This window comes from Bacillus cereus group sp. MYBK95-2, from assembly GCF_051915225.1.
Classification (GTDB): Bacteria; Bacillota; Bacilli; order Bacillales; family Bacillaceae_G; genus Bacillus_A; species Bacillus_A cereus.
The window spans coordinates 230,687-287,362 of sequence record NZ_JBQAEH010000006.1 but is presented as its reverse complement, the minus strand read 5'-3'; the positions used below and the strand labels follow the sequence as shown (position 1 = coordinate 287,362).

Genomic DNA, 56,676 nt, shown 5'->3' with positions numbered 1-56,676 from the left:
ATTACTTGCGGCCCAACATGTATATTACTCTCCACTATTTCTTTAGGAGTCAGTGCCATCCATTGATTTAACGATACATCTTCAAAACGATTGCTTCTGAACATCTCTAAAAACCATAATGTTTCGTCACCTGTATTTTGGATATAATGCCCCGTCGCAAATGGTACATATCCGACATCACCAGCTCTATAATCAAATGTTCGAGCTGTACCATTTCCAAGAAACACCGTCATTCTCGCTTGCCCGGTAAGATAATATTGCCACTCATCATTATTCGGGTGCCAATGAAGCTCTCTCATTCCACCAGGCTCCACTTCAACGAGCGCTGCTGCGATTGTTTTTGAAATAGGAAAATTCGTAGAGTCGACAATTCGAACGCTCCCACCAGGAGTCTTAATCGGTTTTTGTTTTAAAAGTTCGTACTTGAACGTTAAAGGAACTTCTCCTTTCGGCGACTGAACTTCCTGACTCTCAAGCGAACCTGGTACCTCTCCCTGATAAATATACACTTGCTCTGAAGGAATGGAATGAAAAGCACTTTCCGGCACTCCGAAGTTAGCCGATAGCACTTCTTTCGGCGTATGCGCAAACCAATCAGAAATAGCTAAAGTAGATAAATCAGAAAAATGCCCATCATCGAAAACGAGCAAAAACTCACAATGTTCCAACCCTTGAATGGAATGCGGAATACCAGGAGAAAAATACCAAAGATCACCTGGTCCAACATCAGCAATAAAATTCCGTCCATTTTGATCTACAGCCGTTATGCGTGCCCGTCCTAAAAGCATATACGCCCATTCTGCTTCTTTATGCCAATGTAGTTCTCGTACTCCACCTGCCGTTAAACTCATATTTACTCCGGCAATCGTCGTCGAAACCGGTAGTTCCCGAGCAGTAATCTCCCGAGACCACCCGCCTTGTTTCAAAATCATAGAAGTGTCCGAGAATGAAAACTTCAAGTTAGGAACTAACCCTGCATCCGTTATAGGCGGAACAAGCATATTCGGATTTTGAATATCCCGCATAACATTACGAGGTCCAGAATCAATCGCACCTGCTCCGTCGCTGCGGATTGGTTGTGGCACATTCCTTCCTGCTTCATTAACAGTACGTTTCTTCATGATTACACTCCTTTTTCATCCGGTTATGAAGTAAAAATCCTCCATCATAGTGTATGAATTAGGCTTTGAATGGTTACTTTTACTATAGATTCGGCAATTTTCGCTCTAACAGTCTACTACCCATTACTATTTAAAACAGAAGATGGACAACAAAGACTTTAAGTAAAATGCAAAAAACGCCCTCTGTTTCAGAAAGATTAACAGAGGGCGTTTTCTTTTTTTTACGTAAAGTGTCCAAAAGTCTTTCCTTTGTCATACTGATTACACCCTTTTTTAGAGGGCCAATATTAACACTCTCTTTTTAAAATTCCATATCAAAATCCCTTATATTATTAACAGCGACAAAAAGGAATACCATTCTATCCAAATAGAACAGCATTCCTTTTTATAAACAGTATTTAAAAATTATTATTTAAGGTATTTCCCCAAATCATCTAAGTTTCTCGTATGATTTAGAATGATTACATACTCAACTTCAACTTCTGTTACTACCATTTCTAGTACTTGATGGACTTCAATATAATCATTTTCATATTCTTTTGCCGAAGATACAATCTCTTCTAAGGTTCTTACAAATGTTTCAGCACTCCAGTCTTTTGTTGACAACGCCACATAGGTTTGAAATTTTTTTGTATTCATGTTAGTTCTTTAAGTACAATGGGAATTGTGTACTTCTTGATGAGTCAGAATGATTGATTATAACCCTATGATGACTTGTTGATGAATCAGAAGTGCTTATATTACCATCAAATTGTTTAGCATAAGTTGTTGTTCTGTTACCCTTGTTATCCGTTTGACTCCACTTATTTTCATAATTATGCATTGTTTCCTCCCTTAACTTCTTCACGTCAACATCTCGACCATACTGAGTTTTGCTAGAAGTAGATTTTTCTTTTGGATTATATTTATGTCTATTATAAGCGTGTTCGTTAATAAAGTTAGATTTATTTGTTCCACCATTTAATTTATATGGCACCTTTGGACTCGAACCTTTCCCTGGTTTCCCTGGTTTCCCTGGTTTTTTCTTTTTAACTAGAGAATCAACTAGGTTGTCATGTGTAGTGACTTCGTTTACGGAAGTTATATTTCCTCTAGCATCTGTTCGAACAGATAGATCAATTGCTTCCTCTATACCTTGTGTATTTTTCCAATAAAAAGTTACCTGATTTTCAGTGTTTTTTGTAAATGTATCTTGAATTTGATTTAGTTGATACATATCAATTTTTTCAGATGTAACTTTATCTAAACTAATTTGTTTTGGACTGAAATTTTCTTCAGTAGCGGCGGATACAGCTCCTGTGAATAAAAGGCTTAAACTTAGTGTGGCGGCCGTTGTTAAATTAAGAAATTTACTTTTTTTCATAATACATCCCTCCCGATAACGTTAAAACTATATATTATATTATTTAAATATAAATTACTCTCTAGTAAAAATCAATTACATTTTCATTTTTACGTTAATCTATTTGATTATCTAAAAATACATATACTCAAGAAAACCAAAGTACATATAAAAACAGGCCATAATATAGATTTTTTCTATATTATGGCCTGTCTTTGTCTCCATTCGCATATGCACATTGGCTTTTTGTGATAGCTAACAGCATCCATTTGGTTCTTCCTCTACTAAATGAAATGCTTTTAAAACGATCTCATAATTCTTCAATATTACTACTTCGTAATTAATCTAAATTCACTATAAAAAATGAAGTTAGGGTTTCTTTTCTATATGTAGTAAAAATATATTAAGTAGCAGGCGAGTTTGAAATAAAGTCACGATATTAACAATGTAACTGAAACTGCAGCTGCAGCAGCTATTAGTTTCTTCACTTTCATACCTCATACCCCTTACATTAATGTATTCTTAGTTAGTTTTACTACCGATACTCTTCGCTGCCTCTTCAAACAGTTTCGAACCTTCTTGTGCTTTACTTACTGATTGATGCATTTTACTTTCGTCTTCTTGGTCCAATGCATCAAAGAGAAGTTGAAAACAATCCGCATACAGTTCCATCGATTGCTTTATCTTCGCCTGTTCTCCCTGTAACTCAGGGGGCGCTTGTAAATTCTTCAGTTTCTTCGTTGTTGCCTTTGCTCCACCTAAACTTAGTTGTACTTCACTTTTCTTTTGTTTGTATGATTTTACGTCTGAATCTGCTATTCCTTCAATTAATTTCATTGTATCTTCAATTTGAGTAGCACTATTTATGATATCTGCCTTGTACCTTTCAACATCTGAACCAGTTACCTTACCAGGTGAAGAAGTTGAATTATTTGAAGAAGAACTTGGTTGACTACTTGATGAACTACTGTTTGTACCTTCACCTTTCGCTACAGATAAGCTATCCTCTTTCTTGCTATCAGTTGACTTACTCTCTTTTTCAGAAGCCTTATTTTCTTTCTCTACCTGTTGTGTTTCTTCTTTCTTTGGTTCATTAGCTTTCTTACCATCCGTTTCAATTGTAATACAACCGCTCAATAACATAACTGGTAATGCTAAACTTACTAATTTCTTTGCCTTCATGATTACTACTACCCCTTTAGTTGTAAAATTTAATGTGAAAAAGTTAATATACTTAATTAATAAATTTCCCCCGAGTAATTTATTAAAATCTACTACCCATAGATTTCCTGTATATTCATAATCTTTCCATATATAACATTTTACAAAGAATTACATATTTGGTCAAAAGGATTTATGTAGTCCTTAAAAGAAAATTTTAATCACAAAGAAAAGAAGCTAACAATAAATTGTTAACTTCTCAGCTTAAGGAAAAATAGTATCTTTCCTTATCTTCTAATATCTAGGTTGTGATTGAATATTTGTAAGATGAACATCATACATATCAATGATTTCAAGAAATCTATCAGCTTCACGGAAAACATGGTCTGCTAATAATGGATGAATGATACTCTTTATTTTACATTGCTCAATTAAATCACGTGCTGTTTTCTTAAAATCCCGAAGAGATGCAACTGACACGCGATTTTGATCTAAAAATTGATCTAAAAGAGGAGCTGTTTGGGATTGTGGTTTCATAGATTCTAAGTCAATTGCTTGATACATCAATTCATCAAAATCATTGCTAAAATTTCGTGCTGTATCTACAAGCTTTCTTTCCGACGGATCAAGAAGATGGCCAATAAATTTAGCATGGTCTGCCATAATCCGTAAAAAGAAAACATTTTCTTTAATAATAGCATCAGGAAGGGCATCTAATTTACCTTCATTTAATTGTATTAAACGTTTTCTAAAATAATCAGCTTCCCTACTTGTATGGTCAACTAAAAGTGGAAAGTTATTTTGTCCTGGCAATTTACATGTGAGAATTAATCCTAAAATTTTTCGTTTAAATCCCCAAATATTAGTTGCGGCTTGTTGTACTTCTGCATTAAATCTTTTTATTTGCTCAGGATCTGTTTCATTTGTATAGGAATGCGCTATTTGTTCAATATGTTCAAACAACCGATAAAATTGATTCGCCTCTTCAATTAATTGAGTATCCTCACATCTAAATCCCAATCGAAGAAAAAAAGAATGCTCCTTCATGATTCTAGACCAAAAACGAATTTCATTTAATGAACGCTCAACAAACATTACAGACGTAACGCCTGTATCAGGATGTAATGAAGTTTCATCCCTATGCATTGTTAATCCCCCCCAGTAAAATCCCCACTAGTTCCATTCTTATGAGGAAAAATATATATAAATGCCATCAATAAAAGTTTATGATGACTCTCTTATACATGTAAAATTAAACTAATATAACCTTAGCTTGATGAACATATACTGCTCCCCCAGAAGAAAAAAAGCTACCACCTAGATGTAAAATCCTACTAGGTGGTAGCCTTTCAAAATTTCTATTAAAGCAATACAGAATCCTTATCACTATCCTGATTACGTTTCTCGCGCTCTTCTTCTAAGCGCTTCATATATACTTCGCCTTCTTTTTCGATAAACTCATTATCCATATCTTGCTCTTTTTTCGAAGTATATAAAACCATGTAGCCACTTAGTACAATCCCGACAATTACAAGATACACCCACCATGGTAAAGTTTCCAAATCACTTCATTCCTTTCCTTAGACAAGCCTTATTAGTTTCACTTTATGAGGAAAGAAATGGATTTATGCTTAAAAATTTATCATTGTGGATGCTTCGCGAAAAATGCTTGTACATATTCCATAAACTCAATTGGTTCCTGACGAAACGGTGCGTGGTATCCTTTTTCAATAATATGAAACGTACTATTCACAAATAGCCCATGATACAGTTCACCATTTTTCCACGAAACACTCTTATCATGTCGTCCCCATATAATTAAAGTCGGTACCTTAATTTTATCAGCTTCCATCGCAATGCGGCGCTCTCGCATTTTCGTAAGCTGATCATAATGCTCTTTATCATCACGACTATTTTTTACTTCATTTTTATTATACTTCGTAATCTCAGTTACAGTTTGTAAGTCCGTCGATAGCGGTGGTACTTCATAACTTTCTTTTTGCTGGAAAGACTCTATCCCTGTAGAATCCGCCAAAATGAGATGCGTCACTGCGTCTGGATATAAATACGCTAAATTGAGGGACATCTCTCCGCCCATTGAATGGCCGAGCACCGCAAACTGATCGTATCCGAGCTTCTTCATTAACTTATAATATAAATTCACTTGCGCAGGAAACGAATACTGAAAATCAACTGGCTTAGAAGAACGCCCAAACCCTAAAATATCAACCGCAATAATCGTATGGTCTCGCGCTAGTTCCGGATAAATATCACTAAACCCATCAGCAGAACCACCAAACCCGTGCAGCATAAGTAAAGGAGGTTTTCCCTCACCAATTTGTTTAAAATAAATCGTCTGCCCATCAATTTGCGCCATACTCTCTTTCGTATTCAGCTTCATCATAACAGTATCTTTCACTTCTCCAACCTTCGCAATCGGCTTATCGACGAAATTACAAACAATTAACAAAACGAGCACAATACCGCTAATCATATAAAACTTAAACCGTTTCAAAGTTCCCGTCTCCTTTCTCTTGTTGCTATTTAAAAGTTTTTACATTTTTTGGTTATTTTATGTCCTCTTTTTAATTGTAACTAAAACAGTTACAATTATACTAAAAAATATAACTCATTTCTGTTACTAATGGTTATTCTGTAACCATTATAGTTACATATTTAAAGTAAGTCAATTCTTTTCTCTACATGACCTGAAAATAGAAAAAGGGACTTCATGTTGAAGTCCCTTTCTTTATTATTATAGTTGGCTTACTCCGCCGTCGCCTTTATTATCTGCTGGTGCTCCTCCTGTGTCTCCTATATTAACGTAGTCTGGTCTTGCTGGTGCTCCTCCTGTGTCTCCTATATTAACGTAGTCTGGTCTTGCTGGTGCTCCTCCTGTGTCTCCTATATTTACAGCTTGATTTGTAAAAGAACTATTGAACCCAATTGATAATACCCCTACTAATGCAGTCCCAACAATAGCCAAACGAAATTTCTTCATTATTTTAACGCTCCCTTTTCCAATATATTTTTTTGAGCCTTATTATTCATATAAAAATATTTACTTGCCTTAACATGATCATCAAATTCATAAAATTTCAGTGCTAAAATTTCAGTGTATTCTTGAATACAATCCCATAATCTTTCTCTCTCAAAATAAGAAAGTCCTTCTAAAATTACATCTTCAATAATTGATACTGAAGATTTTCCATTGAGTTCTTTCAAAATTTTAAACCGATGTTGAAATTCTTTTTCTCCTAAATCAACACAAATATTTAAACCTTTTTCAACAATTGGATTCGCTAAATTATATTGTCCTAATTTGTAATGTTCATGTGCTTCTACAAACAAGGCTTTAAAGTGTTCTGGGTAATTTTTGGTCACCTCAGATATATGACGAATCGCTAATTCTGAAAGATTTTGACTAGCATAAAGCCAAGCTAAATTATGCCGAACCATTAGCATATATTTTTTTTGATCTGCTTTTTGCAATACTTCCATAGCAGAATTAAAGTTTTCTTCCGCTAATTCATAGTGATCTATGTCTACACAACATAGTCCAAAAGCATTTTCACATAATCCTACTTTTATTTCATAACCTGGATATTGTAAAAATGCTGCTTTTGCCCTATTCAAGTAATCTATTGCATGAACTTGGTCATATTTTTGATAATAGAAATTCCCCATCCGATAATTAAACTCCGCATGTTCTATCGGATCTGCAATATATTTCAATAACTTCTCAGCTTGCTCATACTGTTCTTTCGCTTCGTTATAATTTGAAATTAATGTGCAATGAAACCCTTTAAAAAAGTGATAGTAATAAGCTAGAACACCTTCTGCCGGGATTTCAAAAGATTCCACTTTATCAAAACTATCTTCTCTAACCCCAATCCAATCCACTAATGCATCATATCTAAAATTCAACAACGCATGATAAAGCAATACATCCTGATCCACGTCCAAACCACTAATCTTACTTTCAATCTCCTCTTTCATTTCCGTAGCTTTCTCTATATTTTGCTGCAACATTACACGATACCAATCATCTAAAGAATGTTTCATTTGCTCCCGCGTTACTACATCTGCTCCCATACACTCCGCATCCCCTTTTCTCCAAAATTAGTATTTTTATACAATTATCAAAATTGTATATTACCACTCCTTTTCTATGCATTGAAAAATAATTATCAGAAAATTTAATATTTTAATTAATTATACCAAAGTTTTCCTTTTTAATAACTTGAGAAACAATTGTCAGAAAACTTACTAGAATAAATAAAAAAGCAAGCAGTTCCAGCACTCCGCTAAAACTACTTGCTCTATTTTTACTCTTTAATAAATTCCTTCGTGCTTCTTACTGTATCAATTGGACGAACTAATTTTTCAATTTCTTCACGTTTTGGCTCTAGGAATGGAGGTAAAGATAATTTTTCGCCAAGTGTTTCGTATGGTTCATCTCCCATAAATCCTGGGCCATCTGTTGCAAATTCAAATAAAATTTGTGGTGCAACTCTTGCATATAATGATTCAAAGAAATGACGGTCTACATAACCAGATGAAGGAAGTCCAACGCTACTGATTCTCTCAATCCATTCTTCTAATACAGCGCGATCTTCTACGCGGAATGCCACATGGTGCACTGTACCAAAACCTTGTTGTGCTTCTGGAAGAACCGTATTATGTTCTACGATGACAGATGCACCGTTTCCACCTTTATTCACTTCAAATAAATAGAATTCTCCTTCTTGCGCAACCTCTTTAAATAATAAAACTTTTTCTAACACTTCTTTGAAGAAACTAAAGTTTGCAATACGGATGAATACAGGCCCTAAACCAGTAATTGCATATTCTAATGGAACTGGTCCGTTTTGCCATGGTGTACCTGATTCGATTCCTTTATCAAGTTCATCTGAGATTAATTGATAGTGTTGATCATCAAAGTCAACGAAAGAAAGAGTTTTCTTACCAAATTGCTCTTTAATTCCTGTATGTTCTACTTCAAGACGGTCAAAACGTTTCACCCAATACTCTAATGCTGCATCGGCCGGAACGCGAAATGAAGTTTTTGAAATTTCATTCGTACCGTGTACTCCTTTTGGAATACCTGGGAAGTCAAAGAATGTCATATCTGTTCCTGCACTACCTTTATCATCTGCAAAGAATAAATGATACGTTTGAATGTCATCTTGGTTTACTGTTTTTTTAACTAAACGCATTCCTAAAACGTGAGTGAAAAACTCATAGTTTTTTTCTGCACTACTTGTAATCGCTGTAACGTGGTGAATTCCTTTTAATTGGTTCATTTTATATTCCTCCAATGGGTTTCATTTATATGTTAAAGTTATATATTTTCTTCTATTACTTCTCTTCAATCGGTGCTAAATTCGCTTCAATTTCTGCACGCTGACCTTCTAAGAATGGTGGTAAATCAAGTTTTTCTCCTAAATGTTCCACATCTCCATCAACTGTAAATCCTGGTCCATCTGTCGCAATTTCAAATAGGATTCCGTTTGATTCGCGGAAATATAAGCTTTTAAAATAGAAACGGTCGATGATTCCTGAAGAATGGAAGCCTCTTTGTTTCACCTGTTCTTCCCAATAAGCAAGCTCTGCATCGTTTTTCACGCGAATTGCTAAATGGTGAATGCTCCCTCGGCCCGGCTTTTCAGTAGGACCATCTAAATATTTCACAACGATTTCTCCAAAAACCTCTCCTTTAATGGACTGGAAAATTGCTTCTTGATCATTTCGGCTAACCTCTGTATAACCAAACATGTCTGTAAGTGTACTCGCCATTTTATCAAGTCTACGAACTGTCATTTCCACAGAACCCATTCCTTGAATTTGATGCTTTGCAGGAACTTCTGATTTCTCCCAAGTTTCCCAGTGCTCTACTTTTTCTCCGTTTGAAACGAGTAGTACTAAGCGAAGACCTTCAGCATCCTCAAATTGCAAAGCAGGACGATTTGCATATGTTGTTATTTCACTATGTTTCACATCAAATTTCTCAAATCGTTCTTTCCAGTAATGTAAGCTTTCCTCTGAAGGAACGAGTAATCCAATTCGAGTAATGGCATTCGTGCCGCGATATGTTCTTCCTACTAATGGAATTTCAAAAAATGATAATTCCGTGCCTGGACTTCCTGTTTTATCTCCATAAAATAAGTGGTACATTGACGGATCATCTTGGTTTACTGTCATTTTCACACGACGTAAGCCAAGCACGTTTTTATAAAAGTGATTATTTTCATTTGCATTTTTCGTAACCATTGAAATGTGATGATGCCCTTTAATTTCATACATTGGTTATTCCTCCGTTTCGTTTTACTAGTCAAGTGATAACTAAAAAAATAACATTTCCCACAACTAATATGGTTTTTAGCTTTTCAATTTATTCTTAATTATGTTTTTGTAAATTCATCTTAGTTTTTACTGTATAAGTTACTTTGTTTTTAATCGAAAACAACTGAGTGTATGTTTTTCATATGACTCAATCGCTTTCGTTACTATCACTTTACACCTCAAGTGATTAAAAAGCAAGTGATTTATCTCAAATTCGAGATATTTTTTTGTTAAATAACATTTAGGGTGTAAAATCATTAATTTCTGGATAGCGTCACATCACTATCAAGCTAAAGACTCAAAGCTCTCCATGCCCATCAAGCTACCAAGAATACACTACCCCAAAACGATAAAATGAACTTCGTTGCTATAAAAGACAACTTTTTTGTTCCGAGGGAATTATAGAATTTTATATCTTTACAATTATTTATGGGGAGTTAATTCGTTTTTTTCAAGAATAAGTAATTTCTTAAATAGAAGTTCACGTACCTCTTCCTTATGATAATTAATTTTTGTTGATTGATAAGAAATTTAATGAATGATTATTCGAATATGCTTTCGTAAATGTTAAATGTAGTTTTTGGATAATGTTTGGTCAAGTTGATACTAATACCCTCGATAAACGAAAGAAAATTAAGAGTGTTCCGAGAAAAAGTAATTAAAAAACGCTCATTTACAGAAGAACATTATTCAAGTGAAGCCCTCTATAATTCAATTACAACTCCTTGAAAGTTTATGATACTATCCTGATCACACTTTTTATATTTAATGTTTTAAGGAAAAAAGCTATACTATAAGCGAAACTAAAAATCAGAAAGGAAATACCATAACATGGAAAACTATATGCTATTTATCCTTACAGCACTCCTTATTATAATGATGCCTGGTCCCGGTTTTGCTTTAGTTACAAAAAACACTATCTCTCATGGTAGAAATGGTGGGATAAAGACCGTCTTAGGAACGGTATCTGGAATGATGATTCATACAATAATGGCTACACTAGGACTCTCTGCTATCTTAATGAAATTTGCTATGCTATTTACATTAATAAAATATGCTGGGGCATTTTATTTAATTTATTTAGCTGTAAAGTCAATTAAAAGTGCCTTTTCTAAAAAAGAAGATATGTCAAGTTCAGTGGAAATAAACTTTAAGGATATTGGAACGGTTAAAAGTTTTAGACAAGGATTTACCACGGCAATCTTAAACCCAAAAACGGCTGTATTTTTCCTTAGTTTTCTACCCCAATTTATTGTGAGTAATCAAAGTCATTTCTTCCAATTTCTTTTGTTGGGATTCACATTTACGACTTTGACAGCAATATGGTATTTACTTTATATCTCTCTAATACGTCAATTAAGAACTTTTTTAAGAAAAGAAAAGGTGAACCGTACAATAGAGGGTATTACTGGCACAGTATTATTAGTATTTGGAGTTAGGCTATTTTTCCAAAAATAAATATGTAATAGAGAGCGTTTAAAACTTTCGGTTTTTCCAATAAATGAATCAATATAAAAAGTATGGCTTTCAAACAGTAAAAAAGTGAACAAACGGGTGTGTTTGTGGAATAAGCTTCAATAAAATAACCAAACTTTTTATAAAGAAATGAATCGATTATATTAAAATTGATATAAAGGCGTTATCCTTTCCTATGATTTCTCAGAAAGAATAACACCTTGCTCTTTTTAGAGGGTATTTTGTCTAGTTAGCTTGATAGCGATGTGGTTCTATCCCTTATAAATGTTACAAAAACATTTATAATAGCTCTAACTTGCACAATGCTTCCCGTTAATATAATACGCTGATTCTGTGAAAACCGTAAATACAACCTCTACTTCTGGAAGTCCAAAATCCATTACATATGTAGTAATGGCCTTGGCAAATCGATTACGAATTTCCTGTCCACGCTCGAACCATTTCACTTCAATAAGAGGAAACGCTTCTATTTCTTGTCCATTGAATACATACGTAGAACTTGGTAGTTCCAACGTAAAATTATCCGTACCACACTCACAAATCTCTGCGAGCTCTTCTACTAATGGCTTGCTTATGTGTTTTAATTGTTCAGTAGTAATTCCACGAAACACAATATGCGGCATGTAAATCCCTCCTTTAGATAGTTTTATATTTGCCCACATCATAGCACAATTCTCCCACCTTTTAACAAAAATAGATGCTAAACAAGTTTCAACTCTTATTTTTAGGCCTGTTATACAGGCTGAAGCGATTCTAAGTATCTGCCATATTAAAGTTGATATGCTCCCATTCTAGTGGTGAGATATGTTTTAATCGTTCTTCGTTAACCCCATGCGTACTTCTTAACTATTTCATTTAATTTTTAATAAAGAAAACAGCCTCACTAAGCTTTTAAAACTTAATAAGGCCACTTTATTCACACTTTTAATTATGGAACGACGGTTTATAAAACGAACGATTATCAAGCGCAAAGACACGCTCTGTATATTCGCCTGGTTTTGTGCGTCCTAATGCGCGGTCCATCATATTCATTTTTGCATCTAAGTTATCGATGTAGTGCAGAATTTCTGCTTCTTTTACTAATGGTGGTTTTGGACTACCCCATTCTGCTTTTCCGTGATGAGAAAGGACGATGTGTTGAAGAATTAATACTTCTTCTGCATCGATTTGCAATTCGTCTGCCGCTTTACCAATTTCGTTTACCATAATAGAAATGTGGCCTAGTAAATTTCCTTCTAACGTATACGTTGTAGAAATTGGACCAGATAGTTCGATTACTTTACCAAGGTCGTGTAAAATAACGCCTGCATATAGTAAGTCTTTATCTAATGATGGGTATAGATTTGAGATAGCTTTCGCTAAATCAAGCATTGATACGACGTGATAAGCTAGTCCAGATACGAACTCGTGATGGTTCTTTGTCGCTGCTGGATAGTCTAAAAATTCGTTTTGATGCTTATTTAATAAATGTCTTGTTAGACGTTGAATGTTCGGATTTCTCATTTCAAATATGTATTGCGTAATTTTCTCAACCATATCTTCTTTTTTCACTGGTGCTTTTTCTACGAAGTCTGAGATGTCTGTTACTTCATTTTCATTCGCAACACGGATTTGTTTCACACGTAATTGAATACGTCCTTTGTAGTTTAAAATATCTCCAGCTACTTTCACGATTGTTTCCGCTACATATTGTTTCTCAACTTCTGGTGATACGTCCCACAATTTCGCTTCAATATCTCCACTTGGATCTTGTAAGATTACTGTTAAAAACGGCTTTCCATTGCTTGCGATACCTTTTGTCGCTGTTTTAATTAACAAGAAAATATCGACTTGTTCACCAACTTCATACTCTGCAATTTTCTTTTTCATTCGAATTCCTCCACCAAATCAGTTACTTTTAGTATAGCACACTACAACTCATTTTCTTTACGCATATGTGTTAATTTTATAATCTGTTTTTCTGTAAAATACGCGAGTAAATGCGCATGACATGTAAAGAATATGACTTGTCTATCCTTTGCGATTTCCTTTATAAGTTCAATCGTTCGATTCGTCCTTACCGCATCAAAGTGCACGAAACTATCATCAATAATAAATGGATAATCATGCTCAAATGTTTTTGCTAGTGCAAATCTCAGCGATAAATATAACTGCTCCGCTGTCGCTTGGCTTAGTTCATGACTGTAAAAACGCATACCATCGTTACGCTCTACAATAAACGGCTCTGACTCTGACGGTGAAAAGATTTTACTATATCGTCCGCCTGTTAAATAGACGAAATACTCTTCTGACTTTTGTAAAATACGAGGAAGATGTACTTCATGATAATATTGCTTCGTTTTCGTTAACACCGTTTTTGCGGCCGCATAAGCAGCCCACTTCTTCACTTGTTCACGCACTTGCGCTTTTTTCATTTCCCATTCATGCATTAAATCGCCGTACGTACTACCTTCTTCTAAATTCGCAATTTCCATACGATGTTTCGCAATACGCTCTGTCAGTTCTTTCTCTTGCGCCAGACAGTTTTGCACGACTGTCAGTTCTTGCTTTAATTTTCCGTCATAACCGTCAGCTTCGTAATGTTCAGCTAATGATAAACTCGTTAAACGTTGTTCTAACAGATCAATTTGCGGTAATAAACGCCCCACTTGTTTCTCTGCATCTTCACGTTTTTCCGCTAGTTTACCTGCTTCTAAAAACATCTCTTCATCTGTAGACGCTGCAATATGCCATAAACTGTCTCGTTCTACTAGTAATTGCTTTAATTGTTCTTGCATAAACTCATATTCTTCTTCCCATTCCGCCAGTTTTTCTTTTAACTGCTTACAAGTTTGGCGCTTCTCTTTCTCATTTTGCATACGGCTTTGTGCCTCGTGTAGCTTACTATACTCCGCACTACCGATAACAGTTTCTAGTTTATGTTCAAATTGCGAAATCATTTCATATAATGAAGATTTTCGCGTGCCTTGTTTCTCTAATTCACGATATAATTGCTGCATTTTTTCCATACGCTCAAACGCCGGCAATATGTGTGCATACGTATAAAATTCAGGAAACATATAGCGCGCTTTATATGCATCGACTTGTTCTCCCACCTGGAACGTTTCTCTCTCCCATTCCTCATACGATGAAACGACTTTATCATACGCTCGTTCCAACTGCTGTAACTTATAAGACTCGCGCTCAAATAATTTACGTATCTCTTCATCTTTTTCTAACTGATAGCGAACAGACATCGCTTCTTCACTTTGTCTCCCGCCGGCACTTTGCTGAAGTGTAAGGAGCTCTTCTTGTAATCCATTTGATGGATCTTTATATAAAACAAGGGCGAGAACAATCCCTATAAAAACAATGACACTAATAAATAAGAGCGCTCGGTTATCTATAAATAAGCTTGTGAATAAAACGCCTGTGTTAATAAGAAGTAACAGAAGACAAACTCTTTGCCACTGCTTTTTCTTTTGCTTAGCTACTCCTGCTTTTTCCTCATACTTGCGCTTCATTCTCTCTGCGCCCATACCGATAAACGCCGCATCTTGGAACGATTTCTCTTTCTCAACTAACACATTTCTCTCTTCATCCACTAACATTTGTTTCTTAATCTGTCTTATATTTTCTTCTTGTTCTTCTAATTGCTCTTGCGCTACTTTAAAACGATCATCGAGCTGTGCTTTTTGCGTTTCTAATTCGCGCGCCTTTTGCACTGTTTGCGTAATTAACTCTTTCGTTGCCAAACTCATATCAAATGAAAGAACTGTTTCCTTTTCAAAAGTAGTACCAATTTGCTGTTCTAGTTCTGCGATTTCTTCTTTTATATTCGTAATATTCCCGCTCATATCACGCATTTCTTGGCGTGCATTTTCGTAAGACATATGCTGCATACGAAGTTCTTCTACATAACTTTCTTTTTGTAAAAACTCTTCATCTATTTGAATCGAGGCAATTTCCGATTGCACTGTCTCAATTTTCTTGTGGAGCGAATCAACTTGTAATTGAAGCGGCTCCATCTTCGCCTTCATTGCTTCATAACGCGCCATTCCGTTTACAGGAAACTGCCCGCTCTCGTTCTCTAACACTTTCTCATGCGCACGTTTTTCAATAACGAGTGGCTCAAGCGCTGCTAATATTTCATAATCTTGCTTTCGCTTTTCTGCACTCTCTTTCTCCACGCGAACAGAAGCAAGCTTCTCTTCACTTTCTTTTAACTGCTCTACTTGTTTTTCATACGTGCCAATTTTCCCTTGCCACTCTTTCATCTTCTCTTCAAGTTTCTTCATCTCTTGCAGTGACACGTTAATTTCTGGTTTACGCCCGCTCGGCTTAAAGCGCTGATCCATTTCTTTTTCTAGCTTTTTATTTAACTGCAATAGCGCATCACTTCCGACTGCACTTGCCGAAAATAAATAATTGCCAATATCCGCTTCGCCTAGCTGATGAATATTTTGAAGACCATGCATATCAAATGAAAAGACAGATTCAAATAAACTTTCATTCATCCCGCTTAATATATCGTTTAAAATTTCTTCTCCGCCCGTTTTCCCGTCTTCAAAATAAACGGTCACCTCGCCAGCTGCCGTCTTTGGCAATCGCTCAATTTTCAAACGACCGTACTGCTCTGTTTGCACAGTCATCGCGCCGCCATACTTCCCGCCTTCTTTCGGCTCATAACGGCGCTGTCCTCTCGTCGGAAAACCGAACAAAATACTTTTCATAAATGAGCGAATTGTCGATTTCCCCGCTTCATTTTCACCGTATAACACCGTCAGCAATGAAAGATCCATTTCCACATTTTCTAATTTTCCGTACCCATAAATATGGAGTTTTTCAATTCTCATTTTTTATCCCTCTCTTGCTGGAATAATTGCTCTAAAATAATATTTTCTGCTTCCTTTTGAATCTCTTTCTTCTCTTCTTCTGTAAAAGATTCAATACTATTACGCGCTACAGGAGATGTCCAAATGGTGCGCAATACGCCGTCCATATTGCTGAAAGCTTCTAACTCTTTTAGCACACTACCGACGAAATGATTTTCTGCTTTCAAACGTTCGATTTCTGCAAAAGAAACCGTCTCATTTTTCCACTTCATTGCATATACGAAATCTTTTCGCTCTTCGCCAGATGCTAAAATGTGAAAAATCTCTTCCACACGCTTTTCGTCACGCAAATAAGGAGAAAGTGGGCCCTGCCCTGTGAATACGACAGTTAAAAGCGTCCCTTCCTCTTCTCTTCTGCATTCATTCATCGCAGTAGATAGGCTCGTCATAAGTTCATCAACAGTTTCAAGTCCATCAATACAAACTTCAATCTCATCCCATACAACATCTGCCGTATGGAAAAATGAACATTGCGTTCCTTGTTTCGTAAGTTCAATAAGGTACGCACCCTTCTCGCCTGTTTCCTTACGATGACGACCTTGTATGTTCCCTGGATAAATCATATACGGCTCTTCTGATAAAATTTCACGTTTATGTATATGGCCAAGAGCCCAATAGTCAAACAGTTTTTCTTTCAACTCACGAATTTGAAACGGTGCATAGCGATTATGCTCTGCATCTCCTTCCACACTTCCGTGAAGCATGCCAATATGAAAAGGCGCATCACTCATTTTCGTATACTGCGCTGTCATATTATCCGTTACCGCTTGCTGCAAATAACTAAACCCATAAATAGAAGCTAATAGCTCACCATTTTTATAAAATGATTTCTCTTCTACATAAGGCTCAGTAAATACATGAACATTTTCCGGAAACTCAATTGCTGCCCAGCTTCCCCCTAAATGATCATGGTTACCGTGAATAATAAAAACAGGGATATCGTACTGCGAAAGTCTCTTCATTTGCTCACGCACAAACACTTGCGCCCTCAAACTTCTCGTCTCCGCATCATACAAATCCCCAGCTAGTAATACGAAATCAACGCGCTCTTGAATCGCTTTATCAACAATACGCTCAAATGATTCAAACGTACTTTGCTTCATTCTCTCCCAAACAGACTGCGGTACATTCATCTCCATCCCTTTAAACGGACTATCCAAATGCAAATCAGCCGCATGTATAAACTTTACTTGTTTCACAAATAACGATCCTTTCTATCTTTCAAAAGTTTCATTTTATTAAAATTAACATCGCTGAAAACTAATACTCATCGAGAATAAAAATATTCTCGATGAGTAAAGTTTCATTCTATTTTACCACGCAATGTCATATATTTCTTTGCATATTGTAGCGTTTTATGTCAAAATAATTATAAGATTCTGATTTTGATTATTGGAGGGAATTTTCATGGGAGTATACGTTCTAACAGTCTTTGAAAAAGATGGTTCAAAAGCATTAGACGAATCATTCGAGGCGGCAACTGAAAAAGAAGCAAAAGCAAAAGGTGAATCTATCTTACAAGAAAAAGGATTGTATGAAAAAACACATCGCTGTACATCTACTGCAGGTAAGCTCGTTTTATTCCAGCGCTAAAAAAAAGAAGCGTCATCCGCTTCTTTTTCACTCTACTATATCTTCGTCACACCACGTAAACACCACATCTAGAATGCGATTACCGATACGTACGCGTTTATTCCATTTTCCTGTTTGGATCTGATGTTGCAATTCAGCTTTCATCTTTTCCGTCCAGTCGTGAATCGTTTCACTACCGTCGTACGGATATACGCTCGGAAACTCTTTCTGAAGTAGATGCAAGCTCTCTGCATCAAAATGAAAATGGAAGAAGTAGTTTGCTGTAAGCGATGGTTCTTGCAATCGTAAAAAATGATCATCAATTTGCTTTCTATTTCTATAGAAAGTAAAGATATTCACTTTACCGCTAGTAATTTGGTCAATTTGAATTTCGTGCTTCTCTATAATCACGTCTTGTCCACCTCGTTGTATACTATCTTTAGTATATATGTCTTTTGCAACAAAGTTAACCATTTTCGCGCGAAATTCATTTCCTTCATTATAATTCCTGTACCTCCATATGCAATCAGGATAAATAAAAACAAAGTTGAAGGGGAGCGATCACATGTATTTCGGAAGCAAAGGTTGGTATGTAAAAGAACTTAAAAAATTAGGTATCCGTACTTATGAAGGTAAAAAACTAGAATCTTATCGTACGCATGTGTTGTCTAGTTTACTTGAGAGAATGAAGAGAGCTTCGGCTTAATAGAATAGCAAGAAGTAAACCTGAATATTGGTAAATGATAGAAAACACCTCCTAAATTCGCATACTAAGTATGCAAATTAAATGGAGGTGTTTTTATTAGTCTCACTTTTTCAGGGGCGCTTCAGTTTTCATAAAAGATTTTTTGCTTCCGCTGAAACGGATACGTTTTAATCTCAGCTGTATCTAAATCTTCATTGAATAAATGAATGGCTATAATTTGTCTACAATCGTAAGTATGGTAATAATATGTTCCAGACTCCATACACATTGCACTTGTATAGATCGTATTATCTAATATACCGTCTTCTGTTATTACTGCCCCCTTAGGAACCTCACAATTCGATAAAATATGAAAAATAGCCGATATACCCTCTTCTTCGTTCTCTATACCTTGAATGTTTTGTTTGCCATACGCTGCCCGTACAAATCTTGATGGCGGTGTGAAATCTCCAGGAAGTCCCATCGATCCTGAACCTTGGCCAAAAGCACTTAATGGTACATCGCCCCACTCCGTTGGCGCAAATGGCTGCGATTTAAGACCAATATATTGTCTTAAATTTTGTAAATGCCAACTAAACTCCGGACTATTAGTCATCACTCCTATTGGATTGTCATACACTTTTATTCCATCAGCTGTCGGCTCAAGTACAATACATTCTCCCGATTTATCTGCTAAAATCCAATGTAGCGGTGGAGTAACCCCTAAAATTGGTAATGGCACATCTATAAAGGCAATGCTATCAATAGATTTTCTTAATTCTTCAACAGAATTGAACTGCGTGAGGCTCCAAGTCACAAAATCAAATGGTGCTACATTCGTTTTATTGCTATCTACATGACTACTATAAGTAGCGAATCCTGGGAAATAGAGAGTTGCACATGTCATACCAGCTTCATTTACTCCATCTGCCATCATGACCCTTCCTCCAAAATTAATTCCCATTCCGACAACAGCCTTTTTCGTTCGGATTGTTTCACCAGTTATATTGTTCCACTGATAACGCCGAGGAATGATTATTACTTCCTGATTCATATCTAATGTGAAATCCATTGTTCTCGCAAAAAGATGTTGGAAATTTTTAGTTTGTAACGTCAAACTAGTACACATGAAGAAATCCCCCCCATTTCATAGTTATATACACATTTTATAAAATTCTGATAAATACGTAAATTAAAAACCCTATTTATCATTAACAAAATAACCACCCAAACTAAAAATGCTATAATAAACCCAATGAAACTAAGGGGGCAAATTACTTTGCTTGGAACATGCATTCAATTTCATAAGTTTGGCAATCCAAAAGACGTATTACAAGTTGAATATAAAAATATAGAACCACTGAAAGATAATGAAGTTTTCGTCCGTATGCTAGTTAGACCGATTAATCCATCTGACTTAATTCCAATAACCGGAGCGTACGCACATAGAATCACTTTACCTAACATACCTGGTTATGAAGGTGTTGGTATTGTAGAAGATGTAGGAGCTTTTGTTTCTAGAGACCTTATCGGTAAACGTGTGTTACCGTTACGCGGGGAAGGTACTTGGCAAGAATATGTGAAAACATCGGCTGATTTTGTAGTCCCTATTCCCGATTCTATTGATGATTTTACCGCGGCACAAATGTATATTAATCCCCTTACAGCGTGGGTTACATGTACAGAAACGTTAAACTTACAGCGTAATGACGTTTTATTAGTGAATGCTTGTGGATCCGCAATTGGTCATCTTTTTGCGCAGTTATCGCAAATTTTAAATTTCCAACTCATTGCCGTGACAAAAAATAGTAAACATACAGAGGAATTACTTCAGCTTGGCGCTCATCATGTAATTGATACTTCGACTGCCCCGCTTTATGAAACAGTTATGACATTAACAAACGGCAGAGGTGCAGACGCTGCGATTGATTCTATTGGGGGACCGGATGGAAATGAATTAGCTTTCTCCTTACGTCCAAACGGGCACTTTTTAACGATCGGTCTTCTATCAGGTGTACAAGTAAACTGGGCAGAGATTGTCACGAAAGCAAAAGTGCGCGCGAACATATTTCATTTACGACATTGGAATAAAGAAGTGTCACCATATAAATGGCAGGAGACTTTTCGTCACTTAATTCGTCTAGTAGAAAATGAGCAATTACGTTTTATGAAAGTACATTCTACATATGACTTAGCGGATGTGAAAACGGCGGTTGATGTTGTGCAATCTGCGGAGAAAACGAAAGGGAAAGTTTTTTTAACGAATTATTAAATTGAGTACATTCAACTATCAATCCATTTAGTAGCATAGAATTTTAAGTAGCTTATGTAATTTAATTAAAAAAGCGAAAGGAGACTCTAACATGTGGTTACTCACGGCAATTGCGCCTGTTTTAATAGTCAGGGGAATTGTAGTCTATGTAATCGGAAAGCTTAAACATAAATATGACAACGGCACATTAGGTAAGAAAAAATCAAAAGAGGCTCAACTGTTATTAGACAGTTTAATACCTATAGGAATGCTTGTTGGCTGTATGATCGGTTTGATTTTCGGTATATTTTTCCCGAACTTCGCCCTGCTTTCAGTTAGTTTAGGAGCTGGAATAGGCTATTTATTTGGATATTTCGCCTATGAATTTTACAGCAAGACAGGAAACAATTTTTCCTAATCCAAAAGGAATAAGCGGAACAGTACATAGTAGTCATATACAATATGTACTGTCCTTTATTTTTGTATCAACACTATCACCTTACCTTTCGCCTACTATACACCTTTTTTATTGATTTTCCTCTCCTCCACCTTTTGCATATTCGCTTTTTTATTTTCATTGGATCTATATCCAAAGTAAAGTAGCGCACATGTAATAATAGAACCTACAATGTATCCTAAAAAACATCCTAACCAAAACATAGTGTAACCGCCTCCATTCATAATAAATTTTATGTAATATAACTCTTTACATACTCCATCGTTTATTTCTATTAACTATACACTTTCTAAAATTATTCATACCACTCATTCTCTTCGTACCTCAAATAGCAATTTTATTATTTGTCATAAAATTAACACCTTCTTTAAATACAAAAACTTCCATTTACTTGCTTTTTCTTAAGAAATAATATACTACATTTGAAATAAGCGAGCTAGTACATCGGCCCTTCTCTATTTTAACTTTAGTCATGAACAAAAGAAAAATAAAAAACCCCCTCAAAGCATAAACTTCAAGGGGTGAGCCTGTTTTTTATTTACTTATATACGTACAGCTGTACCACTTACAGCAACCATTAACATTCCATCACGAACTACTTCGTAATCTACGTCAACACCAACGATAGCGTTCGCACCTTTTTGTTTTGCAAGTTCTTTCATTTCGTCCATTGCGATATCACGAGCTTCTTTTAGCTTACTTTCATAAGAACCAGCACGACCACCGACAACATCACGAACAGAAGCGAATAAATCGCGGACAATATTTGCACCCATAATAGCTTCACCATTTACAATATCGATATACTCAATAATTTCTTTACCTTGAATTCCAGACGTTGTTGTTACAATCATGACTGACACTCTCCTAATAAGTTGTAGTTTTAATTAGCTTTCTTATGTCTTTATTATGACATGGAACAAACAACTAATCTATTGAATTACCTTACAGGAATGTGACAGTTTTGTAAGAATGAAACGCGCATTATGTTTCATTTTAATAAAGCGCTTTAAAATTAGGATACATAAACGACTCTTTATTTTCTTTCCAGTCCTTTTCTACTTCTTTGAAAGTTGGTCGTCCTAATTTTTCATTGTTCTCATGTTTACGAAACCATTTCTTTACATACTTATCCCCATTTTTATTTTGAATCGTGCAAAGGAAACTATCGCTACTATCCTTTAATATTTTTACAATCACGAAAAGACACCTCTTTCCTTTTAAATAACAGAATAAAACTTGATCTTTTACTATAAGCCCTTCCTCTCTTATAGTCATACGACTCCTCGGCCGCGCCAAATTTGTAAGATCAAAAAACGATATTTACTTTGTTTACATTTTATTTAAAGAAATCAGAGTTATAAGCATGATGCTTATCAAATATTTTATAGATTTCTAACTTATCATCTAATTTTGCATCTACTAAAATTAATATATTTCCATCGTAAATATATTCTTCATACTTCTTAGCATGTTCTTCTGGAATTCCTAATCCTATAAATGCTCCTATTAAACTTCCAGCTCCTCCGCCAATACCAGCTCCTCCAATAGCTGCTGCGATCGGTCCCGCTGCTACGATTGGACCCATTCCAGAAACGGCAAGTATACCAAGACCTGTTAATAAACCACCGAGTCCGCCTGCTACTCCTCCAGCTACAAGCCCTGTTGCTGAAAAGATATCTGCTTTATGTGCAGTTTCGCTATTCACTTTTTCACCCGATTTTTCTTCCAGATGTTCAATTTCCTTTTGATCTTTCGCAATAGCTGAAATGTTATCTGCTGAGTATCCTTTTTCATTTAATTCATTAATAACGAGTGCCGCATCATCAATTGTTCTAAAAACACCTACTATTTTTCTATCTACATTCATAACTATTAACCTCCTAAAGTTTTATATAATGTATCTTTATTTTTCTTCATTTCTGTATACACTAATCTTCTTATTAACATAACCATTTACGAAAAAAGCGAATAGTATAAGCACTACAAGTGAACTACTTAACAAGTAAATTAAATCAAATGTAATATTAATCATCATTTCATTCATGTATACCAGGCTCCTTTTTATTTAAAGTAAAATTATATTTTGATAGACTAATCTACTAAACATAGACATCTTACAATTCATCTTCAGTTAATCTCTTTGTAGTATATGTATACCCTTCCTAACCTTTTCTAAACGTAAAAAACTATAATTATATTTTTTCTTATTTATATGTTTAACATTTTTTTAAACGGGTATGTTTATATTGTTATGCTTACTATATGGAAAGGAATATTACGATGAACGCCATTCACTCTACTACTATTTCTTATAATGAAACACCTACAATAACGCAGATTCATCATTTTTATGCTTTAATGACAACATTTCAAACGAATGTATTTATAAGTAAACACGGAACACTTACTTCTATTAAAAACTTAAGCACTCTAGTATCCTTTTTCCTTACTGTAAAAAAGAGAGATCTTGTATTATTTATTTTTGAAGGAATAGATGCAAAAAGAGCTTTAAAAACACTCTTCCCTTCTTAGAATGTTTGTTATCCTCTATTCCCTCGTCTACTACCTTTCATATATGTTTTTATATTTCAAAATGATTTCCTCTATTAAAAAAGAACCCCCTAATACAATAGGGGGATTTCTAGTTTGACCTTATGAAAACTGATATAATATATATTACGTTTTTCATTCTTTAAAATAGAAAAGTTTTAATAACCTTGAAGGTAGGAATTTTTAATGAACTCGAAAGCAAAATTTAGTATTCGCTACAAAATTATGGCTGGTTATTTAGTTATCATTTTGTTCTTACTTGTTTCTTTCATTATGTTAAACAATGAGATTTCCAGCTTACAAAAATCTCGTAATTTTATTATTGATCACGATTTTAAAGTTCTCAATTTAACGAATCAAGTGGAGAAAGAGTTACTAACAATTGAAAATAAAGCGAAAGGGTTTATCATTTCTAATAACCCTACTTACGTGCAATCCCTTAACTCTGCGGAAAAGGATTACGAAAAACATTATCAAGATCTTTTTGCTTTATTAGAGGATAATCCCTCTCAGCAAGAAAAATTAAAACAGATTAACGAAAACATTACTAGTTGGATTAATAAAGAGATTCACCCACTCATTGCAAATAATAATAGTAATAATGTACAAACAATCGACACGACTCAAATTCAGTCATTACAATCACAGCTAACTAACTTCCGTAACACTGAGGAGCAACTAACGAAAAAAAGAGCTGCACAATTAGATACTGAAAATAATAAATTAGAGATTTGGTTATACAGTTTATTGTTCTTACTTTCTTGTATTTCTATTATCGTTTCACTCTATATTTCGAATGCCATTACAAAAACGATTAAAAATGTAATTCAAGCTATTAAATCCATTTCTTCTAAAGAAAAAATTACGGAAAGAATTCATGTAAATACACATGATGAAATAAAAGATCTTGCTCATACAACAAATCACCTACTAGACGAAATATCAAAAAGAGAGTGGTTACAAACGGAGCTTGCAGAATTAATTTTAATGTATCAAGGTGTATCTTCTATTGAGATGTTAGGTAAAAAAATTCTTAGTGGCATCATACAAAAAACGCAAACTTCTTGCGGTGCATTTTATGTACGTGAAGAATATGAAGAAACTGTCTACTATGTGAAAAAAGCTTCTTTCGCCGATCAAGGTGCTGATATTGGAAAACAATCCATTAAAATGGGTGAAGGTTTCATTGGACAGTCTGCTTTAGAAAAGAAAAGTTTTATTCTGAGGGACATACCTGAAGAGTTTCGTTACGTTACTACTGGATTATTAGAAATACGTCCTAAAAATATACTAGTCATCCCTGTCTTATTTGAAGATGAAGTGATTGCAGTAATGGAGTTAGTAAGTGTAACTGAGATTTCAGATTTACATCAAGATTTAATTCACCAAACTGTTGATAATTTAGGTTTAACAATCCATAGTATTATGGGACGTATGCGAATTCAAACTCTTTTACATGAATCACAAGCAATGACAGAAGAGTTGCAAGTTCAATCAGAAGAATTGCAAACACAAGCGGAAGAACTACAAATGCAAGCCGAAGAATTACGAACAACGAATGAACAATTAGAGTCTAGAACTGAAGAGGCTGAGCAGAAGACAGCTGACTTACAAATTACTAAATTAGAATTAGAAGAAAAAGCAAGCGAGTTGTTACGCAGCTCAAAATACAAATCTGAGTTCTTAGCAAATATGTCACATGAATTACGCACACCATTAAATAGTATTTTACTATTATCTGAAATGTTAAGAGAAAATCATGATAACAATTTATCCGACGATGAGATTGAATTAGCAACTGTCATTCATTCATCAGGGAAAGACTTACTTACTTTAATTAATGACATACTAGATTTATCTAAAGTAGAAGCAGGCAAACTAGACATCATTTTTGAGGCAACGAACATAAGTGACATGGCAGCCAATATGCATCAAAACTTTTTACATATAGCTGCACAAAAAAATGTCGAATTTACTATTGAGGACAGTGATACGATTCCTGATCTGTTTTATACAGATGCAAAACGGATTGAGCAAATTATTAAAAACTTATTATCCAATGCATTTAAATTCACAGAAAAAGGATCCGTTTCTTTACATTTTGATTCGATAGAAACAACCAATTTAAGTCATGATATGCAGTCTATCAGTAAAGATTGGATTACAATTTCAGTAAAAGATACTGGTATTGGTATCGCTAAAGAACAGCATCAACTTATTTTCGAAGCCTTTCAACAGGCAGATGGAGCAACGATTCGAAAGTATGGTGGTACAGGATTAGGTTTATCTATTTGTAAAGAGTTTGCGAGATTATTAGGTGGTTGGATTACGTTAGAGAGTAATGTAGGAGAAGGTAGTACTTTCACCGTATATATTCCTAACCTTCCAAATGGATTACATGATATACAGTTATCCAATTTAGAAGTCGCAGCAACGATAGAAGATGTTATTCCTGCTGAAGTTGTTGAAGAAACTATCGTTACTCCCGAAACAAATAACGTCTTCCAAGAGAAAACCATTTTAATTGTCGATGATGATCATCGAAATATATTTGCGTTACAAAACGCATTAAAAAAACAAAATGCCAACATTATTACTGCCCAAAACGGCTTAGAGTGTTTAGAAATACTAAAAAGTAATACAAATATTGACCTTATTTTAATGGATATTATGATGCCTAATATGGACGGTTATGAAACGATGGAAAATATCCGAATGAACTTAGGGTTAAATGAAATACCTATTATCGCATTAACTGCTAAAGCAATGCCAAATGATAAGGAAAAATGTTTATCTGCTGGCGCTTCAGATTATATAAGTAAACCATTAAATCTACATCAACTCTATTCGGTAATGAGTGTATGGTTAATAAAATAAGTGAGGTTTAGTTGGAGTGGAAAATAAGTATTATAATTTTGATCCATCAGTAGATACGGATGAGCGCACGAACTTAGAAATTGAATTACTACTGGAAGCGGTATTTAAACTATCAGGATTTGATTTTCGCCAATATGCTCGCACATCTATTTATAGAAGAATTTGTAATAGAATGCAGCTCTCTAATATCCCTACCATTTCAAAATTAATTGAAAAAGTAATTCACGAGGAAGGGGTTTTAGAACAGTTATTAAATGATTTCTCGATTAATGTAACTGAGATGTTCCGTAACCCTGCCTTTTTTAAAGCGCTTAGAGAGCATGTTATTCCTGAATTAAAAAAGCAACCTGAAATTAGAATTTGGCATGCTGGATGCGCAACTGGTGAAGAAGTATTATCAATGTCCATCTTACTTCACGAAGAAGGATTAAGTGAAAAGTCGGTTATTTACGCAACAGATATGAATACAAATGTGTTAGAAAAAGCAAAACAAGGTATCCTCCCGTTAAATAAAATGCAAACTTATACGAAAAATTATTTACAAGCTGGCGGTACACAAGCATTTTCTAACTATTATTCAACAGATAATCGTTTTGCTTATTTTAATCCATCACTTTTACAAAACATTATTTTTGCACAGCATAATTTAGTAACCGATCAATCTTTTAACGAGTTTCATATTATACTTTGTCGTAACGTTTTAATTTACTTTACAAGTAAACTTCAAAATCAAGTGCAGCAACTATTTTATGAAAGCCTAGGTCACAATGGTTTTCTATGTTTAGGAAATAAAGAAACTCTTCGTTTTTCAAATATAATGCCGCATTATACCCAATTTAATCCTAGCGAACAAATTTATCAAAAAATACAATAAAAAGCGTATGAAATCCTCTGTTTGGATTTCATACGCTTTTTATTTCGCATTCGTTTGTATCATAATTAGACACATATCATCTGATTGCGCTTTCTTTTGTTCTTCCTTGTAAAACCCTTCTATCTCGCCTTCTAAATCTCCCCATTTTCTTTCTGTAAAAGTACGTAATTTCTCTTCAGCCTCAAATTCATCATTTGCAATTGCTTCAAGAACACCATCTGTAAACAATACGATTTGAGCGTTCTTCTCAAAAGGTATAACTGTCTTTTTAACTTTTATTTCATCAAAAAATCCTACCGCACAACTCCCGCGATTTAGTTCAACCATATTTGTTTCATCAACTAAAACGTATCCAGAAGGATGCCCTGCATTTACATATTCAATCGTTCTCTTTTCTGTATCTACTACTAAATATATCGCTGTAAAATAATATGGAATATCGTCATTCTCATTATGTAAAAGAGTCATATATTTATTTAAGTCTTTAATGACAAGTTCTGGATCGATTAAAGATTTAATCGTTTCACGTAATACAGACGAAATAAACATACAAACTAATGAAGCAGATATACCATGTCCCATCACGTCTAATAATATAATACCGTAGCGGTTTTCATCGATTTTATACCAATAATACATATCTCCAGCTAATTTAAATGAAGGTAAGTAACTTGCTTCAATTTTTATATAATCTTCTCTTAATGGGCTACTTAATAAGTTTCTTTGTACTTGCGTAGCTAAATCTAATTCATTCCGAAGATTTTCTTCTTGTTCTTTATGCCAATTTAATTCCGATTTCAAGCGTAACGCTACACGCATACGTGCTAATAGTTCAACTTTATTTATAGGTTTCGTAATATAATCCATTGCCCCCATATCAAGAGCTTCGGCCAATTTATTGGCATCCTCTAAAGCTGTAACAAAAATAATAGGAATATCTTTAAACTTCTCCTCTTTTTGTAATCGCCTACAAACTTCAAGTCCATCAATTTCAGGCATCATAATATCTAATAAGATTAAATCAATTTCATTATACCTGGAAGAATCTTCTCCAAATTGAATGTATTCGAAAAGCTCTTGTGCAGAATTCAGCGATACAAGATCCTGATATCCGGCTTGTTTTAAAATTTTTTCAATTACAAAGATGTTAACCGGATTATCATCGACAATTAAAATGGACACAAGTTATTTCCCCTTTTCTTATTTAAAATGTAAATCTATTATCATTTTCTATTTTTCTAGTATTGCATACTCAGTTACAAAATGAAAATTTCCTACTCTAACATAATTTTTATACAGCAAAAGAACAAACCCCCAGAAATGAGAGTTTGTTCTTTCATTCTATAAATTTCCACTATTAATTTAACACCATTGCTTTGTCATTTAAAAGACGATCTAATTCTTCCATATGATTTGTTTCATCTGCAATCATATCTTCTAACTTTACAACTAACTCTGTCATATTTAATTTCGCTGCCTGTTCTTTTCTCGTTTCATAACGCTTAATTGTCTCATATTCTGATTGTCTAGCCGACTCTAACATTTCTCTAACATCTTCTACTTGTTTCACTGGTAAAGGGATTGTAGTAGGTGTACCACCTAACGTCTTAATTTTCTCCGCTAAATATAGGGCATGTCCTTGTTCATCACTAATTTCAGATTCAAAGAAAGGTTTTAACACTTGTCTATATATACCAGAAACTGTAGCTGCATTATGGTTATACATAATAATTGCTGAGTATTCTCCTGCTAAATCTTCATTCAATCCTTCGATTAGTTCTTTCACATCGTGTGACATTTTTATATCTCCTCCTATATTTAATAACTACCCCTTTTCTCATGTTTTAAACATAATGATTTTAAATTTTTATGTATCTAAAAATGCTGCTTGCTTCAATTTACTTATCGCTTGTCTTTTAATACGAGAAACGTGCATTTGTGAAATACCTAACCGTTCCCCTGTATCTTTTTGATTTAAATTTTCTCCAAATATATAATGAATAACACTCTTTTCTGTGTCATTTAATACGTTGAAAATATCCTTTAAAACGAGACGCCTTTCTGTCTCTTCATATCCTTGCTCTACTTCACCTACAGATTCAATCCTCGCTACCGAACTGCCATCAGATGAATTTTCAACTACATCATCTAAGGAAGATACGCGATAATTATTTTTCGCATCCATAATTTCTAGCACTTCCTCTTCGGATAGTCCTAAATGATCTGCAATTTCTATAATCTTCGGTGAACGCTGGAAACGATCTGTTAGCTCCTCTATCGCAAGTTTAATCTTCCCGCCTAAATCTTTAATTCGCCTTGGAACGTGAATACCCCAAGTTTTATCACGTAAATATTTCTTTATTTCGCCTACTATTGTAGGTATTGCAAACGGCTCAAAAGCATTCCCTATCGAATAATCATACCTTCTTATTGCACCTAAGAGCCCTAACATTCCTACTTGTATAATATCTTCATGCATCGGCCCACCTTTTGAATAGCGATATGCAATGGAGTATACAAGATTTTTATAGTGATTAACCAATCTTTCCTGTGCTTCATCACATTGGTTTTGTTGGAAGTCTGCAATTAGTTTAATAACGTCTTCTTTAGTAAGATTTGTAGGTTGAGATTGGATTTCCATCATTCTCCACCTGCTCTCTTTGTATATATTTTGTCATTAAAACTGTCATGCCCTCATCATGCATGATTTGTATATCATCCATTAACGTATTAATTAAATATAAACCTAAACCATTTTCCGGCAAATGTTCTACTGGTTTATTAATATCATACGGACCAACTTTACTTTTTAAGCTATTAAAATCAAAGCTAACTCCATTATCCGCAGCCATAATTTCTAATCGATCTTCATATAAGCCAAAGACAATTGTAATTTCTCCAACGTCTTCTTTATATGCATGTTGTACAATGTTTGTACAAGCTTCACTAATAGCAATTTTCATATCTTCTATATCGTCATAAGCAAAGCCCATTCGATTCGCAACACCAGCCATTGTTAAACGAATAATAGCCACATATTCTGCTTTTGCAGGAATTTTCATTTCTATCTTTTCAAATCTCTCCATCATCCCTAGTCACCTTCTTTCTACTTTTTCAAAATCGGAATTCAAATTTAATATTTCTGTTAGCCCTGTAATATCAAATAATCTTTTTAGCCTTTTAGACACACCAGTAAACTCTAGCTTCCCATCATTTTTCTTAACTGCTTTTAATAAAGCTATAAAAACTCCTAAGCCTGTACTATCCATATAATCTACGTTATGAAAATCTACTACAATATGAACCTCTTTTTCGCTTGTAATAGGCATTACCTTATTTTTTAAATCTGATGCCGTATACGCATCAATCTCACCATTAAGTTGTACCGTATAACCTACATCATTTTGCAAAATATTTATTGCCAAATTCATCATTTCCGCCCCCTTATCTCGAACTACTACTATGTTAATTACCCATAAAAATTAGTTTTAAACATATTTTTTTATTTTCATTATAAATAAATTTTCTACACCTTTCTCGGCTTAACACGTAAAAAATACTACCAAATGTTTAAACCTTATAAATTTGTGTATATATAATGTATAAACATTATTTTTAGGGGGATCTATCTATGGAAGAGCACAGCTTTAAAAAGGGAGATTTTGTTCAATTTTCTTATCGACACGATCATGCTACAAAATTAGTTGGTTCCATTATTAATATACTAACGAATACAATTGTAGTTGATATAGGTAATAACGAGGACTTATCCCATATAGAACCGAGACAGGTCGTAAGAATAAATAATTGTAAAAAAGTAACGATGGTTTAATACATAATAAAAAGTGTAATTTCAATGAGTGGGGGCCTTCATCCCCCGCTTATTCCTATGCAGATTACATTAAAAAAGCATCCAAATTAGTTTAATTGGATGCTTTTTTATGTATATTTATCAGTTCATTCACTTTATAGTTATATATAATAAACTTAAGATTACTATTCATTATCATACTTACGCTTTCCGCAACATTCTAGAGAAGAATGTAACGATTAAAATAAAGACGATTGCACCTAATAACGCTGGAAGAACGAAAATGCCTCCCCATTCAGGACCCCAATGACCAAATAACGCACTACCTACCCAAGATCCAATTAAACCAGCAATCACATTACCAACTATACCTAAAGGAAAGTCTTTTCCCGTAATCATTCCAGCTAACGCACCAATAAGTCCACCTACAATACACGTAATAATAAGTCCCACAATTAAACCTCCTATATTGTTTTTATATTGGATTTATCAAGCTTTGGTATGTAACCAAAGCTTGATAAACATGTATTATTCTTTATTATCCAACCCATCACTTATCTTTTGTTTCACTTTTCCGACTTTTTCTTTTATCGTTCCCTTCGTCTTGTCCCACTTCCCTTCATTTTTCAACTTTCTATCTTCTGTAACTTCACCAATTCCTTCTTTTACTTGTCCCTTTGTCTTTTCCACTTTACCAGTAATTTGTTCTTTTAGTCCGCTCTCACTCATATTTCCCATCTCCTTTTCGTAATAGATTTATAGATTTACAGGATACAAATTTAAATAGAATACATGCATCTTCTTTCGTGTAACCATTCACCGACTCTTTCTAAATCTTTAACGAATAACAAGATCTTCCCTTCATCTAGCTTTTCTTCGTAGAAGTTTGCTTCTTCCTCATTAAGCCCTAACTCCTGCATCTTATTTCTTAACTGATCTCCCGTTTTTTGAAAGACATTAATAATGCTTGTCCCAAGTCCTTCGTCTTTTATTCCAATCGTGTTCACGTCTGCATTATCTGCGATTCTATCTGTCCTCTCTTTCTCATGTGTTAACACGTAAATATCTTTTTGTTCTATTCCTTTCTTCACTAGATCATTCGCCGCATTCATGACCTCTTTCTCCGTAATAAATTCATATACAAAAGGTTTACTATACTTCGTTTCCATCTTTAACTTCCTCCTTTAAAATGAATTATTTGTTATATTATATGTAGTACACCTATTTTCGAAATGTTAAACATAAAATATGAAAAAAATTATGTGAATTTTAATTTTAATAGAAAATGAACAACATCATTTACCACTTTAAAACATCTTCCCCTTACAATAACTACCTAAATTAACAGAAAATTGTTATAATTAATCTTAAGGAGGGATACTATGAAAAAAATCATATCTATATGCGCACTAACCGCTCTATCTTTCACTTTAATAGGTTGTACAAGCACCTCGGCTACAGATAAAGCTTCACAAGTTAAGCAAGAACATACACAATATACCTTTCAATTAAACTCCGCAAATATTTCAGACATTGAAATACTAAAAACAACAAATCATACTACTTCCAAATCTCAAACAGATAATAAAGAAATGATAAAATCTATCGTTTCAGCCGTTCAAAATGGAACACCTAAAACTATCACTTTAGATCAAAAAAAGAGAGAATCTGCACATTCTACTATTACCGTTACATATAAAGATGACGCAAAAGAAGAATTTCTTGTTTGGGTTGATAATAAGGAACAAATTACAATTGCTAAAGATGAGAAGAAAGATAAGGTAGAAGGTGTGATAGTAAATATTAAAGATGCTAAAATGATGAAGGATTTCTTTTAAAATTCTAGTTAACGTTAAAAAAAGAGTAGGATTACACCCTACTCTTTTGTTTAATCATGCTCAATAAATAGACCTTTATAAAATCTATTTAAGGTCTAATTTTGCTAAATCATGTTGTAAAACATTATTTCCTTCTTGTGGGTTAAATACGATTGCACTAAGACCAAAAACATTTGTAACAACATCTCTATCTTTCGGACGAATGATTCTTACTTCATAAGCAAAGAGTGCTGGAGGAAGAGCTGCTGAACGAAAAGTAACATATCGATTAGGTGGCAATGTTTGTGTTGAAGGGTCTATTAATGGTAACAATACCGGAGAACCCGATGACCAATCAAACATTTCAACTGTTACTCTACGAGTATCATCTGGATCAACATTCATAGCTTCAACAGTAAGAAATAACGTAGCGGAATGTCTACGTAATACACCCGTTGATAAAGTTTCATTATGATGTTCAAAGCATTTTTTTGGAGGGTGACCATAGCCATAACTCATACCAATTCCCCCCTTTTATTTACAATTAAGGACAAGTATTCCTTATAATATATAATGCTAGTATTCTTTTATTGAAAGGTATAAAAGCGGATTTCTATCTATATTTTTGGATATTTTATTTTTCATTTATTCGCTCTTAAATAATAAAGTGAAACTTTATTCCAAACAATATCGCTATTGCACCAAAGTAAAACAAACTGGACAACCTAGATTTCAAACTGTAAGATTAGATGTTGGTGAAATTGGGCAGCAAAGCATACATAGAAAATAGGTGTTAATGTTGAAAATCAATAAAAAATTCGAACCAATAATTTTTAATATCTTTATGATTTTAGGCATATCTAGCATTATCTCTTTCGTCATGGTTTCAATGAATGTTGGATATACAGCTTTATTTCTCAAATCATGGATAAAAACATGGGGAATTGCTTTCATACTTGCATTTTTAGCTTCTAAATTATTACCCTTTGTAGTTAAAAAGATAATGAAAATCTTCACTTTTGTTGAGCATGATGCTTAAGAATAAAGTGATGTACTGCGTAGGTTCATTCCAATTAAAAGAGTTTATTATCACAAAAACTTAACCTAGTAAAATATTTCAAATCGAAGGAAGACACCTTAAAGGTTGTCTTTTCTTTATAAGTAAAAAAAGCCCGCCTATTTCCGTAGGTGGGCTTTATCTTTATTACACAATACGAAAGTATACTCTCTTTTTCACTGAAATTTTATGTAATTATACATATTCATGAAAATAGCAGAATTAAAATATGCCAAAATAAAAAATGAGCTAAATCCCCTAAATAGCTATATAGAGATGAAGTTGTTATGACAACATATTTTCCACTTTCAACTTAGTTATCATTAGAATGTTTTTCTACAAAATCAAGGATCCTAGCATTAACTTCGTTAGAGAACTCACCATTGATTGCGTGAGATGCATTTTTCCAATTAACTATATCAATATCTTTAACGTATTTTTTTCCAGTTTCAACTGCTTTTACCGAATTGTGCATTGTACTTTTTTCAGCTATAAGTGCAAGCACTGGAATATCAATATTTTTTAAGTCTTCTTTACTAAATAAATCAGGCGCTGGCGTTTTCAGTTTATAGTTACGCATACCCGACTCGATTAACTTAGCGATAGGCTCATCGTCACTTGCTTCTGCTCCTCCAGAAACATAGCTTAACATCTTTTCTCTTAAAAACTTAGGGACAATAGGAACAGAAGCTGGAATAGATGCCAGAATCATTTTTATGGATATTTGCGCAAATACAAAGACTGGATCTAATAAACTAGCCGTAGCAATATGCTCAGGATTATATCTGGCCAAGTTCATTGTTGTCCACCCTCCAATGGAGACACCTACGATATGCACTCTTTCTAAACCTAATCCTTCAATTACTTCATTTAACCATTCTGCTTGTTGTTTTTGGTTTTCAATCACCTTCGTTTGCACACTCATCCCAGGTTCACCTAGTAAATCTATCGTATAAACAGGCCTTTTTTCTCTTAGACCTTCTAAATTAGGTACCCACATTGGAGTAGATGCACCACGTCCAGGGAGTAAGAGTATTGGTTCCTTATGTTTGTTTTCCTCTTTAGTAAAATAATAAGCACGAATTGTGCCATATTTCGTTTTTATATTTTTCGTATCGTTAGGTTTTGGAAGGAGTGCCATTGATTCATCGTAGGCAATTTGAAAGTCTTCCTTTCCTTTTTCAGATGTAAAGTGACCAACCTTATTATCATGTCTCTTCATTTGAATGCCTCCTTTCTACAAATATATGGATGAACTTTATCTATATATTCATGGTAATTATCCATTGAATTTTTATCTTCTTTAAGGCAAGACTCTCATTTAGAAAAAAGAAAATCGTACGTTTAGATACAATTTGGCAACAAACTAACTGTTTTTTGTACATTAATAGACAACTACTGCAAGAATTATAGTTTTTATGTTTTCATTTATCTTTTTAATCAGATGAATGCTTTTTTAGTACATAATAAAGTGAAACTTTAATCAGTGGGGGGTTCATCGACCACTGATTATTAGCTCACACCAATCGTGCTTTTACGGTCAGCCCGCCCCCCACCTAACTTCTTTGCTTCCGCTGAATTTTGAGGTGGGGGTCTTACTACCCGTTAATGCGAGATAAAAAATATCCAGAAAAACTGTCACAAAATCCGTTTTTCTGGTTTCTCTATAATACAGGTATCAAATTGAAAGTGAGGTTTAAACGAACATGTTAACCATAGAAAATGAAGAAAATCATGCTTCTAATATGACCTTTGAAGATTTATTTAAGCAGTACTATGCTTATGCTGTGAAACAGATTATATGGATTGTTAAAGATCAATCTATCGCTGAAGAGTTAGCACAAGAAGTATTTTTACAATTATATCGTAGCGATTGGAAAGGAATTAAAAATATACCTGGATGGTTGATTAAATCTTCTACTTATGTAGCTTATAACCATTTTCGATTTGAAAAAAGGCAGCAAGCGAAGATTGATAAGGAAATACAATACCATGAAGTACAAAATGTATCATCATTAGACGATGATTGGATAAGAAAAGAAGAAATTACAAAGGTCCAAACGATACTAAATAAAATGAATGATCGAGAACGAACCCTTTTACTAATGAAATTCTCTGGTTTTCAATATAAAGAAATTGCAGAAGTACTTCAAATTGAAATATCTTCTATTGGAACATTATTGGTCCGAGCCAAAATGAAATTTCGCAAGATTTATAAACAAATGGAGGAGGCATAACAAATGAAATGTTATGATATCGGATTTATTCAAACATATATTGATGGAGAACTTTCTCATGATATAAGAAAGGAATTCACAAAGCACCTAGATACATGTGAAGCATGCCAAGATTTATTAGTAGAAATCAATAGATTAAATCAATGGGAAAACGTAATGCTAGATGAAGAGTCTGCAAATTCACCACAAGAAATCAAAATTGATATAGAACAAGCATGGAAAACATTTGAAAGTCGTTCCAAGTTAGACAATGTTTCTAATATAAATCACAAAAAACAACAAAAGAAGGGAATCTTTACAAACATGAGTAAAAAATCAAAGCGTTTCATTTATACAGCAGTAGCTGCAGCAGCACTTTTTACAACAGCAATGATTCCACAAGTACAAGTGGCGGCTACAAATGTTGCTTCATATTTTTCTAATGCAATTACAAATGATAAAGTTGTAAATGAAGGAATAAAAGATGAAAATGGTATCACACAAGATATGATGAAGAATGGTAAATATATTCCTATTGATGAAAAAATTACAGATCAAGGTATTACTGTACATCTCAAAGAAGTATTTATCGCAGATTCACGTATATCAGTTCATTATAGAATGGAAAAAGCTGATGGAAGTTTAGTACCATTTGAATTTGATACATCAGGATTAAATCTCAAAAGTGATGGTAAAATTAATGGACAACAAGAAGAAAACCCTGAGATTAAAAATGATGGGAGACTATCATTTATCCATGATGCAGATGATCGTCTTCCTTTTGAACTTGTGGCAGCAGGTCAAAAGTTAGATAAAATAGGCATCCGTGATAATGATAGACCCGAAGGTGTTGCTACATTTGTTATAACTAATGAAGAAAAAGACGTTTTTAAACAGCCTCTTACTTTAGACGTAAATATAACTAGAATTGGAAAAGTAAATGGATCTTGGAAAGCTCAAATTCCAATTGATACTTCACATTTGAAAAATAATACGAATTAACATGAAAAAAAGAATAGAACGATATGTATCTAATTCTCAGTTTATATATTTCCTTGTTTTCGTTACATTTATTTCTTATATAGTTTTTATTCTATCTTTTATTTATGATTTAAGACCATTACAAGAAAAAGATCTCTAAAAAAGTAGGGAAATAAATAACCGATTTCTTAACATATAAGGAATCGGTTATTTTGTATTTAAAATGCGTCTAGACGTACAATTTTCTTTTTTTATAAAAAAGCAAAGATACCCTAAGGTGACTTACTCCGACTTGAGCTATGTTTAGTTGTTTTGTTTATTGAGAAATACAATAATTTATTTATGCTGGCCGTCTGTATGAAATCCTTTTGTAGTCCATGCAACGGTTAACAAGAAGATAATAGCAGTGAAGACACCTAAAAAAAACACTACTTGATCCACATAGATAATGCAGCATTTGTGTCAATGGCTAGAAAGATAAGCATTACTGTGTATCTATTGAATCTCAGTATAGACAATCTCCCAATGGGACTATATTTAAGGGCATTTCATCATTTTTTTGTTCCGTAAAACATTGTACTTCCTAGTGAAGAGAAATTCAGTTTTATTTCTATAACTCGCCCTGTTTCCACTCTTTATTATGGATATCTAATCCTTCTTGGCCAAAGAAATGGAGAATAAATTCTTTTTCATCACTATCAGTTTTTTTAGCTAGTTTAGATCCCTCCATACTTTTCTTTTTTCCTGAACGTAAATAATGAATTTCTTCAAAGTCTTTAACTACAGATTCGAACTCTCCATCATACCATTTGTTCAGAATAGATTCATATTTTGGTCTTTCATCATTATTAATAACATTTAAGTTGTTTTTTAAGTATTGAATGTTTTCTTTCGTCATTTGCCATCGCCCTACATCACGGGTACCGGAAACATGAAGATTATTCCCATTGAATGTGAGTTTTTGTAAAGACATATGTATCATCATATCATTTATAGTTTGCTCATTTTGGATTTCACCAATCGACTGTGCCGCTTTAGAGAGTTCATCTTCACTTACTACATAACTATCTTTTTGCTGCTTTTGAATGGTTTGAACTTTCGGTTTTTCCTGAACCTTTTCTTCTTGTTTAGGTTTTGATTCAGTTGTAGTCTTCTCATTTGAGCTACAAGCAGCCATTCCCATAAGCAATGTACCGCATGTTAAAGCCATTAGTAACTTTCGGTTCATTTTTTTCCGCCTATCTGCATTAGTTATTTTAAACAGTTTTTTAATGTAAGATTTCTCATCTCATAGTAGCAAAGAATGTATCTGTATATTGTCATGTTTTGTCGAAGAATAATAAAAAAACAACCTAGATCCCATAGGATCTAGGTTCCTTTTAATACGTAAACGTAATCGTCACTAAAGAATACCCTTCTTTCGCATTGTAAGGCTCCGCTTTATAAGAAACTCGATTTGCCCCTTGCGGATAATCGATTTCACCAATTGCCTTTTTCACATCTTGCAGTGCACCATTCATTGATTGCTTGTATAGCACTTCAATTTTCTCTGGTTTTGCACTATAGCGTTGCTGCATTTTATTTTTTAATTCGGTATAGTTATTTGCGATATATTCATTTCCTAAATATTTTAACTTTGTATCTTTTAATATTTGTTGATATGCAGGCGTTTTCGTACTACCTGCCGCAATTTTGTTTGTCAGTGTACTATAATAATTCGTTGTAGCTTGCGGGTAGTCTCCGCGGTTCCACTCATGATTTCTTGCGATTTGTTCATCTGATAAATTGAAATACGAATACGTTACGCGGCCCTGCTCATCTGGAACCGGATCATCAAATGTTGTATCAAGATGATACCATTTGTTTTCGATTTTCACTAAATTCCAAGCATGAGGTTGTCCGTCCCCAGTTCCTGTCACGAAATGATTTTCAATTCCTGCTTCTTTTAATAATTGATACGTTAATAGTGCGTAACCTTGGCAAACCGCAGAACGATTTACAAGTGCTTCATATGCTGTGTAAGCTTTATAAGACGTATCATAAGAAACATGTTTTACTACGTAATCATGAATCGCCTTCACTTTTTCGTGATCATCCATTCCAACTTGAGTAATAGAAGAAACGATTGCTTTCGCTTGTTTCATGACATATTCCGTCTGTTCTTTCGTTTCACGATATGTAATCTTAAGCGTAAACGTATAATTTCCAGGTGATCCAGAAAGTCCATATGAAACATTCGATCTATTATTATTTGTATACTCATTTTTACTTGCAACTTCTTTATATGCGTTAAAAAGTGTATTCATCACTTCGTTTGTATTATTGTTTTTCGTTTTATATGGAAGTGTAATATTTGTCTCGTATGTATTAATACGCTTTTGTACTTCCTCTTTAAACGCTGTTAATAATGCAGCATCTCCTGTATCTTTCACATCGGCATTTTTATATTTTAAAGTTTTATATAAAAACTGCGCATACTGTTCACGTGTTACTGTGCCATACGGTTCAAAATTCCCGTTCCCTGTGCCATCTGCGATTCCATTTGACTGCACTGCACTAATTGCGTTTTCTGCCCAAAATGGATTTGGAACATCCTTAAAGGTATGTTTTTGTTTTGCCGCAAGATGGAAAGCATTTGTAAGAATTTGTGCCATTTCCGCACGACTCACAGAAGCTTTCGGTCTAAATTGGCCATTTTCATCACCTTTAAAAACTCCTAAATTCGTTAAAGTTAATACCTCTTCTGGAAACATTGTAGAACTTTGATTAATATCACCGTAAGGATTTTTAAACGTAGACCCATCCTTTAATACGTAACGAGTTCCATCATTACTAAACGAACCGCCTTGTTTATTCGGTACTAACACTCGATAAATTAAAGCCGCAACTTGCTCCCTTGTCGCAACATCTCCAAAACCAAATATCCCATTCCCATAACCGGAAATAATATTTTTACTCGCTAAATCTTTAATCGCAGGATATGACCAATGTGATGTCGGCACATCAGAAAAAACACCCACTTCAGCAGCCTTCACACCACTGCCATTTGTATATAACAACGCACCACCAATCAGTGATAATGATGTAATTGATTTTAATAGTTTTGTATACATAATGTCTTCTCCCAATACGTTCTCTATTTTTGTTGGTTTATGTCGAAAAATCTAAAAATATGACAAAATATATTATACAATTAAAAGTTTTTGAGGGATATATTGAATTTTAAAATATGCAAAAATTCATATTGTTATAAGGATTCATAGTGATATTATGTTATTTTACTTGCGAATATATAAATAAAAAAACGCTCATCTGAGCGTTTCATCTATATACTTATTAGTTACTTCTTCTTCACTTAGAACTCTTCTTTGGTAATCATCCTTCGATCTAACAACTCTTTATACTTCAATATTTCTTCAGCCCCACGGCTCTCCATGCGTATATTGTATAACACTTGTTGTATTGACCTTTGATTGGTCCGTTGAAACATTTACTCCATTTAGAGATAATTCTATTGAATTTTTCACTACTAATCACAAAAATATCTTATAATCTTTATATAACAAATTAATGTATTAGGAGTAGATAAAATGCCAGTTACACTCGAACTTATTCTTTTCATTCTTATAGCAATTAGTGCTGTTGGCTATTTAATAAAAGAATTTCAAAAAACTAGGAAACGAACACTTGGAATTTCACTAGAATTTTTAGTTCTTTTCTGGTCAATATGGAGAATATCAACTATCATAATCTAATTTATAAAACATAAATTCCTTCGAATGAAGTGAAACTCTAATCAGCGGGGGGGTTTATAGGATAAATTTACCGGTATTTTTACCACAACATTCATGTTAAAATCCCTTGTGAGTACGACATAACTCGACCTTATGAAGCTCCGCAGCTTTTATCGCGGAGCTTTTTTTATTTAAAATAACTATTTTGTTCATTTTTTTGATACATTTACGAAACATTCATATGTTACGTTATATAAGTCCTTTTTTAAATCTTATTCATTCTAGCAAAAAGTCCTAGTCCCCCTAGGGCTTTTTTGCATTCAAACAATGAGTTGTATTTTTTCTCAATAATCGAAACTACTTAACATAGTAAAATAATAATCGGACTGGCATTCAATACCATATTACAATGGATCAAATCGCAAAAAGGCACCTTAGGGTGTCTTTTTTATAGAGAATCAGTTTAAAAACTAAAAATAAAAGAACCTCAATAAATGAGGTTCAAAAAATCTACTATTTTAAATTACCTTCGTAAAAAGCAACTCCATGTTGAACATGTTTTAAATACCACGTAATCGTCCCGCCACAAACATTTTCATTAAAACTATTAGCATATACTCCATTTGAGTAATAAAGAGTTCTTTTGAATTTACCATTAGAATACTCATAAGGAATGGAGCAGGCTGCTTGCTTCGGAGAGCTCACAGCTTTTTGTGTATCAGCTGAAGCTGCACCCATTCCTCCTGTTAATGCAATACCTGTTGCTAACGCTCCTACTACTAATTTCTTGAACATAATAAATCCCCCTTTAATAGTTTTTATAGATTACAACTTAAATGTATCACTTTTGTAATTTATGTAAATATCTTGAATATGTAGAAATATTTATTTAATTATTAGTAATATTAGGATTTTATTTTATCAAATGGAAAATAGAGGAATTAGAGAAGCATGTGAAAATACAGATAGGTTTATATTAAACGAATGTGGTCCAAGTCGGCGTAAGGCACCTTAGGGTGTCTTTTTTGTACATAAAAAAATCTCACCATCTTATAGAAACGATAAGCCCTTTAAAACAATAATTGCAACTATATTAATTTTACATTACATTAAGGTTAGAGAATGTTCTTATATTAATAAAGTGCTAAATAGTAGGTGGCAAAATGGAATTTAACGATTTGGGTATTACCATTAAAGAACTTAGAATTAAAAAAAATATATCACAATCCGAATTATGTCATGGAATATGTTCACAAAGTCAAATTAGCAAGATTGAAAAAGGTATGATTTATCCATCTAGTATATTGTTATATCAATTATCAGAAAGACTTGGTATTGATCCGAATAACATATTTGCACTAACTCAAAACAAAAGATTAAAATATGTAGAAAACGTAAAATACGTAATAAAAGATTGCTTAAAGCAAAAACAATATAAAGAACTTTATGAAATAGTAAAAAAAGAGAAAAACTTAAATAATTTTCAAACAAAAGATGAGAAACAATTTCTAATGTGGCATGAAGCAATTGCTATATTTATGGTGGATAAATCAATAAAAACTGCTTTAGATTTTTTAAATAATGCATTAAAACTGACTTTAACTAATTCTGATTTTTTATCAGAAAGAGAAATAGATATTATGCAAACAATGGCTATATTTTATGCAGAAAATAAAGAATATGAAAAAAGTATTAATATATTCAAAAGATGTTTAACTAATTTTAATAAATTAGATTTTCCTAGAGATAAAGAAATTAAATTAAAACTCATGTTAAATTTAGCAAAATGTTTCGACTTCACATATCAACATGAAGAGGCAATAAAGTATATTGATAAGGGTATCAAATTAGCAATTAATCTAAATACTTTATACTTACTAGGTGAACTATTCTATTTAAAAGGTCAGTGTTTATTAAAAATGAAACAACATAATGTAGAAGATGTTATTTATAACTGGAAAAAAGCATTATTTATATTTGAACTAACAGAAAAAGAATATTATACAAAAATGCTACCAGATGAACTTATTGAATTACAAAATAAAAAACACTCATAATTTCGTAAAAACTACTTACAAATCCTACAGAAAAAATTCTTATAGCTTTTAAACTTAGATCGATAATATTAAAATTAATTTAAGTCGGCGAAAGGCACCTTTTGGTGTCTTTTCTTTATTTTTACAAGGACCTGCTCAATTAATTCTTAAGAACATACTGAGAAGCATTGTTTTATTTATCTCATTTTCATTCATGCTATATATAAAATTCTTTAATAAATCCACCTCAAACATACTTATATGCATAGGAGTATGTTTGAGGTGGAACTTCTTCAAATACTAGTTCCTTTTATAAACCGTTTTTTGATGTAGATGACATTATTCTCAATACAATAGAATGAATTATGGGAACATATTTAGCAATATATATCAAAAAATAATATTAAAAACCCCCTCCACCTTAAGGTAGAAGGGATCTTCTAATTTCTATTTCAAACTACCCGAAATCTCCGTAAAGGTACCCCAAGCGCATGTGCACCTGCATCTGAATATCCTAAACTTCTTTCACCAACTACCGCTCCTCTGCCGAATGATCTTTCACCGATAGATTATATGCCTTGAAGTGCTGTTTGCAACATTTCAATTCAGATATACGACAGTAAAGAATACATCATCACTGTGTCAGCAAGCAAAAGTGTATTCTGCATTTCTGAAAACAGTAGATGGCAGATTATGACCTACTGAATCTGCTAAGAAAGAATATACAAGAACATCCTTAACATCCTCTCTATTTCCACTAATGATGACATCAAGGAAATCTTCTACTTGGAATTCTGGAGTAAACAACACAATCTTAGTTGTTCTGTTTGGTTCTAAAGAAACAAAAGTACGAGAGATTTCAACTAATTCATTTTGAGTTGGGAAAAAGGTGTTTCGACTTCTCTTAACAGTTACCGTTACATTACTAGTATGACAGCGTGAATCATTGTTTAACATAATGTTGAGAGCAGTTGGAATAATCCCATTTTCAGAAACTGGAACTCGAAACACTCCAGTAGATTTATGAGCCATATAATCACATCCTTCCAAAATAAAATATATTTACAATATATTAAATGCAAAAAACGTTCATTTTGATATGGACAAATTACATGATTAATATATCTATAATAACCCTCGGTATTACTAAGCCAATGTTTTAAAAGATTAACAAATATCGCGAGAACCAATCGAATGTATATTAAAAGTAAAAAGAATAAGTTGTCTAAAAGACCCCCTATTTTGATCCAATAATGAGACATTATGTTAATCTTATATGTATAGTTGCACAAAATTGAGAAACTTAAGGAGACAGATAAATTTTATGAGAAAATTATCTATATTACTTACTTTCATTCTAGTATTAGTCAGTGTTACGGCTGCTTGCACACAAGATAAAACAGATAGTGCCGTTGAAAATGGTCCAATAGAAGAACCAACCGCAAAAAATGAAAATGAAGAATTAATAAATTTTGAAGAAAAAGAAGATATGAGCCGCTTGGAACAAGGTATTTTATTAGTTGGTGAGAGTGTTAAGGGAGGCTATTACTTGACCGCTGTTCAAAGTGCCTATTTAAATGCTAGCAACGATTCCGTAGTTGTTAATGTCTCTGTAAAAAATGTACGAGGTCAAACGATTGGACTATCAGAATTAAAATATAACTTAAAAGATGAAAAAGCCGGAAAGATCTATAAAGGAAAGGTGCTTGATCAAAACCCTTCTGATATACAAGTTAAACCAAATGAAACGGTAGAATTGAAAATAGCTTTTGAAGTACCACGTACCGCAGATGAATATATGTTTTATATTGAAAGCTCTTTAGACCCTCTACAAACATACTGGAAAATTGATAAGCTGCAATCACAAACAAACTAAGTCTAAAATAAGCAAAAAACAATGAAAAATTTAATATAGATACAAATGAATACTATATAAACGTAAGACCATCGATTTAATGAATCGTTGGTCTTTTTCAAAAAATGCCCCATTAAAAACTAAGAGATAAAAAAGAACTAATCTCGAGAAGAGATTAGCTCAATATATCCAAAGCTATTATGGTACATAGTTTTATGAGCAAACGTTATATAATGTTGTATGGGATACATAACCTGTCATCCCTTTATATGTAACTTTTAACCACTGTTTAGAATTACTGTAATGACCTTGAACATATTCACCAGTTACCCATGTTCCAGTAATTTTCGTACCATCATTAAATGTATGTAAGACAGGTGAATCGACAGTATAACCACTGCGCATCTTTGCACCATATACACCTACCGTACCTCCCTTTGCACAAGCTGCTACTACATTTTGATTTTCAGTAGCATTCGTAGCCGCGAAAGCAGAGCCGTTAAATGTAAATAAAGTAAATATAAAAGCTGTTAGTACTGTACAAATAGATAAACGACGTAACAAAATAAATTCCCCCTTTTTTTATAATTTACTTCTTCACAAATGATTATCTTAAATATTCTAACTATTTTCAATATATTAATGTTGAGAAATATTAGTTGTATTTTTGAAATAAGATTTTATCAAAAATAGTAACAAACTCATATTTTACTGAGAAAGAACCGAAAGAAGTCTTCTACATATCAACTATATAAAAATCCCTCCACCTTAAGGCAGAGGGACTTTCTAATTCCTATTTCAAACTACCCGCAATCTCCGTAAAGATAACTCCAAGCGCATGTGCACCTGCATCAGGGTATCCTAAACTTCTTTCGCCAACTGTACCAGCGCGGCCCATGCGAGCTACGATTTCTTTCGTGTACTCTGCTCCTTTAACGGCTGCTTCTGCACCTTTTTCAAAGGCAGTTTTTACGTCTACTTCGTTTGAGGCGCTATCTAACCAAGAATCTACACATGGAGCAAGTGCGTCAACAAGTGTTTTGTCACCAACTACTGCTCCTCTGCCGAATGATCTTTCACCGATCGATTGGATGCCTTGCAATGCTGCTTGCAGCATTTCAGCGAATTCTTTCACTGTTAACTCACGCTTCTCGGCTGCTGCTTTACTAGCTGCGCGGAATGCACCGCCCCAAATTGGACCAGATGCGCCACCGCAATGTTCCATAATAATCATCGAACAGCCGTCAAGGAATGATCCGATCGTTACGTTTTCTTGTTCTACAATAGAGTGCCACTCACGTTTTAATTGCTTAAATCCTTTTGCCACACTCATTCCGAAGTCGCCATCACCAGCATGCGTATCTAGCTCACAGAACGGTACTTCATTTTTAATAATAATATCGCTCATTTTATCAACGAGATAAATCATGTTGTTTAATGTAATAACATTATCTTTAATAACAGCGTGCTCTTCCGCAGTTTCTAGTTCAAATGAAACTTCCTTCTCTTCTGTCTCTTCAAGTACATTTACGTACTCTACACTTTCAACTGGACCGTCTACTTTAAACGCTGGTGTATTACATTCTTTTGATAGTAATGTTTTTAGCTCTTCATCTAACTTCATTACCGTTAAAGACATACCAGCCATATCAATACTTGTCATATAGTTACCGACGAATACTCTATTAATTTTAATGTTTCTTGCAGCTAGTTCTCTCGTAACTGCGTTGTTAAATAAGTAAAGTTCTTGCAGTGGTGTTCCGCCAAAACCGTTAACTAGAATTGCGATTTCCTCGCCATCTTTTACTCCTAAATCTTTTACAAGGTCATTTGTCATACGGTTCGCTAGTTCATCTGCTGACAGCATTTTTTCACGCTTAATTCCTGGTTCGCCGTGAATACCTACACCGTATTCCATTTCATCTTCCGCAAGTGTGAAAGTAGGTGATCCACTCGCTGGAACTGTACAAGACGTTAATGCTAAACCGATTGTGCGCACGTTAGCCGCTGCTTTTTCTGCTACAGCTTTCACCGCTCCTAAATCCATACCTGCTTCCGCTGCTGCGCCGGCAATTTTATGAACTAAAATAACGCCCGCAACGCCGCGGCGTCCTACTGTGTACAGGCTATCTTCTACCGCAATATCATCGTCCACCTTTACGTAGTCGACTTCAATTCCATCTTCCGTCGCTAAATGCGCACCGTTTTTGAAATTCATAATATCGCCGCTATAATTTTTAATAATTAATAACGTACCTTTTTTACTAGCTGTCTCTTTAATCGCTTGGTATACCTGAATTTGTGAAGGTGACGCAAACACATCTCCGCACACTGCCGCATCTAACATTCCTTTTCCGACTAATCCTGCATGTGCCGGCTCGTGACCACTACCGCCTCCACTAATTAACGTTACTTTATTTTCGTTCATTTCTTTCTTCTTAATCACTTTATATTTTTTCAAAAGCTCAAGCTCTGGATGAGCCATAACCATTCCGTTGCACATTTCCATTACTAATGTTTCTGGTTTGTTTATAATCTTTTTCATTGTAGTTCTCCCTCAATTCCTTTAATATATTGTGATATATTTGAAATCTTCTTCTTACTAACCATGTTAAAATGAAAGCGTTTTATAGTAAACGGACAAAATGGACAATCTGTCTAAAGACACCGCTCTCATTTATAGATAGGATTTTCATATTAATAACATTCTAGGGATGATTCAGATGACCTCTTCTATAATTTCTAAAAAGATAATCGCGAACTCATTGAAGTATTTAATGGAAACAGAGTCGTTTCATAAAATATCAGTGAGCGATATTATGTTACACTGTCAAATGCGTAGGCAAACTTTTTATTATCATTTTAAAGATAAATTTGAACTATTAAGCTGGATTTATAGAGAAGAAACGAAGGAAAACATTATCGACTTTCTCGATTATGAAACGTGGGAAAACATTTTCGATTTATTATTTGATTACTTTTATGAAAATCAAAAATTTTACCGAAATGCTTTTAAAGTCATTGAGCAAAACTCGTTTAATCACTATTTATTTGAGCATACGAAAAACTTATATATGAAGATTATCGATGAACTATCTGTGAGCTGTGGATTCAGCCTTTCTGATGAGACAAAAAATACGATTGCCTCCTTTTATAGTCACGGCTTCGTTGGAACGATAAAAGATTGGATTGAAAGTAAGTGCGAAGTAGATCCTTCCATTATGTCTTCTCTTATGAAAAATATGATAAACAATCAATTACTACTATTACTGGAGCAATCAGCAAAGTAATTAAAGGGTGGCAAAAGCAATGAAAAAGATTATGAATGATGTACAAAATATCGTTCAAGATATGCTGCACGGCTTTTATTTTGAACATAACGACAAAGTAAATTACGATGAAACGAATAACATCATTTATGTAAAAGATATCGAAAAAATGAAGCAAGACGTCGCTATTATAAGTGGCGGTGGTAGCGGACATGAACCTGCTGATATTGGCTATGTAGGAAAAGGTATGCTTACAGCGGCAGTAAACGGAAGCATCTTCACTCCGCCTACAGTGGAACAAATTGCGGCGGCAACTCGCCTTATGCCAAAAGATAAAAGTATACTATTCATTATTAAAAACTTTAAAGATGACGTTGAGAACTTTCTTGCGGCAAAGCAGATTGCTAAAGAAGAAGGAAGAAAAATTGACCACATCATCGTAAATGACGACGTTTCAATTGAAGATGATGCTTCTTTTAATAAAAGAAGACGCGGCGTCGCTGGTACTGTTTTCGTTCAAAAAATACTTGGTGCGGCCGCTCTTGAAGGCCATTCTCTAGAAGAACTAACAACACTTGGCCGCTCTATCACTAAAAACTTACACACATTAGGAGTTGCTCTTTCCCCTGTCAACGATCCAGTAAAAGGAAAAGCTTCATTCACATTAAATGACGATGAAGTGTTTTATGGCGTAGGCATTCACGGAGAAAAAGGTTACCGTAAAGAAGCACTATCCTCTTCTGAAATATTAGCGATCGAACTAATGAACAAACTAAAAAGCATTTATCGCTGGAGAAAAGGAGACAACTTCGCTATCCTCATTAATGGACTCGGCGCAACTCCATTAATGGAACAATACATTTTCGCAAACGACATTCGCCGTTTGTGTGAACTTGAAGGATTGCAAGTGACATTCGTAAAGGTTGGTACACTGTTAACTTCTTTAGATATGAAGGGTGTTTCGCTTAGTTTGCTTAAGGTAGAGGATTTGGATTGGGTGAAGTGGTTGAAGGCGGATGTTAGAGTGGGTAATTGGTAAGTAAAAATTATGATGATAAAAGCCTTTAACTATAACAAGTTAAAGGCTTTTTGCAAATTGAAATATCACTCGAGCATTCAAAAGAAATTCGTAATTGCCTCACTGAATGATGACAGGTCTTCCAAATAAAGCTGGATGATAAATTAACATCGCTCCTACAAATGAACATACTAAACAAAAAATAGCCTCGTATTTTATAACTAGAGAAGAGCTGGTATCAAGCTTTTCCCCCTCTCTTTTAAATATCATTTTTAAAGCTCTATATAATAAATACCCAATAATCGCCCCGAGGGTGTTCGTAAATAAATCATCAATATCTGTAATTCTATTATTTAACAATTGATTTAACTCAATTGCCAATGAAAAAAAGAATCCTGCACATACCGTGTTTTTTATTTTTCTAAAATACGGCCAAATCATCGGTAATAAAAAACCGAACGGCATAAACAGTACGATGTTCAAAAGATACGTAGTACTACCTACCGTATCAAATAGAGTCAAGTTAATTTGACTTACACGAATCCACGTTTCATATCTACTTATATCCCATACAGTCGCGATTTGCGTCACCTTATACACAAGCGAAAGGTAAAATAGAAAAACATGCACCCATAGAAAATGCCGAATAGATATATTGTTTTTCGCTTTAAAATAACATCCAATTTGAAATACAATACAAAACATAATTGTAAAAAAATACGTATACAAATAACTCATCAAAACTTCTGTATGCATGTGGAATCCCCTAACTTTACATTTTCATCTATTATTTAGAACATAGTTTAAGAACCAGTACTTTGTTCATATATTTAATCTTTTACTTTGTCTTCGAATATAGGGAATATATTAAAAATAAAAAAATCCCCACTTATTCATTTTCAGTCTCCTCCTTGATGTAACTTGTTTATAGGATAGGAAAAACTTTTAAAATAAAAAGTGGGGGAAATATAAAATTTTCCTTAAATTTTATGTTAGATTTTATTATTACTCTAATTACTAATCCGCTATTCGTTGTTAGGCAACAGTATGCTGAAACTTAGGTTTCACTTTATCCCTTCTCATCCCTCATACTGTAATACCCCAAATTAATAATAACCAAGAAATACCCACCCATAATTCCAGCAGCGAATGTCCACATGAATTCATGGTGTTCAATTTCATACATAATAATCGCGCCGAGTATTGCGGCTGCGAACCGATTTATCATTCCAAGCATCGGTGCTTTTTCTTTTTTTACAATGCTATCTCCGAACTTTTCAATACGCCTTCCTAAAATCCAGGCGCAGTACATACTCACCAAAAGGCCAATGCTTATCCCTACGAACTGTGCTGAAAAAGGTGTCACAAGCCATCCCAATAACATTACGCCTAGCAAACAATACATTTGTATGTTGAATGATCTTAATGCCATACGAATCATGTTATTCTCCTTTATCTTTCTCATTGTAATCCCGTATCATCAATCCAATCTTCCTGGCTTCAAGCTTTCAGCTATATCTTTTTTAAAATGAGGGAATTTGATTTTGCTTACCATTAAATAAGCGAGTACGCATGTACCAAACGCCACGGAAACTGGATTCTTTAAAAAACATAAAATGAGGAGACACATTGCCGCGAATGGGATTGGCATGCCGATAAAGGTCGGGAGTTTGCTTTGCTGTGTGTTAAATCTTGCAAGCCGAAGCATGCCGCAAATACTGTAAGTGAGCGCGCATATCATCCCGATAGACTGCAAATCTTTTAACGAGGCACTATATGCCAGAATAGACGGTGCCACACCAAAAGTAACTAAATCCGCAAATGAGTCCAACTCTCCACCAATTTCCGAAACAGAATCAAGTTTCCGAGCGACCATACCATCTAAAAAGTCAAACAACATACCTGTAATAATAAAAACTGCTCCCAAATAAATATCGTGAACGAAAACAGCGTAAATAGCTAAAAGCCCACATACAAAATTTGCTATCGTAATCATATTTGGTATGAAACTCATAATACACTTCTCCTCCTTTCTACTAATTGCTTCATCTACGTTCTTACTCATTACAATCAAGATCTTTCTGTTTTTCTTCCAATATGACTTTATTTATTTTCGTTAACGTATCTGTCATTTGCTCTAGGGCGTTTATATCGATTTTAGAAAAATATTTCTCAATTAATACATCATCTAACTCCGACAACCGCTCTATATACTTACTACCGTTTGGACCAAGTGTAAGAAAATACTCCCGTTTATTATTAGGGTTTACTTGTTTTGAAATCATCTTCTGTTTCTCCAATTTAGATAAAACTTGACTAACGGCACTTTTTGATATATTAAAAGTAGTCGCAATGTGATTTGCTGTCGTGTTTTCATTTAAATTAATATGAAATAGCATGCTCTCTTGCTGTCCTGTAAGACCGAATTCATCTTTTAACTCCTGGAATAGTAAAATGTAGAATTCATTATAAGCTCGGTTCATTTCATTAATTACTTCTTTATACGTTCTAGTCATAGCGTTATTCCTCCATGCTTTTATTTCGTTTTGTTTAATAGTTAAGTTCACTTAACTTAACTATATTATACCGTTATGTTCGTGTAAAGGGAAATATAACTCTACACTTTACTCACAATGATACAAAAAGAAGACACTCTTCTAAAACAAGTTAAGTCCCTTCTTCCTCACCGCTTCCTTCATCCAAATACCCGATTAATCGTTCTGAATAATCAAAAAGAAAATCAATTAAATTCCATATAGACCCATTACTGGTTAAAATGTTATAATGGAATTACCCTACATAGTTACTCATAGCCAGACTGAGGAACTAGCGTCTTATTAAGTAATGCGCATAACTAAAATAAAAAAGACACTTTACGGTGTCTTTTTTATTTATATCCCTAGGAATTATCTCTTTTATAAACAGACTCTATCAAACAGTAAAGGAGACAAACAGATGGAACATCCTGTTGCAAGAGAATTACGTTTTATACGGGTATGTCTTATCATTTTGATTATTGTCATTGCATTCTGGGATCGTGAGAAAACTGTGGAAATTACTGATCACGGTAGCGACCCTATCTTAAACACCAGCAATATGACCCAAGTTGGTGAGAATACATTTGCATACAAAGACGAATCGAATCAAATTAAAATATTTAAGTTTAATCCAGATACAAATGAAATAAAATTAATAAAAGAGTTTTATGCTAACGAATATTAATTACATGAATTAAATAATTCAAATCTGTAGAAGACACTTTAAAGTGTCTTTTCTTTATGAACTACAAAGTATGAGGACCCAAACCATTAGCTACAATTACGACTAAGGCTTTTACTATATAAAAAATAAAACATAGTAAGAATAGAATACTCAATTAAATTATTTTTCACTTCACAAACTACATCCAAAAAGTTGGATAACTTCTTTTACTACTCATATTATTAATGAATAAAGCAATAACTACAATAACAACGGAGCCAATTAAAACTGGTGTTACTAAATAACTCCAACTATTTGCCCCTAAAATTACGATAATCGGATCGGCGCCTGCCGGAGGGTGCGTCGTTCTCGTTAACATCATAACGGCTATTGCCATCCCCACCGCTAAAGCAATTGTCCAATATTCATTCCCAAACAAATGATATATTGATAGACCAATGAAAGTTGAAATCAAATGTCCTCCAATAATATTACGCGGCTGAGATAATGGCGCATTCCAAACTCCAAACGCTAATACACAACTCGCACCAAATGGAGCCATTAATAATTCTGTAGAGGTTATGCTCGTTAAATATGTTAAGGTAAGAATTGTTAAAAATCCCCCTAGTAGTCCCGTTAAAGAGTCCTTTACATTTACTTGTAATGGGCTTCTTCCTTTCCCTTTCATTTTTGTAAAATATCGTACACTTATTGGTTGAGGATCTTTCTGCTTAGTTGCTGTTATATTATCCATCGTTCTCCTCCTTTATTTACCAACAATTATAACCCGGCATAACTAACCTGTAAATATTAATTTAAGGGGTTAGTTTTAAAATGCAAAAAAAGAATCAACTGTTATAAGTTGATTCTCTAAACTTCCTCAAATTTTCGATCCTGAAATTTTGCTACCTTTTTCCGGTTCCCACATATTTTCATAGAACACCATTTTCGTTTTCCACTCTTATCTATAAATAATAAAACACAGTCAGGATTTGAACACCTTTTAAGGGAAATAAGCTTATTTTCTGCTATTAACGTTAAAGCGTCAAATGCAATTAACGATGCGAGTACATCCTCGATTTCTCCAACTGGGATAGATACTAGCTGCTGTTCAATGATTTTATATGTAAATGGTGCCTTCTCAATTTGTTTTTCTAAATACGTAATAAAATCATTAGAAATTTCTTGCTGATCAGCAATTGCCTCAAACTGTTTTCTCAATACTTCTCTTACCTCTAATATGCTAGATGTAACTTGATCCATTCGCTTCTGAATTCCTATAAGTGTTTTTTCATTCCAAAAAGGAAGATTAACCTTTATTACATGTAGCCATTCTAATACATCTTCATCTGTTATTAATAAATCATAACGTTGTCCACGCCTAACTAACTCTGTATTTACTAAATCTAATGAGAGATTTCCCGATATAAGCGGGAATTGTTTTGTTTCCTGCATGTACTCATCACCTTCTCTTTAAATAATCATATTCCAAATTAATACAGAAGTACAACTTTTTTATAAACTACAAAGTATGAAGATTAAGGCCTTTAGCCATAATTACGACTAAAGGCTTTTTGTATGTAAGTAAATGAAAAAGGAGCTTATTTTATGGAACATAATAAAAATGGAATTCTTGCTTTAATTGTTTTATTTTTAGGATTAGTGTTTTTTGTCAGTGGAATGGTTTATCATTTATGGGGCTCATTTTAATTTCAACTTTTAGACAGATAAATAATTCGAATCAGAGAAATGTGCATTTTTCCCTTTTCCTTCCAAAATCAATATAATAAGATATAAAATGTAATACATATAAAGACAAATATATATAGCACTCATTAAAAGTGCTTCTATTTTGGAAGGAAGAAACAAACGATGAACAAAAAGTTATTAGCATCATTATTATGTAGCACATTCTTGTTTGGAGTATCAGCTTGCAGTTCACATGATGCGCCTGCGAAAAATGAGCAGGCGACTTCTAAAAAAACAGAGAATGACAAACTTAGCAACAAGGATTCGCAAAAAGAACTTCCTACCAATGTAGATTCCTCTGATGTATACATGTCAATGGGATCTGCCGAGTCATTAGATGTTCTAGGGACTGGAGAAGTTAAAGCACAAGGTGTCTTTAAAGTATTAGACATCGCAGTTTATAATCGTAAAGAAGAACCCATTACACTAGATATCAACAACTTTAAATTAATTGATGGATTTGGAAGAGAATATCACATTTCCAATGAACATCAATCCGTACTTAAAGCTGCAAATACCTCTACATTTAAATTTGGTATTGTTAACCCTGATGAACATTCGGACGGAAACATTGTATTCGATGTACCGAAAAACACGCGAGGATTAACTTTAAAATTTAATAATGATAAGTTAGATAAAGAGCTCCAATTAAAAGTGGAATTGGAATAGGCAAAATAAATACGTCTCCCTTAACATTCTCTACTAACATAAAAAAGTACAGTCTTTTCTACAGCAGACTGTACTTTTTTATTTATCATTTCACATAACATCCCCTAATTTTTTTGACTAGATGCTCTCCAATCACGAAAAGATGTTGGGCGTCCAGAAAAAGCTCTTTGCTTTGTAACAGATGGTTTTTCTTCAGGAGTCATTGTTTTTTCTTTAAGAGTCGCTGGTTTTTCTTTAAGCGTCACTGACTTTTCTTCAAGAATAGTCACAGCTGTTTGCATTTTCTCTAACTGTTCTTTCAACAATTGTTGTTCAATCTTTAAATCCGTAAGTAAACGTAAAATCATCTCAGAATTAGCCATAAGATCCTCCTTCCCCCAATACACAGAATAAAATACAATATGTAGAAGACAAAATTCCGGTGACAAAAATAAGATCGTCAACTCTTTTTAACTTCCAAAATCCTTTTATTTTTTTAAGGACCTGCTCCATTCATCCTTAAAAACATAAATTAAATTAAATCCATTAATAAATGGTCTTTATGGAAGGAGGAGTTAATATGGGCTATGGCGGTAGTTGTGGTGGTGGCTGTGGTTTCGGCGGCGGATTTGCCTTACTTGTTGTGCTCTTCATCTTATTAATCATTGTTGGCGCTAGCTGTTGGGGCGGCGGATTCGGCTGCTAAGGAGAGGCACTCTTGAGAGTGTCTTTTTTTGATATGTAGCTCGTATACATATTGTTCAAATCTATATATTTTTTAAAAATATAGATTTAAAGCATATTTCTCAATGAATAAAACAATTTAACATGGTAAAATAATAGTTGGATGGGAGTCCAATATATTATTAAAATTAAGATGGTTCAAGTCGAAGGAAGGCACCTTAGGGTGTCTTTTCTTTATGACTTCTATCATCAATAAAGGGTGATACAAACTATTACATATGTTTGTACCACCCTTTATTGATGCGTTTAGACTTCACAGTTGTTAAAGTTTTAGACTTCTCCCTTAGTGTACCCATATTATTAGAACATCCTGTAATCTGTAGACAAAATGTAGCTAATAAAAACAATATTAATAATTTCTTCAATAAATCCTCCTACATGCATAAAACACCATATGTTACAAAACAAACATAACATCAACCCTTTATAAAAACAATATAATCCTCGGTCCTTAAGCTATCTCTTAACATAGGAGTACCGCTACATATTCATCAAGCTAAGATTTTAAAATATCCTTTACTTAAGGAATTTGTAAGTATCAAGTAAGAAAAACGAGAGCTTTGTTTTGTATAATCAAAATATAAAGTGAAGGAAGAAAGATTATTTCTGGGATTAATATGCATGTGACAAGAGAAGAAATCTACGTTTTTTAGAATAATAATATGAGTATGTCCAAGTTTTGGAGATTACTTGCAAATATTTTGAAGTTTTCGCACCAGAATTCTAATTACCATACCTGTTTTGTACCATCACGTATTGGAGGTTAAAACATGAATAAAAAAAAGAAAATACAAAGATCAGTACTTACCTTTCCCCTACTCTTTTCTTTAGGCGTTTCATCTTTCCCGCTTACAACAACTATTCACGCAGATACACGCGAAGAACAATCTGCTGAAAAGAAACTAGTCTCTTTAACGGAGCGTACATCATTATTTTTTGAATATCTCCAGCA

65 protein-coding genes and 2 pseudogenes (2 of these 67 only partly in view) are annotated in these 56,676 nt (G+C 33.8%); 21 read left to right on the top strand and 46 right to left on the bottom strand.

From position 1 onward, the window contains the following. From ACTFN4_RS20945 to ACTFN4_RS20895, 11 genes are all read right to left on the bottom strand, one after another. A protein-coding gene (locus tag ACTFN4_RS20945; protein WP_439962736.1) for an oxalate decarboxylase family bicupin crosses the window boundary here: on the bottom strand, positions 1 to 1,121 show its 5' portion. The gene continues 76 nt to the left of window position 1, outside the view; 1,121 of the gene's 1,197 nt are visible here — the first part of the coding sequence; its start codon is at positions 1,119 to 1,121; the stop codon falls past the left edge of the window. 408 nt (positions 1,122 to 1,529) lie between these two features. Beyond that, positions 1,530 to 1,760, bottom strand: coding sequence for a hypothetical protein (locus tag ACTFN4_RS20940; protein ID WP_001093032.1), 231 nt, complete (start codon positions 1,758 to 1,760; stop codon positions 1,530 to 1,532). Between the two features lies 1 nt (position 1,761). Next, positions 1,762 to 2,484 carry a hypothetical protein gene (locus tag ACTFN4_RS20935; RefSeq protein ID WP_439962735.1) on the bottom strand — a complete coding sequence of 241 codons (723 nt, stop codon included), beginning with the start codon at positions 2,482 to 2,484 and terminating at the stop codon, positions 1,762 to 1,764. 501 nt (positions 2,485 to 2,985) lie between these two features. Further along, a complete protein-coding gene (locus ACTFN4_RS20930; RefSeq protein ID WP_000644846.1) occupies positions 2,986 to 3,645 on the bottom strand; it encodes a DUF7018 domain-containing (lipo)protein in 660 nt (219 codons plus the stop codon). 273 nt (positions 3,646 to 3,918) lie between these two features. Further along, positions 3,919 to 4,770 carry a DUF2935 domain-containing protein gene (locus ACTFN4_RS20925; RefSeq protein WP_000554479.1) on the bottom strand — a complete coding sequence of 284 codons (852 nt, stop codon included), beginning with the start codon at positions 4,768 to 4,770 and terminating at the stop codon, positions 3,919 to 3,921. Between the two features lie 215 nt (positions 4,771 to 4,985). Beyond that, a complete protein-coding gene (locus tag ACTFN4_RS20920; protein ID WP_000449223.1) occupies positions 4,986 to 5,186 on the bottom strand; it encodes a sporulation YhaL family protein in 201 nt (66 codons plus the stop codon). An 80-nt stretch (positions 5,187 to 5,266) separates the two neighbouring features. Next, positions 5,267 to 6,139, bottom strand: coding sequence for an alpha/beta fold hydrolase (locus ACTFN4_RS20915; RefSeq protein ID WP_439962733.1), 873 nt, complete (start codon positions 6,137 to 6,139; stop codon positions 5,267 to 5,269). 240 nt (positions 6,140 to 6,379) lie between these two features. After that, a complete protein-coding gene (locus ACTFN4_RS20910; RefSeq protein ID WP_000714516.1) occupies positions 6,380 to 6,625 on the bottom strand; it encodes a Phr family secreted Rap phosphatase inhibitor in 246 nt (81 codons plus the stop codon). After that, complete coding sequence (locus ACTFN4_RS20905) at positions 6,625 to 7,719, bottom strand: RapH N-terminal domain-containing protein (RefSeq protein ID WP_000500588.1); 1,095 nt, start codon at positions 7,717 to 7,719, stop codon at positions 6,625 to 6,627. The genes ACTFN4_RS20910 and ACTFN4_RS20905 overlap by 1 nt, the downstream gene beginning before the upstream one ends. 233 nt (positions 7,720 to 7,952) lie before the next feature. Further along, positions 7,953 to 8,930, bottom strand: coding sequence for a ring-cleaving dioxygenase (locus ACTFN4_RS20900; RefSeq protein WP_439962732.1), 978 nt, complete (start codon positions 8,928 to 8,930; stop codon positions 7,953 to 7,955). A gap of 55 nt (positions 8,931 to 8,985) precedes the next feature. Further along, entirely contained in the window at positions 8,986 to 9,930 is a 945-nt protein-coding gene (locus ACTFN4_RS20895) for a ring-cleaving dioxygenase (protein WP_000272980.1), read from the bottom strand. A gap of 870 nt (positions 9,931 to 10,800) precedes the next feature. On the opposite strand from ACTFN4_RS20895, the gene ACTFN4_RS20890 reads away from it, so the two are divergent. Further along, positions 10,801 to 11,427: a LysE family translocator gene (locus ACTFN4_RS20890; RefSeq protein ID WP_000433008.1), complete on the top strand. Its 627-nt coding sequence runs from the start codon at positions 10,801 to 10,803 to the stop codon at positions 11,425 to 11,427. Between the two features lie 308 nt (positions 11,428 to 11,735). On the opposite strand, the gene ACTFN4_RS20885 is transcribed toward ACTFN4_RS20890, so the two are convergent. The 4 genes from ACTFN4_RS20885 to ACTFN4_RS20870 form a co-directional block, all read right to left on the bottom strand. Further along, the gene (locus tag ACTFN4_RS20885) at positions 11,736 to 12,068 is read right to left on the bottom strand and encodes a DUF1904 family protein (protein ID WP_001120262.1); all 333 of its coding nucleotides are present in this window, start codon (positions 12,066 to 12,068) and stop codon (positions 11,736 to 11,738) included. 301 nt (positions 12,069 to 12,369) lie between these two features. After that, positions 12,370 to 13,314 carry a 3'-5' exoribonuclease YhaM gene (gene yhaM / locus ACTFN4_RS20880; RefSeq protein WP_000726638.1) on the bottom strand — a complete coding sequence of 315 codons (945 nt, stop codon included), beginning with the start codon at positions 13,312 to 13,314 and terminating at the stop codon, positions 12,370 to 12,372. A gap of 41 nt (positions 13,315 to 13,355) precedes the next feature. Then, positions 13,356 to 16,280, bottom strand: a complete 2,925-nt coding sequence (locus ACTFN4_RS20875) for an AAA family ATPase (RefSeq protein ID WP_427250329.1) — start codon at positions 16,278 to 16,280, stop codon at positions 13,356 to 13,358. Beyond that, positions 16,277 to 17,518: a metallophosphoesterase family protein gene (locus ACTFN4_RS20870; protein WP_098214274.1), complete on the bottom strand. Its 1,242-nt coding sequence runs from the start codon at positions 17,516 to 17,518 to the stop codon at positions 16,277 to 16,279. Before ACTFN4_RS20870 ends, ACTFN4_RS20875 begins: the two co-directional genes overlap by 4 nt. 208 nt (positions 17,519 to 17,726) lie before the next feature. Between ACTFN4_RS20870 and ACTFN4_RS20865 the strand changes: the two genes are divergently transcribed. Then, positions 17,727 to 17,912, top strand: coding sequence for a YhzD family protein (locus ACTFN4_RS20865; protein WP_000539552.1), 186 nt, complete (start codon positions 17,727 to 17,729; stop codon positions 17,910 to 17,912). 27 nt (positions 17,913 to 17,939) lie between these two features. Here the strand turns inward: ACTFN4_RS20865 and ACTFN4_RS20860 are convergent, their stop codons facing one another. After that, a complete protein-coding gene (locus tag ACTFN4_RS20860) occupies positions 17,940 to 18,302 on the bottom strand; it encodes a hypothetical protein (protein WP_000582785.1) in 363 nt (120 codons plus the stop codon). A gap of 154 nt (positions 18,303 to 18,456) precedes the next feature. Here ACTFN4_RS20860 and ACTFN4_RS20855 point away from each other — a divergent pair, with 154 nt between their 5' ends. Beyond that, positions 18,457 to 18,597, top strand: coding sequence for a YflJ family protein (locus ACTFN4_RS20855; protein WP_000273537.1), 141 nt, complete (start codon positions 18,457 to 18,459; stop codon positions 18,595 to 18,597). Between the two features lie 121 nt (positions 18,598 to 18,718). Here the strand turns inward: ACTFN4_RS20855 and bsh are convergent, their stop codons facing one another. Further along, complete coding sequence (gene bsh, locus ACTFN4_RS20850) at positions 18,719 to 19,705, bottom strand: choloylglycine hydrolase (protein WP_000337598.1); 987 nt, start codon at positions 19,703 to 19,705, stop codon at positions 18,719 to 18,721. A 150-nt stretch (positions 19,706 to 19,855) separates the two neighbouring features. Between bsh and ACTFN4_RS20845 the strand changes: the two genes are divergently transcribed. After that, positions 19,856 to 20,848, top strand: coding sequence for a zinc-dependent alcohol dehydrogenase family protein (locus ACTFN4_RS20845; protein WP_439962731.1), 993 nt, complete (start codon positions 19,856 to 19,858; stop codon positions 20,846 to 20,848). 91 nt (positions 20,849 to 20,939) lie between these two features. Further along, positions 20,940 to 21,245 (top strand): hypothetical protein, encoded by a 306-nt coding sequence (locus ACTFN4_RS20840; protein WP_100654948.1) that lies wholly within the window; start codon positions 20,940 to 20,942, stop codon positions 21,243 to 21,245. A 95-nt stretch (positions 21,246 to 21,340) separates the two neighbouring features. Here ACTFN4_RS20840 and ACTFN4_RS20835 read toward each other — a convergent pair whose 3' ends face one another. The 5 genes from ACTFN4_RS20835 to ACTFN4_RS20815 all read right to left on the bottom strand — a co-directional run bounded on the left by ACTFN4_RS20835 (position 21,341) and on the right by ACTFN4_RS20815 (position 23,331). Continuing rightward, positions 21,341 to 21,487: a hypothetical protein gene (locus ACTFN4_RS20835; RefSeq protein WP_000498629.1), complete on the bottom strand. Its 147-nt coding sequence runs from the start codon at positions 21,485 to 21,487 to the stop codon at positions 21,341 to 21,343. A gap of 339 nt (positions 21,488 to 21,826) precedes the next feature. Then, entirely contained in the window at positions 21,827 to 22,138 is a 312-nt protein-coding gene (locus tag ACTFN4_RS20830) for a YbjQ family protein (RefSeq protein WP_000637511.1), read from the bottom strand. Between the two features lie 142 nt (positions 22,139 to 22,280). Beyond that, positions 22,281 to 22,484: a DUF4028 family protein gene (locus ACTFN4_RS20825; RefSeq protein WP_139310375.1), complete on the bottom strand. Its 204-nt coding sequence runs from the start codon at positions 22,482 to 22,484 to the stop codon at positions 22,281 to 22,283. Positions 22,485 to 22,623: 139 nt separating this feature from the next. Then, entirely contained in the window at positions 22,624 to 23,154 is a 531-nt protein-coding gene (locus ACTFN4_RS20820) for a general stress protein (RefSeq protein WP_001100101.1), read from the bottom strand. A 36-nt stretch (positions 23,155 to 23,190) separates the two neighbouring features. Next, positions 23,191 to 23,331 (bottom strand): hypothetical protein, encoded by a 141-nt coding sequence (locus ACTFN4_RS20815; RefSeq protein ID WP_001004569.1) that lies wholly within the window; start codon positions 23,329 to 23,331, stop codon positions 23,191 to 23,193. Positions 23,332 to 23,567: 236 nt separating this feature from the next. Here ACTFN4_RS20815 and ACTFN4_RS20810 point away from each other — a divergent pair, with 236 nt between their 5' ends. The 3 genes from ACTFN4_RS20810 (at position 23,568) to ACTFN4_RS20800 (ending at position 27,588) form a co-directional block, all read left to right on the top strand. Further along, positions 23,568 to 23,819, top strand: coding sequence for a hypothetical protein (locus ACTFN4_RS20810; RefSeq protein ID WP_000991356.1), 252 nt, complete (start codon positions 23,568 to 23,570; stop codon positions 23,817 to 23,819). 204 nt (positions 23,820 to 24,023) lie between these two features. After that, positions 24,024 to 26,714, top strand: coding sequence for an ATP-binding protein (locus ACTFN4_RS20805; RefSeq protein WP_439962729.1), 2,691 nt, complete (start codon positions 24,024 to 24,026; stop codon positions 26,712 to 26,714). Between the two features lie 16 nt (positions 26,715 to 26,730). After that, positions 26,731 to 27,588, top strand: a complete 858-nt coding sequence (locus ACTFN4_RS20800) for a CheR family methyltransferase (RefSeq protein WP_000429044.1) — start codon at positions 26,731 to 26,733, stop codon at positions 27,586 to 27,588. 39 nt (positions 27,589 to 27,627) lie between these two features. Here the strand turns inward: ACTFN4_RS20800 and ACTFN4_RS20795 are convergent, their stop codons facing one another. From ACTFN4_RS20795 to ACTFN4_RS20775, 5 genes are all read right to left on the bottom strand, one after another. After that, on the bottom strand, positions 27,628 to 28,770 hold the full coding sequence (locus tag ACTFN4_RS20795; RefSeq protein WP_000025538.1) for a fused response regulator/phosphatase: 1,143 nt from the start codon (positions 28,768 to 28,770) through the stop codon (positions 27,628 to 27,630). A gap of 175 nt (positions 28,771 to 28,945) precedes the next feature. Next, positions 28,946 to 29,386: a ferritin-like domain-containing protein gene (locus ACTFN4_RS20790; RefSeq protein WP_000017755.1), complete on the bottom strand. Its 441-nt coding sequence runs from the start codon at positions 29,384 to 29,386 to the stop codon at positions 28,946 to 28,948. 69 nt (positions 29,387 to 29,455) lie between these two features. Beyond that, a complete protein-coding gene (gene sigB, locus ACTFN4_RS20785; RefSeq protein WP_002093898.1) occupies positions 29,456 to 30,232 on the bottom strand; it encodes an RNA polymerase sigma factor SigB in 777 nt (258 codons plus the stop codon). Continuing rightward, a complete protein-coding gene (gene rsbW / locus ACTFN4_RS20780) occupies positions 30,195 to 30,677 on the bottom strand; it encodes an anti-sigma B factor RsbW (protein ID WP_000970580.1) in 483 nt (160 codons plus the stop codon). Before rsbW ends, sigB begins: the two co-directional genes overlap by 38 nt. A gap of 6 nt (positions 30,678 to 30,683) precedes the next feature. After that, positions 30,684 to 31,022, bottom strand: coding sequence for an STAS domain-containing protein (locus ACTFN4_RS20775; protein WP_002060869.1), 339 nt, complete (start codon positions 31,020 to 31,022; stop codon positions 30,684 to 30,686). A 197-nt stretch (positions 31,023 to 31,219) separates the two neighbouring features. On the opposite strand from ACTFN4_RS20775, the gene ACTFN4_RS20770 reads away from it, so the two are divergent. Beyond that, complete coding sequence (locus tag ACTFN4_RS20770) at positions 31,220 to 31,420, top strand: hypothetical protein (protein WP_000391018.1); 201 nt, start codon at positions 31,220 to 31,222, stop codon at positions 31,418 to 31,420. 180 nt (positions 31,421 to 31,600) lie between these two features. On the opposite strand, the gene ACTFN4_RS20765 is transcribed toward ACTFN4_RS20770, so the two are convergent. The 3 genes from ACTFN4_RS20765 to ACTFN4_RS20755 all read right to left on the bottom strand — a co-directional run bounded on the left by ACTFN4_RS20765 (position 31,601) and on the right by ACTFN4_RS20755 (position 32,568). Next, entirely contained in the window at positions 31,601 to 31,852 is a 252-nt protein-coding gene (locus ACTFN4_RS20765; protein ID WP_000522903.1) for a GlsB/YeaQ/YmgE family stress response membrane protein, read from the bottom strand. 75 nt (positions 31,853 to 31,927) lie between these two features. Further along, positions 31,928 to 32,128: a CsbD family protein gene (locus ACTFN4_RS20760; protein WP_000004269.1), complete on the bottom strand. Its 201-nt coding sequence runs from the start codon at positions 32,126 to 32,128 to the stop codon at positions 31,928 to 31,930. Positions 32,129 to 32,178: 50 nt separating this feature from the next. Next, positions 32,179 to 32,568 (bottom strand): general stress protein, encoded by a 390-nt coding sequence (locus ACTFN4_RS20755; RefSeq protein WP_439962727.1) that lies wholly within the window; start codon positions 32,566 to 32,568, stop codon positions 32,179 to 32,181. Positions 32,569 to 32,781: 213 nt separating this feature from the next. On the opposite strand from ACTFN4_RS20755, the gene ACTFN4_RS20750 reads away from it, so the two are divergent. Next, the gene (locus tag ACTFN4_RS20750) at positions 32,782 to 33,237 is read left to right on the top strand and encodes a hypothetical protein (RefSeq protein ID WP_048538035.1); all 456 of its coding nucleotides are present in this window, start codon (positions 32,782 to 32,784) and stop codon (positions 33,235 to 33,237) included. An 84-nt stretch (positions 33,238 to 33,321) separates the two neighbouring features. Here ACTFN4_RS20750 and ACTFN4_RS20745 read toward each other — a convergent pair whose 3' ends face one another. Next, positions 33,322 to 33,735, bottom strand: a complete 414-nt coding sequence (locus ACTFN4_RS20745; RefSeq protein WP_000120217.1) for a hypothetical protein — start codon at positions 33,733 to 33,735, stop codon at positions 33,322 to 33,324. Between the two features lie 280 nt (positions 33,736 to 34,015). On the opposite strand from ACTFN4_RS20745, the gene ACTFN4_RS20740 reads away from it, so the two are divergent. Further along, positions 34,016 to 34,255 (top strand): DUF2798 domain-containing protein, encoded by a 240-nt coding sequence (locus ACTFN4_RS20740; protein WP_000700207.1) that lies wholly within the window; start codon positions 34,016 to 34,018, stop codon positions 34,253 to 34,255. Positions 34,256 to 34,586: 331 nt separating this feature from the next. Here the strand turns inward: ACTFN4_RS20740 and ACTFN4_RS20735 are convergent, their stop codons facing one another. Next, positions 34,587 to 35,495, bottom strand: coding sequence for an alpha/beta fold hydrolase (locus ACTFN4_RS20735; protein WP_000820345.1), 909 nt, complete (start codon positions 35,493 to 35,495; stop codon positions 34,587 to 34,589). 484 nt (positions 35,496 to 35,979) lie between these two features. On the opposite strand from ACTFN4_RS20735, the gene ACTFN4_RS20730 reads away from it, so the two are divergent. Continuing rightward, a complete protein-coding gene (locus ACTFN4_RS20730; RefSeq protein WP_078386067.1) occupies positions 35,980 to 36,510 on the top strand; it encodes an RNA polymerase sigma factor SigX in 531 nt (176 codons plus the stop codon). Between the two features lie 3 nt (positions 36,511 to 36,513). Further along, on the top strand, positions 36,514 to 37,491 hold the full coding sequence (locus ACTFN4_RS20725) for a DUF4179 domain-containing protein (protein ID WP_000650414.1): 978 nt from the start codon (positions 36,514 to 36,516) through the stop codon (positions 37,489 to 37,491). Between the two features lie 589 nt (positions 37,492 to 38,080). On the opposite strand, the gene ACTFN4_RS20720 is transcribed toward ACTFN4_RS20725, so the two are convergent. The 3 genes from ACTFN4_RS20720 to ACTFN4_RS20710 all read right to left on the bottom strand — a co-directional run bounded on the left by ACTFN4_RS20720 (position 38,081) and on the right by ACTFN4_RS20710 (position 41,999). Continuing rightward, positions 38,081 to 38,698 carry a DUF6241 domain-containing protein gene (locus ACTFN4_RS20720; RefSeq protein WP_065381974.1) on the bottom strand — a complete coding sequence of 206 codons (618 nt, stop codon included), beginning with the start codon at positions 38,696 to 38,698 and terminating at the stop codon, positions 38,081 to 38,083. A 151-nt stretch (positions 38,699 to 38,849) separates the two neighbouring features. After that, positions 38,850 to 40,583, bottom strand: a complete 1,734-nt coding sequence (locus ACTFN4_RS20715) for an S-layer homology domain-containing protein (RefSeq protein ID WP_439962725.1) — start codon at positions 40,581 to 40,583, stop codon at positions 38,850 to 38,852. A 1,134-nt stretch (positions 40,584 to 41,717) separates the two neighbouring features. Beyond that, a complete protein-coding gene (locus tag ACTFN4_RS20710; RefSeq protein WP_000473820.1) occupies positions 41,718 to 41,999 on the bottom strand; it encodes a hypothetical protein in 282 nt (93 codons plus the stop codon). Positions 42,000 to 42,367: 368 nt separating this feature from the next. On the opposite strand from ACTFN4_RS20710, the gene ACTFN4_RS20705 reads away from it, so the two are divergent. Then, positions 42,368 to 43,261, top strand: coding sequence for a helix-turn-helix domain-containing protein (locus tag ACTFN4_RS20705; protein WP_000395468.1), 894 nt, complete (start codon positions 42,368 to 42,370; stop codon positions 43,259 to 43,261). A 426-nt stretch (positions 43,262 to 43,687) separates the two neighbouring features. Here the strand turns inward: ACTFN4_RS20705 and ACTFN4_RS20700 are convergent. Both ACTFN4_RS20700 and ACTFN4_RS20695 read right to left on the bottom strand, forming a co-directional pair. After that, a pseudogene (locus ACTFN4_RS20700) lies at positions 43,688 to 43,788 on the bottom strand (DAK2 domain-containing protein); the annotation flags it as partial. Positions 43,789 to 43,882: 94 nt separating this feature from the next. Next, positions 43,883 to 44,272, bottom strand: coding sequence for a hypothetical protein (locus ACTFN4_RS20695; RefSeq protein WP_000940664.1), 390 nt, complete (start codon positions 44,270 to 44,272; stop codon positions 43,883 to 43,885). 292 nt (positions 44,273 to 44,564) lie between these two features. On the opposite strand from ACTFN4_RS20695, the gene ACTFN4_RS20690 reads away from it, so the two are divergent. Further along, a complete protein-coding gene (locus ACTFN4_RS20690; RefSeq protein ID WP_439962723.1) occupies positions 44,565 to 45,116 on the top strand; it encodes a DUF4352 domain-containing protein in 552 nt (183 codons plus the stop codon). Between the two features lie 192 nt (positions 45,117 to 45,308). Here the strand turns inward: ACTFN4_RS20690 and ACTFN4_RS20685 are convergent, their stop codons facing one another. Together ACTFN4_RS20685 and dhaK are read right to left on the bottom strand one after the other, a co-directional pair. Continuing rightward, complete coding sequence (locus ACTFN4_RS20685; protein WP_000946193.1) at positions 45,309 to 45,659, bottom strand: SH3 domain-containing protein; 351 nt, start codon at positions 45,657 to 45,659, stop codon at positions 45,309 to 45,311. A 229-nt stretch (positions 45,660 to 45,888) separates the two neighbouring features. After that, positions 45,889 to 47,640 carry a dihydroxyacetone kinase subunit DhaK gene (dhaK, locus tag ACTFN4_RS20680; RefSeq protein WP_071740853.1) on the bottom strand — a complete coding sequence of 584 codons (1,752 nt, stop codon included), beginning with the start codon at positions 47,638 to 47,640 and terminating at the stop codon, positions 45,889 to 45,891. 178 nt (positions 47,641 to 47,818) lie between these two features. Here dhaK and dhaS point away from each other — a divergent pair, with 178 nt between their 5' ends. Together dhaS and dhaQ are read left to right on the top strand one after the other, a co-directional pair. After that, on the top strand, positions 47,819 to 48,385 hold the full coding sequence (gene dhaS / locus ACTFN4_RS20675) for a dihydroxyacetone kinase transcriptional activator DhaS (protein WP_000204220.1): 567 nt from the start codon (positions 47,819 to 47,821) through the stop codon (positions 48,383 to 48,385). Between the two features lie 19 nt (positions 48,386 to 48,404). Beyond that, the gene (dhaQ, locus tag ACTFN4_RS20670; protein ID WP_000723364.1) at positions 48,405 to 49,403 is read left to right on the top strand and encodes a DhaKLM operon coactivator DhaQ; all 999 of its coding nucleotides are present in this window, start codon (positions 48,405 to 48,407) and stop codon (positions 49,401 to 49,403) included. Positions 49,404 to 49,502: 99 nt separating this feature from the next. On the opposite strand, the gene ACTFN4_RS20665 is transcribed toward dhaQ, so the two are convergent. The 4 genes from ACTFN4_RS20665 to ACTFN4_RS20650 form a co-directional block, all read right to left on the bottom strand. Next, positions 49,503 to 50,138 (bottom strand): VanZ family protein, encoded by a 636-nt coding sequence (locus tag ACTFN4_RS20665; protein WP_000556720.1) that lies wholly within the window; start codon positions 50,136 to 50,138, stop codon positions 49,503 to 49,505. Positions 50,139 to 50,451: 313 nt separating this feature from the next. Then, on the bottom strand, positions 50,452 to 50,823 hold the full coding sequence (locus ACTFN4_RS20660) for an ATP synthase subunit I (RefSeq protein ID WP_000620607.1): 372 nt from the start codon (positions 50,821 to 50,823) through the stop codon (positions 50,452 to 50,454). Positions 50,824 to 50,862: 39 nt separating this feature from the next. Continuing rightward, the gene (gene pssA, locus ACTFN4_RS20655; protein ID WP_000008338.1) at positions 50,863 to 51,396 is read right to left on the bottom strand and encodes a CDP-diacylglycerol--serine O-phosphatidyltransferase; all 534 of its coding nucleotides are present in this window, start codon (positions 51,394 to 51,396) and stop codon (positions 50,863 to 50,865) included. A 43-nt stretch (positions 51,397 to 51,439) separates the two neighbouring features. Beyond that, positions 51,440 to 51,898, bottom strand: coding sequence for a MarR family winged helix-turn-helix transcriptional regulator (locus ACTFN4_RS20650; RefSeq protein ID WP_000198939.1), 459 nt, complete (start codon positions 51,896 to 51,898; stop codon positions 51,440 to 51,442). Positions 51,899 to 52,337: 439 nt separating this feature from the next. Between ACTFN4_RS20650 and ACTFN4_RS20645 the strand changes: the two genes are divergently transcribed. Beyond that, positions 52,338 to 52,604, top strand: a complete 267-nt coding sequence (locus tag ACTFN4_RS20645; RefSeq protein ID WP_000400965.1) for a YmzC family protein — start codon at positions 52,338 to 52,340, stop codon at positions 52,602 to 52,604. A 178-nt stretch (positions 52,605 to 52,782) separates the two neighbouring features. Here ACTFN4_RS20645 and ACTFN4_RS20640 read toward each other — a convergent pair whose 3' ends face one another. After that, a complete protein-coding gene (locus tag ACTFN4_RS20640) occupies positions 52,783 to 53,337 on the bottom strand; it encodes an HPP family protein (protein WP_000368844.1) in 555 nt (184 codons plus the stop codon). Positions 53,338 to 53,453: 116 nt separating this feature from the next. Then, positions 53,454 to 54,038, bottom strand: coding sequence for a CGNR zinc finger domain-containing protein (locus ACTFN4_RS20635; protein ID WP_001158435.1), 585 nt, complete (start codon positions 54,036 to 54,038; stop codon positions 53,454 to 53,456). Between the two features lie 417 nt (positions 54,039 to 54,455). Here ACTFN4_RS20635 and ACTFN4_RS20630 point away from each other — a divergent pair, with 417 nt between their 5' ends. Then, positions 54,456 to 55,001, top strand: coding sequence for a DUF4352 domain-containing protein (locus tag ACTFN4_RS20630; RefSeq protein WP_001035576.1), 546 nt, complete (start codon positions 54,456 to 54,458; stop codon positions 54,999 to 55,001). Positions 55,002 to 55,105: 104 nt separating this feature from the next. On the opposite strand, the gene ACTFN4_RS20625 is transcribed toward ACTFN4_RS20630, so the two are convergent. Continuing rightward, positions 55,106 to 55,363 (bottom strand): hypothetical protein, encoded by a 258-nt coding sequence (locus tag ACTFN4_RS20625; RefSeq protein ID WP_000013694.1) that lies wholly within the window; start codon positions 55,361 to 55,363, stop codon positions 55,106 to 55,108. Between the two features lie 197 nt (positions 55,364 to 55,560). Here ACTFN4_RS20625 and ACTFN4_RS20620 point away from each other — a divergent pair, with 197 nt between their 5' ends. Together ACTFN4_RS20620 and ACTFN4_RS20615 are read left to right on the top strand one after the other, a co-directional pair. Beyond that, entirely contained in the window at positions 55,561 to 55,686 is a 126-nt protein-coding gene (locus ACTFN4_RS20620) for a YjcZ family sporulation protein (RefSeq protein WP_000540377.1), read from the top strand. A gap of 808 nt (positions 55,687 to 56,494) precedes the next feature. Next, positions 56,495 to 56,676, top strand: a pseudogene (locus ACTFN4_RS20615) (alpha/beta hydrolase family protein) (it continues 1,201 nt past the right edge of the window).

Coding starts and splice junctions, on each gene's coding strand:
- ACTFN4_RS20940 (WP_001093032.1), bottom strand. CDS start 1,760: ATGAATACAAAAAAATTTCAAACCTATGTGGCGTTGTCAACAAAAGAC.
- ACTFN4_RS20935 (WP_439962735.1), bottom strand. CDS start 2,484: ATGAAAAAAAGTAAATTTCTTAATTTAACAACGGCCGCCACACTAAGT.
- ACTFN4_RS20930 (WP_000644846.1), bottom strand. CDS start 3,645: ATGAAGGCAAAGAAATTAGTAAGTTTAGCATTACCAGTTATGTTATTG.
- ACTFN4_RS20925 (WP_000554479.1), bottom strand. CDS start 4,770: ATGCATAGGGATGAAACTTCATTACATCCTGATACAGGCGTTACGTCT.
- ACTFN4_RS20910 (WP_000714516.1), bottom strand. CDS start 6,625: ATGAAGAAATTTCGTTTGGCTATTGTTGGGACTGCATTAGTAGGGGTA.
- ACTFN4_RS20905 (WP_000500588.1), bottom strand. CDS start 7,719: ATGGGAGCAGATGTAGTAACGCGGGAGCAAATGAAACATTCTTTAGAT.
- ACTFN4_RS20900 (WP_439962732.1), bottom strand. CDS start 8,930: ATGAACCAATTAAAAGGAATTCACCACGTTACAGCGATTACAAGTAGT.
- ACTFN4_RS20895 (WP_000272980.1), bottom strand. CDS start 9,930: ATGTATGAAATTAAAGGGCATCATCACATTTCAATGGTTACGAAAAAT.
- ACTFN4_RS20890 (WP_000433008.1), top strand. CDS start 10,801: ATGGAAAACTATATGCTATTTATCCTTACAGCACTCCTTATTATAATG.
- ACTFN4_RS20885 (WP_001120262.1), bottom strand. CDS start 12,068: ATGCCGCATATTGTGTTTCGTGGAATTACTACTGAACAATTAAAACAC.
- yhaM (WP_000726638.1), bottom strand. CDS start 13,314: ATGAAAAAGAAAATTGCAGAGTATGAAGTTGGTGAACAAGTCGATATT.
- ACTFN4_RS20875 (WP_427250329.1), bottom strand. CDS start 16,280: ATGAGAATTGAAAAACTCCATATTTATGGGTACGGAAAATTAGAAAAT.
- ACTFN4_RS20865 (WP_000539552.1), top strand. CDS start 17,727: ATGGGAGTATACGTTCTAACAGTCTTTGAAAAAGATGGTTCAAAAGCA.
- ACTFN4_RS20855 (WP_000273537.1), top strand. CDS start 18,457: ATGTATTTCGGAAGCAAAGGTTGGTATGTAAAAGAACTTAAAAAATTA.
- bsh (WP_000337598.1), bottom strand. CDS start 19,705: ATGTGTACTAGTTTGACGTTACAAACTAAAAATTTCCAACATCTTTTT.
- ACTFN4_RS20840 (WP_100654948.1), top strand. CDS start 20,940: ATGTGGTTACTCACGGCAATTGCGCCTGTTTTAATAGTCAGGGGAATT.
- ACTFN4_RS20835 (WP_000498629.1), bottom strand. CDS start 21,487: ATGTTTTGGTTAGGATGTTTTTTAGGATACATTGTAGGTTCTATTATT.
- ACTFN4_RS20830 (WP_000637511.1), bottom strand. CDS start 22,138: ATGATTGTAACAACAACGTCTGGAATTCAAGGTAAAGAAATTATTGAG.
- ACTFN4_RS20820 (WP_001100101.1), bottom strand. CDS start 23,154: ATGAATGTAGATAGAAAAATAGTAGGTGTTTTTAGAACAATTGATGAT.
- ACTFN4_RS20815 (WP_001004569.1), bottom strand. CDS start 23,331: ATGAATGAAATGATGATTAATATTACATTTGATTTAATTTACTTGTTA.
- ACTFN4_RS20810 (WP_000991356.1), top strand. CDS start 23,568: ATGAACGCCATTCACTCTACTACTATTTCTTATAATGAAACACCTACA.
- ACTFN4_RS20805 (WP_439962729.1), top strand. CDS start 24,024: ATGAACTCGAAAGCAAAATTTAGTATTCGCTACAAAATTATGGCTGGT.
- ACTFN4_RS20790 (WP_000017755.1), bottom strand. CDS start 29,386: ATGTCACACGATGTGAAAGAACTAATCGAAGGATTGAATGAAGATTTA.
- sigB (WP_002093898.1), bottom strand. CDS start 30,232: ATGATGGAAATCCAATCTCAACCTACAAATCTTACTAAAGAAGACGTT.
- rsbW (WP_000970580.1), bottom strand. CDS start 30,677: ATGATGGAGAGATTTGAAAAGATAGAAATGAAAATTCCTGCAAAAGCA.
- ACTFN4_RS20775 (WP_002060869.1), bottom strand. CDS start 31,022: ATGATGAATTTGGCAATAAATATTTTGCAAAATGATGTAGGTTATACG.
- ACTFN4_RS20770 (WP_000391018.1), top strand. CDS start 31,220: ATGGAAGAGCACAGCTTTAAAAAGGGAGATTTTGTTCAATTTTCTTAT.
- ACTFN4_RS20760 (WP_000004269.1), bottom strand. CDS start 32,128: ATGAGTGAGAGCGGACTAAAAGAACAAATTACTGGTAAAGTGGAAAAG.
- ACTFN4_RS20755 (WP_439962727.1), bottom strand. CDS start 32,568: ATGGAAACGAAGTATAGTAAACCTTTTGTATATGAATTTATTACGGAG.
- ACTFN4_RS20750 (WP_048538035.1), top strand. CDS start 32,782: ATGAAAAAAATCATATCTATATGCGCACTAACCGCTCTATCTTTCACT.
- ACTFN4_RS20745 (WP_000120217.1), bottom strand. CDS start 33,735: ATGAGTTATGGCTATGGTCACCCTCCAAAAAAATGCTTTGAACATCAT.
- ACTFN4_RS20735 (WP_000820345.1), bottom strand. CDS start 35,495: ATGAAGAGACATGATAATAAGGTTGGTCACTTTACATCTGAAAAAGGA.
- ACTFN4_RS20730 (WP_078386067.1), top strand. CDS start 35,980: ATGTTAACCATAGAAAATGAAGAAAATCATGCTTCTAATATGACCTTT.
- ACTFN4_RS20725 (WP_000650414.1), top strand. CDS start 36,514: ATGAAATGTTATGATATCGGATTTATTCAAACATATATTGATGGAGAA.
- ACTFN4_RS20720 (WP_065381974.1), bottom strand. CDS start 38,698: ATGAACCGAAAGTTACTAATGGCTTTAACATGCGGTACATTGCTTATG.
- ACTFN4_RS20715 (WP_439962725.1), bottom strand. CDS start 40,583: ATGTATACAAAACTATTAAAATCAATTACATCATTATCACTGATTGGT.
- ACTFN4_RS20710 (WP_000473820.1), bottom strand. CDS start 41,999: ATGTTCAAGAAATTAGTAGTAGGAGCGTTAGCAACAGGTATTGCATTA.
- ACTFN4_RS20705 (WP_000395468.1), top strand. CDS start 42,368: ATGGAATTTAACGATTTGGGTATTACCATTAAAGAACTTAGAATTAAA.
- ACTFN4_RS20695 (WP_000940664.1), bottom strand. CDS start 44,272: ATGGCTCATAAATCTACTGGAGTGTTTCGAGTTCCAGTTTCTGAAAAT.
- ACTFN4_RS20690 (WP_439962723.1), top strand. CDS start 44,565: ATGAGAAAATTATCTATATTACTTACTTTCATTCTAGTATTAGTCAGT.
- dhaK (WP_071740853.1), bottom strand. CDS start 47,640: ATGAAAAAGATTATAAACAAACCAGAAACATTAGTAATGGAAATGTGC.
- dhaS (WP_000204220.1), top strand. CDS start 47,819: ATGACCTCTTCTATAATTTCTAAAAAGATAATCGCGAACTCATTGAAG.
- dhaQ (WP_000723364.1), top strand. CDS start 48,405: ATGAAAAAGATTATGAATGATGTACAAAATATCGTTCAAGATATGCTG.
- ACTFN4_RS20665 (WP_000556720.1), bottom strand. CDS start 50,138: ATGCATACAGAAGTTTTGATGAGTTATTTGTATACGTATTTTTTTACA.
- ACTFN4_RS20660 (WP_000620607.1), bottom strand. CDS start 50,823: ATGATTCGTATGGCATTAAGATCATTCAACATACAAATGTATTGTTTG.
- pssA (WP_000008338.1), bottom strand. CDS start 51,396: ATGAGTTTCATACCAAATATGATTACGATAGCAAATTTTGTATGTGGG.
- ACTFN4_RS20650 (WP_000198939.1), bottom strand. CDS start 51,898: ATGACTAGAACGTATAAAGAAGTAATTAATGAAATGAACCGAGCTTAT.
- ACTFN4_RS20645 (WP_000400965.1), top strand. CDS start 52,338: ATGGAACATCCTGTTGCAAGAGAATTACGTTTTATACGGGTATGTCTT.
- ACTFN4_RS20640 (WP_000368844.1), bottom strand. CDS start 53,337: ATGGATAATATAACAGCAACTAAGCAGAAAGATCCTCAACCAATAAGT.
- ACTFN4_RS20635 (WP_001158435.1), bottom strand. CDS start 54,038: ATGCAGGAAACAAAACAATTCCCGCTTATATCGGGAAATCTCTCATTA.
- ACTFN4_RS20630 (WP_001035576.1), top strand. CDS start 54,456: ATGAACAAAAAGTTATTAGCATCATTATTATGTAGCACATTCTTGTTT.
- ACTFN4_RS20625 (WP_000013694.1), bottom strand. CDS start 55,363: ATGGCTAATTCTGAGATGATTTTACGTTTACTTACGGATTTAAAGATT.
- ACTFN4_RS20620 (WP_000540377.1), top strand. CDS start 55,561: ATGGGCTATGGCGGTAGTTGTGGTGGTGGCTGTGGTTTCGGCGGCGGA.